Source organism: Planococcus notacanthi, assembly GCF_030407825.1.
Taxonomy (GTDB): domain Bacteria; phylum Bacillota; class Bacilli; order Bacillales_A; family Planococcaceae; genus Planococcus; species Planococcus notacanthi.
The window spans coordinates 1-57,286 of record NZ_JASDCQ010000005.1; the positions used below are offsets into that span (position 1 = coordinate 1).

55 protein-coding genes and 10 tRNA genes (1 of these 65 cut by a window edge) are annotated in these 57,286 nt (G+C 45.5%); 43 read left to right on the forward strand and 22 right to left on the reverse strand.

Translation table 11 applies throughout. The annotated features are described in order from the left end of the window. Positions 1-15 precede the first annotated feature (15 nt). The 13 genes from QMA01_RS15375 to QMA01_RS15435 all read left to right on the forward strand — a co-directional run bounded on the left by QMA01_RS15375 (position 16) and on the right by QMA01_RS15435 (position 4,311). Positions 16-91, forward strand: a tRNA-Thr gene (locus tag QMA01_RS15375). Between the two features lie 7 nt (positions 92-98). Then, positions 99-182 (forward strand) — tRNA-Tyr (locus QMA01_RS15380). A 6-nt stretch (positions 183-188) separates the two neighbouring features. Next, a tRNA-Trp gene (locus QMA01_RS15385) sits at positions 189-262 on the forward strand. Between the two features lie 18 nt (positions 263-280). Further along, positions 281-356, forward strand: a tRNA-His gene (locus QMA01_RS15390). A gap of 42 nt (positions 357-398) precedes the next feature. Continuing rightward, a tRNA-His gene (locus QMA01_RS15395) sits at positions 399-474 on the forward strand. An 11-nt stretch (positions 475-485) separates the two neighbouring features. Further along, a tRNA-Gln gene (locus QMA01_RS15400) sits at positions 486-557 on the forward strand. A gap of 7 nt (positions 558-564) precedes the next feature. Continuing rightward, a tRNA-Gly gene (locus tag QMA01_RS15405) sits at positions 565-639 on the forward strand. 6 nt (positions 640-645) lie between these two features. Beyond that, positions 646-719: transfer RNA gene (locus tag QMA01_RS15410), tRNA-Cys, on the forward strand. Positions 720-728: 9 nt separating this feature from the next. Continuing rightward, positions 729-812, forward strand: a tRNA-Leu gene (locus QMA01_RS15415). A 225-nt stretch (positions 813-1,037) separates the two neighbouring features. Beyond that, positions 1,038-1,655, forward strand: coding sequence for a DUF47 domain-containing protein (locus QMA01_RS15420; protein WP_290215436.1), 618 nt, complete (start codon positions 1,038-1,040; stop codon positions 1,653-1,655). A 15-nt stretch (positions 1,656-1,670) separates the two neighbouring features. Further along, positions 1,671-2,669, forward strand: a complete 999-nt coding sequence (locus QMA01_RS15425) for an inorganic phosphate transporter (RefSeq protein WP_191716644.1) — start codon at positions 1,671-1,673, stop codon at positions 2,667-2,669. A 106-nt stretch (positions 2,670-2,775) separates the two neighbouring features. Continuing rightward, positions 2,776-2,859, forward strand: a tRNA-Leu gene (locus QMA01_RS15430). 399 nt (positions 2,860-3,258) lie between these two features. Beyond that, a complete protein-coding gene (locus QMA01_RS15435) occupies positions 3,259-4,311 on the forward strand; it encodes a C45 family autoproteolytic acyltransferase/hydrolase (RefSeq protein ID WP_290215437.1) in 1,053 nt (350 codons plus the stop codon). A 48-nt stretch (positions 4,312-4,359) separates the two neighbouring features. On the opposite strand, the gene QMA01_RS15440 is transcribed toward QMA01_RS15435, so the two are convergent. Together QMA01_RS15440 and QMA01_RS15445 are read right to left on the reverse strand one after the other, a co-directional pair. Next, positions 4,360-5,406, reverse strand: a complete 1,047-nt coding sequence (locus QMA01_RS15440; protein WP_290215438.1) for a C45 family autoproteolytic acyltransferase/hydrolase — start codon at positions 5,404-5,406, stop codon at positions 4,360-4,362. 169 nt (positions 5,407-5,575) lie between these two features. After that, positions 5,576-6,238 (reverse strand): B3/B4 domain-containing protein, encoded by a 663-nt coding sequence (locus QMA01_RS15445; protein ID WP_290215439.1) that lies wholly within the window; start codon positions 6,236-6,238, stop codon positions 5,576-5,578. A gap of 66 nt (positions 6,239-6,304) precedes the next feature. Here QMA01_RS15445 and queG point away from each other — a divergent pair, with 66 nt between their 5' ends. From queG to QMA01_RS15460, 3 genes are all read left to right on the forward strand, one after another. Then, entirely contained in the window at positions 6,305-7,450 is a 1,146-nt protein-coding gene (queG, locus tag QMA01_RS15450; RefSeq protein ID WP_203340936.1) for a tRNA epoxyqueuosine(34) reductase QueG, read from the forward strand. 9 nt (positions 7,451-7,459) lie between these two features. Then, positions 7,460-7,933, forward strand: coding sequence for a tRNA (uridine(34)/cytosine(34)/5-carboxymethylaminomethyluridine(34)-2'-O)-methyltransferase TrmL (gene trmL / locus QMA01_RS15455; protein ID WP_290215440.1), 474 nt, complete (start codon positions 7,460-7,462; stop codon positions 7,931-7,933). A 335-nt stretch (positions 7,934-8,268) separates the two neighbouring features. Further along, positions 8,269-8,577, forward strand: a complete 309-nt coding sequence (locus tag QMA01_RS15460; protein WP_301611040.1) for a hypothetical protein — start codon at positions 8,269-8,271, stop codon at positions 8,575-8,577. A 36-nt stretch (positions 8,578-8,613) separates the two neighbouring features. Here QMA01_RS15460 and QMA01_RS15465 read toward each other — a convergent pair whose 3' ends face one another. Further along, entirely contained in the window at positions 8,614-9,915 is a 1,302-nt protein-coding gene (locus QMA01_RS15465; RefSeq protein WP_290215441.1) for an NCS2 family permease, read from the reverse strand. Between the two features lie 151 nt (positions 9,916-10,066). On the opposite strand from QMA01_RS15465, the gene QMA01_RS15470 reads away from it, so the two are divergent. Further along, a complete protein-coding gene (locus QMA01_RS15470; protein WP_191716636.1) occupies positions 10,067-10,897 on the forward strand; it encodes an aldo/keto reductase in 831 nt (276 codons plus the stop codon). A 38-nt stretch (positions 10,898-10,935) separates the two neighbouring features. Here the strand turns inward: QMA01_RS15470 and QMA01_RS15475 are convergent, their stop codons facing one another. The 3 genes from QMA01_RS15475 to QMA01_RS15485 are packed head-to-tail and all read right to left on the reverse strand — an operon-like array spanning position 10,936 to position 12,734. Beyond that, positions 10,936-11,781 (reverse strand): RluA family pseudouridine synthase, encoded by an 846-nt coding sequence (locus QMA01_RS15475; protein ID WP_290186513.1) that lies wholly within the window; start codon positions 11,779-11,781, stop codon positions 10,936-10,938. Positions 11,782-11,835: 54 nt separating this feature from the next. Next, positions 11,836-12,306, reverse strand: coding sequence for a thioredoxin family protein (locus QMA01_RS15480; protein ID WP_191716634.1), 471 nt, complete (start codon positions 12,304-12,306; stop codon positions 11,836-11,838). Then, complete coding sequence (locus QMA01_RS15485) at positions 12,303-12,734, reverse strand: disulfide oxidoreductase (RefSeq protein ID WP_191716633.1); 432 nt, start codon at positions 12,732-12,734, stop codon at positions 12,303-12,305. The genes QMA01_RS15480 and QMA01_RS15485 overlap by 4 nt, the downstream gene beginning before the upstream one ends. A gap of 132 nt (positions 12,735-12,866) precedes the next feature. Between QMA01_RS15485 and QMA01_RS15490 the strand changes: the two genes are divergently transcribed. The 4 genes from QMA01_RS15490 (at position 12,867) to QMA01_RS15505 (ending at position 18,348) form a co-directional block, all read left to right on the forward strand. Then, entirely contained in the window at positions 12,867-14,411 is a 1,545-nt protein-coding gene (locus tag QMA01_RS15490) for a carbon-nitrogen hydrolase family protein (RefSeq protein ID WP_191716632.1), read from the forward strand. Positions 14,412-14,602: 191 nt separating this feature from the next. Then, positions 14,603-16,303: a phospho-sugar mutase gene (locus QMA01_RS15495; protein WP_191716631.1), complete on the forward strand. Its 1,701-nt coding sequence runs from the start codon at positions 14,603-14,605 to the stop codon at positions 16,301-16,303. A 271-nt stretch (positions 16,304-16,574) separates the two neighbouring features. After that, positions 16,575-17,690, forward strand: coding sequence for a GAF domain-containing sensor histidine kinase (locus QMA01_RS15500; RefSeq protein ID WP_191716651.1), 1,116 nt, complete (start codon positions 16,575-16,577; stop codon positions 17,688-17,690). 16 nt (positions 17,691-17,706) lie between these two features. Beyond that, on the forward strand, positions 17,707-18,348 hold the full coding sequence (locus QMA01_RS15505) for a response regulator (protein ID WP_191716630.1): 642 nt from the start codon (positions 17,707-17,709) through the stop codon (positions 18,346-18,348). A 35-nt stretch (positions 18,349-18,383) separates the two neighbouring features. Here the strand turns inward: QMA01_RS15505 and rsgA are convergent, their stop codons facing one another. Further along, positions 18,384-19,439: a ribosome small subunit-dependent GTPase A gene (gene rsgA / locus QMA01_RS15510; protein ID WP_290215442.1), complete on the reverse strand. Its 1,056-nt coding sequence runs from the start codon at positions 19,437-19,439 to the stop codon at positions 18,384-18,386. Between the two features lie 368 nt (positions 19,440-19,807). Between rsgA and QMA01_RS15515 the strand changes: the two genes are divergently transcribed. The 7 genes from QMA01_RS15515 to QMA01_RS15545 all read left to right on the forward strand — a co-directional run bounded on the left by QMA01_RS15515 (position 19,808) and on the right by QMA01_RS15545 (position 27,784). After that, the gene (locus QMA01_RS15515; RefSeq protein WP_290215443.1) at positions 19,808-21,415 is read left to right on the forward strand and encodes a long-chain-fatty-acid--CoA ligase; all 1,608 of its coding nucleotides are present in this window, start codon (positions 19,808-19,810) and stop codon (positions 21,413-21,415) included. A gap of 77 nt (positions 21,416-21,492) precedes the next feature. Further along, entirely contained in the window at positions 21,493-22,560 is a 1,068-nt protein-coding gene (locus tag QMA01_RS15520; protein ID WP_290215444.1) for a phosphotransferase family protein, read from the forward strand. 4 nt (positions 22,561-22,564) lie between these two features. Continuing rightward, positions 22,565-23,290 carry a 2-phosphosulfolactate phosphatase gene (locus QMA01_RS15525; protein ID WP_191716626.1) on the forward strand — a complete coding sequence of 242 codons (726 nt, stop codon included), beginning with the start codon at positions 22,565-22,567 and terminating at the stop codon, positions 23,288-23,290. A gap of 18 nt (positions 23,291-23,308) precedes the next feature. Further along, on the forward strand, positions 23,309-24,100 hold the full coding sequence (locus QMA01_RS15530; RefSeq protein WP_191716625.1) for an enoyl-CoA hydratase/isomerase family protein: 792 nt from the start codon (positions 23,309-23,311) through the stop codon (positions 24,098-24,100). 93 nt (positions 24,101-24,193) lie between these two features. Continuing rightward, positions 24,194-25,387 (forward strand): cytochrome P450 family protein, encoded by a 1,194-nt coding sequence (locus tag QMA01_RS15535; protein WP_290215445.1) that lies wholly within the window; start codon positions 24,194-24,196, stop codon positions 25,385-25,387. An 18-nt stretch (positions 25,388-25,405) separates the two neighbouring features. Then, positions 25,406-26,716, forward strand: coding sequence for a DUF2254 domain-containing protein (locus tag QMA01_RS15540; protein ID WP_290215446.1), 1,311 nt, complete (start codon positions 25,406-25,408; stop codon positions 26,714-26,716). A 9-nt stretch (positions 26,717-26,725) separates the two neighbouring features. Further along, positions 26,726-27,784, forward strand: a complete 1,059-nt coding sequence (locus QMA01_RS15545) for a mechanosensitive ion channel family protein (RefSeq protein ID WP_290215447.1) — start codon at positions 26,726-26,728, stop codon at positions 27,782-27,784. A gap of 58 nt (positions 27,785-27,842) precedes the next feature. Here the strand turns inward: QMA01_RS15545 and QMA01_RS15550 are convergent, their stop codons facing one another. After that, positions 27,843-28,745 carry a cation diffusion facilitator family transporter gene (locus tag QMA01_RS15550; RefSeq protein WP_290215448.1) on the reverse strand — a complete coding sequence of 301 codons (903 nt, stop codon included), beginning with the start codon at positions 28,743-28,745 and terminating at the stop codon, positions 27,843-27,845. Positions 28,746-29,068: 323 nt separating this feature from the next. Here QMA01_RS15550 and chrA point away from each other — a divergent pair, with 323 nt between their 5' ends. The 3 genes from chrA to QMA01_RS15565 are packed head-to-tail and all read left to right on the forward strand — an operon-like array spanning position 29,069 to position 32,138. After that, positions 29,069-30,241, forward strand: a complete 1,173-nt coding sequence (gene chrA, locus QMA01_RS15555; protein ID WP_191716621.1) for a chromate efflux transporter — start codon at positions 29,069-29,071, stop codon at positions 30,239-30,241. 19 nt (positions 30,242-30,260) lie between these two features. Continuing rightward, positions 30,261-31,514 carry a kynureninase gene (gene kynU / locus QMA01_RS15560; RefSeq protein ID WP_290215449.1) on the forward strand — a complete coding sequence of 418 codons (1,254 nt, stop codon included), beginning with the start codon at positions 30,261-30,263 and terminating at the stop codon, positions 31,512-31,514. Continuing rightward, positions 31,515-32,138, forward strand: a complete 624-nt coding sequence (locus QMA01_RS15565; protein ID WP_191716619.1) for a cyclase family protein — start codon at positions 31,515-31,517, stop codon at positions 32,136-32,138. It abuts the gene before it with no gap. Positions 32,139-32,294: 156 nt separating this feature from the next. On the opposite strand, the gene QMA01_RS15570 is transcribed toward QMA01_RS15565, so the two are convergent. Both QMA01_RS15570 and QMA01_RS15575 read right to left on the reverse strand, forming a co-directional pair. Continuing rightward, positions 32,295-32,738: an arsenate reductase/protein-tyrosine-phosphatase family protein gene (locus QMA01_RS15570; RefSeq protein ID WP_290215450.1), complete on the reverse strand. Its 444-nt coding sequence runs from the start codon at positions 32,736-32,738 to the stop codon at positions 32,295-32,297. Positions 32,739-32,910: 172 nt separating this feature from the next. Continuing rightward, complete coding sequence (locus tag QMA01_RS15575) at positions 32,911-33,429, reverse strand: universal stress protein (protein WP_290215451.1); 519 nt, start codon at positions 33,427-33,429, stop codon at positions 32,911-32,913. A 669-nt stretch (positions 33,430-34,098) separates the two neighbouring features. Here QMA01_RS15575 and QMA01_RS15580 point away from each other — a divergent pair. After that, positions 34,099-35,835 carry an ABC transporter ATP-binding protein gene (locus QMA01_RS15580; RefSeq protein ID WP_290215452.1) on the forward strand — a complete coding sequence of 579 codons (1,737 nt, stop codon included), beginning with the start codon at positions 34,099-34,101 and terminating at the stop codon, positions 35,833-35,835. A 2-nt stretch (positions 35,836-35,837) separates the two neighbouring features. Next, a complete protein-coding gene (locus QMA01_RS15585) occupies positions 35,838-37,592 on the forward strand; it encodes an ABC transporter ATP-binding protein (protein ID WP_191716615.1) in 1,755 nt (584 codons plus the stop codon). Positions 37,593-37,701: 109 nt separating this feature from the next. Here the strand turns inward: QMA01_RS15585 and QMA01_RS15590 are convergent, their stop codons facing one another. Next, positions 37,702-37,905, reverse strand: coding sequence for a YheE family protein (locus QMA01_RS15590; RefSeq protein ID WP_146559143.1), 204 nt, complete (start codon positions 37,903-37,905; stop codon positions 37,702-37,704). Between the two features lie 109 nt (positions 37,906-38,014). On the opposite strand from QMA01_RS15590, the gene QMA01_RS15595 reads away from it, so the two are divergent. The 3 genes from QMA01_RS15595 (at position 38,015) to QMA01_RS15605 (ending at position 40,367) form a co-directional block, all read left to right on the forward strand. Next, positions 38,015-39,130 (forward strand): DUF445 domain-containing protein, encoded by a 1,116-nt coding sequence (locus tag QMA01_RS15595; protein ID WP_290215453.1) that lies wholly within the window; start codon positions 38,015-38,017, stop codon positions 39,128-39,130. Positions 39,131-39,151: 21 nt separating this feature from the next. Then, positions 39,152-39,499, forward strand: coding sequence for a YlbF family regulator (locus QMA01_RS15600; RefSeq protein ID WP_191716613.1), 348 nt, complete (start codon positions 39,152-39,154; stop codon positions 39,497-39,499). An 88-nt stretch (positions 39,500-39,587) separates the two neighbouring features. Beyond that, positions 39,588-40,367 (forward strand): enoyl-CoA hydratase, encoded by a 780-nt coding sequence (locus tag QMA01_RS15605; protein WP_191716612.1) that lies wholly within the window; start codon positions 39,588-39,590, stop codon positions 40,365-40,367. A 97-nt stretch (positions 40,368-40,464) separates the two neighbouring features. Here the strand turns inward: QMA01_RS15605 and QMA01_RS15610 are convergent, their stop codons facing one another. Next, positions 40,465-40,650: a YhzD family protein gene (locus tag QMA01_RS15610; protein WP_191716611.1), complete on the reverse strand. Its 186-nt coding sequence runs from the start codon at positions 40,648-40,650 to the stop codon at positions 40,465-40,467. Between the two features lie 127 nt (positions 40,651-40,777). On the opposite strand from QMA01_RS15610, the gene QMA01_RS15615 reads away from it, so the two are divergent. From QMA01_RS15615 to yhaM, 5 genes are all read left to right on the forward strand, one after another. Further along, a complete protein-coding gene (locus QMA01_RS15615) occupies positions 40,778-41,677 on the forward strand; it encodes an ABC transporter ATP-binding protein (protein ID WP_290215454.1) in 900 nt (299 codons plus the stop codon). Next, positions 41,670-42,920, forward strand: coding sequence for an ABC transporter permease (locus QMA01_RS15620; RefSeq protein ID WP_290215455.1), 1,251 nt, complete (start codon positions 41,670-41,672; stop codon positions 42,918-42,920). Before QMA01_RS15615 ends, QMA01_RS15620 begins: the two co-directional genes overlap by 8 nt. Positions 42,921-43,075: 155 nt before the next feature. Then, a complete protein-coding gene (locus QMA01_RS15625) occupies positions 43,076-44,293 on the forward strand; it encodes a metallophosphoesterase family protein (protein WP_290215456.1) in 1,218 nt (405 codons plus the stop codon). 4 nt (positions 44,294-44,297) lie between these two features. Further along, complete coding sequence (locus QMA01_RS15630) at positions 44,298-47,138, forward strand: ATP-binding protein (protein WP_290215457.1); 2,841 nt, start codon at positions 44,298-44,300, stop codon at positions 47,136-47,138. Then, on the forward strand, positions 47,135-48,073 hold the full coding sequence (gene yhaM / locus QMA01_RS15635; RefSeq protein ID WP_191716606.1) for a 3'-5' exoribonuclease YhaM: 939 nt from the start codon (positions 47,135-47,137) through the stop codon (positions 48,071-48,073). The genes QMA01_RS15630 and yhaM overlap by 4 nt, the downstream gene beginning before the upstream one ends. 114 nt (positions 48,074-48,187) lie before the next feature. On the opposite strand, the gene QMA01_RS15640 is transcribed toward yhaM, so the two are convergent. From QMA01_RS15640 to QMA01_RS15670, 7 genes are all read right to left on the reverse strand, one after another. Further along, entirely contained in the window at positions 48,188-49,084 is an 897-nt protein-coding gene (locus QMA01_RS15640) for a peptidylprolyl isomerase (protein WP_290215458.1), read from the reverse strand. Positions 49,085-49,192: 108 nt separating this feature from the next. Continuing rightward, positions 49,193-49,378 (reverse strand): hypothetical protein, encoded by a 186-nt coding sequence (locus tag QMA01_RS15645; RefSeq protein WP_006828367.1) that lies wholly within the window; start codon positions 49,376-49,378, stop codon positions 49,193-49,195. 61 nt (positions 49,379-49,439) lie between these two features. After that, the gene (locus tag QMA01_RS15650; RefSeq protein WP_203340961.1) at positions 49,440-49,985 is read right to left on the reverse strand and encodes a DUF3267 domain-containing protein; all 546 of its coding nucleotides are present in this window, start codon (positions 49,983-49,985) and stop codon (positions 49,440-49,442) included. Positions 49,986-50,085: 100 nt separating this feature from the next. Continuing rightward, positions 50,086-50,649: an HTH-type transcriptional regulator Hpr gene (locus tag QMA01_RS15655; RefSeq protein WP_191716603.1), complete on the reverse strand. Its 564-nt coding sequence runs from the start codon at positions 50,647-50,649 to the stop codon at positions 50,086-50,088. 223 nt (positions 50,650-50,872) lie between these two features. Further along, entirely contained in the window at positions 50,873-51,295 is a 423-nt protein-coding gene (locus QMA01_RS15660; protein ID WP_191716602.1) for a YtxH domain-containing protein, read from the reverse strand. Between the two features lie 125 nt (positions 51,296-51,420). Next, positions 51,421-51,951, reverse strand: a complete 531-nt coding sequence (locus tag QMA01_RS15665) for a tryptophan transporter (RefSeq protein WP_191716601.1) — start codon at positions 51,949-51,951, stop codon at positions 51,421-51,423. A gap of 104 nt (positions 51,952-52,055) precedes the next feature. Next, the gene (locus tag QMA01_RS15670; protein ID WP_191716600.1) at positions 52,056-52,487 is read right to left on the reverse strand and encodes an HIT family protein; all 432 of its coding nucleotides are present in this window, start codon (positions 52,485-52,487) and stop codon (positions 52,056-52,058) included. Positions 52,488-52,596: 109 nt separating this feature from the next. On the opposite strand from QMA01_RS15670, the gene QMA01_RS15675 reads away from it, so the two are divergent. Both QMA01_RS15675 and QMA01_RS15680 read left to right on the forward strand, forming a co-directional pair. Further along, on the forward strand, positions 52,597-53,346 hold the full coding sequence (locus tag QMA01_RS15675; RefSeq protein WP_191716599.1) for an ABC transporter ATP-binding protein: 750 nt from the start codon (positions 52,597-52,599) through the stop codon (positions 53,344-53,346). After that, complete coding sequence (locus QMA01_RS15680) at positions 53,330-54,529, forward strand: ABC transporter permease (protein WP_290215459.1); 1,200 nt, start codon at positions 53,330-53,332, stop codon at positions 54,527-54,529. The genes QMA01_RS15675 and QMA01_RS15680 overlap by 17 nt, the downstream gene beginning before the upstream one ends. A gap of 42 nt (positions 54,530-54,571) precedes the next feature. Here the strand turns inward: QMA01_RS15680 and QMA01_RS15685 are convergent, their stop codons facing one another. From QMA01_RS15685 to QMA01_RS15695, 3 genes are all read right to left on the reverse strand, one after another. After that, on the reverse strand, positions 54,572-55,741 hold the full coding sequence (locus tag QMA01_RS15685; protein WP_290215460.1) for an amidohydrolase: 1,170 nt from the start codon (positions 55,739-55,741) through the stop codon (positions 54,572-54,574). Positions 55,742-55,908: 167 nt separating this feature from the next. Next, on the reverse strand, positions 55,909-56,904 hold the full coding sequence (locus tag QMA01_RS15690) for a sodium:calcium antiporter (RefSeq protein WP_203340965.1): 996 nt from the start codon (positions 56,902-56,904) through the stop codon (positions 55,909-55,911). 52 nt (positions 56,905-56,956) lie between these two features. Next, a protein-coding gene (locus tag QMA01_RS15695; protein WP_191716595.1) for an antibiotic biosynthesis monooxygenase family protein crosses the window boundary here: on the reverse strand, positions 56,957-57,286 show its 3' portion. Its footprint extends 183 nt past the window's final position; 330 of the gene's 513 nt are visible here — the last part of the coding sequence; its start codon lies beyond the right edge, outside the window; it ends in the stop codon at positions 56,957-56,959.

Consider the following 57,286-nt stretch of genomic DNA (forward strand, 5'->3'; position numbering starts at 1 on the left):
ATGAAATAACTCCGTGCCGGAGTAGCTCAACTGGTAGAGCAACTGACTTGTAATCAGTAGGTTGAGGGTTCAAGTCCTTTCTCCGGCACCATTTTTAAGGTGGGGTAGCGAAGTGGCTAAACGCGGCGGACTGTAAATCCGCTCCTTCGGGTTCGGCAGTTCGAATCTGCCCCCCACCACCAGTTTTTAGGGGCATAGTTTAACGGTAGAACAGAGGTCTCCAAAACCTCCGATGTGGGTTCGATTCCTACTGCCCCTGCCAATTTTAAATTATATGATGGCGGTCGTGGCGAAGTGGTTAACGCACCGGATTGTGATTCCGGCACTCGGGGGTTCAATTCCCCTCGTCCGCCCCATGTTTTCATTTTCATTCAATGTACTTATAAAATAGTAAAGTGGCGGTCGTGGCGAAGTGGTTAACGCACCGGATTGTGATTCCGGCACTCGGGGGTTCAATTCCCCTCGTCCGCCCCATCTTTTATTAATGGGGTATAGCCAAGCGGTAAGGCAACGGGTTTTGATCCCGTCATGCCCTGGTTCGAATCCAGGTACCCCAGCTTTATTGCGGAAGTAGTTCAGTGGTAGAACGCCACCTTGCCAAGGTGGAGGTCGCGAGTTCGAACCTCGTCTTCCGCTCCAATAATTGGCGGCATAGCCAAGTGGTAAGGCATGGGTCTGCAACACCCTTATCACCGGTTCGAGTCCGGTTGCCGCCTCCATAATGATTTGCCGGCGTGGCGGAATTGGCAGACGCGCGGGACTCAAAATCCCGTTCCTTCACGGGAGTGTCGGTTCGACCCCGACCGCCGGTATCATGAAAGGGCCTGCCTGCCCTTTCCAGAAATCCTCCAACTATGAGTAATCATAGCTGGAGGGTTTTTTTGTTATGCCAGCGATTATTCAGCCGCTTTTAAATTGAGAATTCTGTTTTATTACGGTTTTGTAAATTCTAATAAAGCCAGTATTATTTTTTCGTGAAATAAGCTATTATAATTTAGCTAAGAAGTTATTTTAGAAAAATAGTGGGGGCAAAGAAAATGGCGTTCAAAAAGAAAGATAAGTTTGCATTACAGTTGAGTGATATTGCGTTGAATTTAAAAGAAAGTGCTGCTTATTTTGCAGATTATAAGCTGGAGAAAATCAGTGACGTAGTCATTTTTGCAAACACGATGAAAGATTATGAAACAAAAGGTGATTCTTTTGTTCACACTGTCATACATGATCTTAACAATGCTTTCATCACACCAATTGAACGCGAAGATATTTTAGCGCTGGCAATGAGCATGGACGATGTTTTGGACGGCTTGGAACATACAGCGGCCTTGTTTGAAATGTATTCAATCGTAAAGGCAGATGAGTACATGCTCGAATTCGTAGAAGCAATCCGATTGAGCACAATTGAAATTGAAATAGCTGTTGAGCTGATGGTTTCTAAAAAGCTTCCTCAAATGAGAGAACATGCAATAAAAATCAAAGATTACGAGTCACAATGCGACGCTGTTTTGCGCCGTTCGATTAAGAACCTTTTCCAAACTGAAAAAGATCCAATCCGGATTATTCAATACAAAGACATTTACGAAGAACTGGAAGAAATTGCTGACCATTGCCAGCAAGTCGCCAATACATTCGAATCAATTATAATGAAAAACGCTTAAGGAGCAAAATGGCTGATGGATATGATATTGCTGTTAACGGTTTTAATTGTCATTTTTGCTGTCGTATTTGATTTTATCAATGGTTTTCATGATACGGCGAACTCGATAGCTACGGCAGTCTCCACAAAGGCATTAACGCCAAGGCGTGCCATTTTGCTGGCTGCTGTAATGAACTTTGTGGGTGCAATGGCTTTTACAGGAGTTGCTAAAACAATCACAAAAGACATTGTCGATCCATTTGCGCTGGATAATGGCTCTGTCGTTATATTGGCAGCGTTACTGGCTGCCATCACATGGAATCTATTAACTTGGTATTACGGCATTCCAAGCAGCTCCTCGCACGCTTTAATCGGTTCGATTGCTGGAGCAGCTATTGCGGGTGCTGGATTTGCCGCTTTGAATTACAGTGGGTTTCTGGCTATCCTGCAGGCTTTGATTTTTTCTCCAATTCTTGCGTTGGTTGTAGGTTATCTAATGTACAGCATCTTTAAAGTAGTTTTCAAAAATCATAACTTAACGAAAACCAATCGGAATTTCAGGTTGATCCAAATTGCTACTGCCGCTTTGCAGTCGTTTTCTCACGGGACGAACGATGCCCAAAAAGCGATGGGGATCATTACGATGGCCTTGATCGTTAATAACTACCAAACTTCGGATGACGTTCAGCTATGGGTTCAGGCAACTTGTGCGCTGGCGATGGCATTGGGAACTTCCATCGGTGGCTGGAGAATCATTAAAACTGTGGGTGGAAAAATCATGAAAATCCGTCCTGTCAATGGAGTTGCAGCAGATCTGACGGGGGCAGCAGTGATTTTCGGCGCTACCTTGATCCATTTGCCGGTCAGCACGACTCATGTTATTTCATCTTCAATTATGGGGGTAGGCGCAGCGCATCGCGTCAAAGGCGTTCAGTGGGGAACAGCTAAAACCATGCTGATCACCTGGCTGATCACGATGCCGATTTCAGCATTATTGGCTGCTATGTTCTATTTGCTGCTCAATCTTGTAATGTAGAAAAAACTTTAAAAGTTTTTTAAGAAATTTATCTATTATATTAATAAAGTATTGGCGAGCGAAAAAAGATGTGCTATAATAAATCTTGTCCGCTAAAGCAATACTTGCCGGCGTGGCGGAATTGGCAGACGCGCGGGACTCAAAATCCCGTTCCTTCACCGGAGTGTCGGTTCGACCCCGACCGCCGGTATACCGCTAGCCCAAAAGACCCTGACTTCACTGTCAGGGTCTTTTTCTTTTGCCCAATCTAAGCGCGGATTTATCTAACTGGCAAGTAGTTCTGTAGAATTGAATCCATTTGCTGGGCTTAACATTTCAGATGATCTTACAAACAGAGTTCATGGAAGAGATACACTCGAAAGTCAAGAATAGGGCATATTCGTCAATAAAAATGAAGAAATTGGATCTTGCTGAGTTGAGGTGTGCATATCGAAGGTGGAAAATAAAGGGGGTGGCTGTACCTGTCTTATCATTCTATAAGACAGCTCTTTTGTAGCCTAAATTTCTTCAGCGCGGAGTTTTTGAGTTTCATTCTGGAAATGTGTATGCTGAAACATAACGAGTGATTCTGCAAATAAAGGAGAATTTGATGAGAGATATACATAGTGATATTTTGGAATTCAGAGGAAGCCATTATGATTTTGGAGTCAGGCAAGGTGAGCTTTTAAAAGACAGTATTATATTGGATAACCGGAGAAAGCAGTGGAAAGCGAAAAGGCCGAGGTTTGAAATAGATGTAGAGGACACAAAGGCGGCCTATCACAGATTCGCCCCCGGAATCTGGGACGAATTGACGGGACTGCAGGAAAGCCTCAAATTGCCGATGGAAGATGTACTGCGTGATTTCGGGGGATACCGGATCGATGCGATGCCGTCTGGCTGTTCAATTGTCACGGGAAGGGATTTTATGGTCCGCAATTACGACTTCCACCCGCAGACTTATGAAGGACGTTTCAGCCTGTTTCAGCCGAATGATCAGGGGTATGCGATCATTGGCCCCACTTCACGAATTACGGGCCGCATGGACGGCATGAATGAAAAAGGATTGGCCATGGGCTATAACTTTACCCACCGGAAAAAGCCGGGTGATGGATTTGTCTGCTACTTGATCGGCCGCATTATCCTGGAAACTTGCGCAACGATTGAAGAGGCGGTGGAGCTGCTGAAAGAGATTCCGCACCGCGGTTCATTTAGTTATATCGTGACCGATCCAAGCGGAGAAACACGGATTATCGAAGCGAGTCCGCGTGCAGTTGATGTGCGTGTCAGCAATGTCTGCACCAATCATTTTGAAATCCAACAACATGAAAACCGCAATTACTTGAAGGATTCGTTCGACCGCCTGGAAGTGATTCAAAATCAGGAGAGCCAGACAGAAGATGCGCTGCAGGCATTCCGTCTGTTCAACGACACCGACAAAGGGGTTTTCTCGAAGTTGTATAAAAGCTGGGCAGGGACTATTCATACCTCTCTTTATTTGCCGAAGGAAAAGAGTGTCTGGTTTGCGCTTGGCGGAAATCAGCAACCGACAGTTTTCGATTTTGGGAGCTGGCTGCAGGGAGATGGTCTGAATGTCCAAAAAATTCATGGAGCAGTGGATACGGATATCGGTTTTGCACACGTGGATAAACAATTTGTATAGAAAAATAGAAAAAGGCGCCAGCATCTATCATGCTGGCGCCTTTGGTTTTTAAAGTTCGACCATATGGGCAAAAGGCAGGTGCGTATCGATTTTTCCGTTGATGCGTTTGGCGTATAACCGTTCGCCTTGCAGCCACTTGTCGAAATCGAGCATGAGCGGCAAACGGTCCGGGCCAATGGCGAATCCCACTTCCAGACTGCGTTGGAAATAAGAGGCGGTATGCAATGTGCCGGAAGCTGTGCTGTATTTTTTAGAGAAGACGCCTTTATCCGAATCATTCAAGAGCCGGAACGCACTGTAGGCATCGATTTGGTTTTCTTGCTGGGTGAGCATCATTTGTTCTCTTCTGCGGGAATCGTCTGTCTGGTAGCGGTTTTCCTCCACCAGCAATTCGAAATGATTCGTGGAAACCGCGGACTCGCGAACCACGACAGAACGCGGAGAAGCTTCAACAACCACAGATTTCCCGGTGCGGTCCAACAGGACGTAGCTAAAGGAACGACGATGCGGAAGTTCTTCCAGCAATGCGATGGCGTCGTCGATGGTCGCACAGTTTTCTAAAATCAAACGGCCGATCATATTGCAGATGAAACCGTCCTCTGAATTTCGGCGGTTGATGAAATTATAGCCCATCACCAAACCTTTTTCGTTCATGCCATCTGTGCGGCCAGTAATCTGCATGGTCGGTCCGATGGTTGCAAATCCGCCGTCAGTCGGCTGATACAGAGCAAAGCGCCCTTCGTAGCCTTCTGGTGAACTGTCGTAATTGCGGACCATGAAATCAGATTCAGTATAGATGGAGCAGCCGCTCCGCGTGTATTCCAAGTAATAGCCGCCGAATTCCCGAATGGCCTCATCCATGGGCCATTCCAGTGCATCGGCTAGGCCGGTAATTTCTTCCCATACTCTAGGGGCTAAAGTGAGCAATATATTTTTTGCGCGTTGTTCGTCTATAATCAAATGGCGGCTGGAAGCCTGCCGTTGTTTTTTGCGGTTGGAAAGAATCAACGATTCCTTCAGCAGTTCTCCCTGCATCCGGCCGAAATCGTAATGGCTTCCTCGAAACTGGACAATGTCGCTGTGCACTCGTTTCACGTGTGGATCCCTCTTTTTTTCATTAATGTAAGAAGAGTTTACTGCATCCGCCAGTGAATGGAAAAGAATATGCCTATGTGATGGAATTGAACGAAAGTGGTTGTCAAAAAGTAAAATGAATTTTAAAAGGCCGGCGCTCTCACTCAGAGCGTCGGCCTTTTGTTTTCAGTCACAGTACATAAAACTCGGCTTCTCCTCCGTTGATGCCGGTGAACATATTTGATGCGGCAGTCAACAGCTGAAGAGCGGTATCTCTTTCCATAGAAGGGCGGAGATAGAAGATATGTAATGCATTTTTTGTCTGTTCGGTAACAGCGGTCCGTTTAGAATCGACGTAGGGGCTGCCAAAAGCGCCTGCGGCATCTTTGGATACCAGAATCCCAGTCAAGGTGTTGACGCGGTTATTCAGGCCTTCATAGCGGTCAGCGGAGGTCCCTACAGCAATTTGAATATCACCTTCAATTTTATCGGCATCATAAAGGCCCAGAGGGATTTCGTATTGCAGCGACAGGAAGCTGTTCATATCGATGGCAGAGTTGACGGTCGCTAAGTAATTCTGCTTTTTGATGCGGCGGTAAAGCGCTTCTGCAGCTGGGCGGTAGCGGCTGGGATCTGCCCCCAATGCTTTCCATATCAATTGCCATTCCAGCAGGCCGGGGAATTCAGTGATGTCCTTATCCTCCAAATCAAAGTACAGCTGCTCCTGAAAAAGCTGGAGGCGGCCTTTTAACATTTGAGGTGACTCGGAAACGGTGATATTGTTATAATGAATGATACCAATTTTAAATTCGCTTAGAATTTCTTTTATTTGAGGATCGATTGTCAGTTTCATTGCAATCTTCCTTTCACGTATGTGGTTTTCATTATCGTATCATAGAATTGAGTGAGGGGTTACGACATGAATCTTGATCAGTTTCAAAAAGAGCTTGTTGCGTATGCCTCGGAGATCGGAATTGACAAAATCGGTTTTGCTTCAGCCGAACCTTTTTATAGCTTAAAGCATCAATTGATTCGCCAGCAGCAATTGAATTACCAGTCCGGATTTGAAGAATCGGATGTGGAAAAGCGCACGAGGCCTGAACTATTGCTGAATGAAGCTGTCAGCATCATCGCCATCGCCATCGCTTATCCATCACGGATGTCGGATGCACCGCAAGGAGTGAAAGGCGCACGGCGGGGAATTTTCTCCCGATCGTCCTGGGGCAAGGATTACCATGCGGCGCTCAGGGAGCGTCTGACGCTGTTGGAGGCGTTTATTGCCACTCGTTATCCGGAAGCACGGATGCGGTCGATGGTTGACACCGGAGAGCTGTCTGATCGGGCAGTGGCGGAACGCGCCGGCATCGGCTGGAGTGCCAAGAACACCAATATCATCACGCCGGAATTCGGGTCGTATGTGTATCTTGGTGAAATGATCACCAACATACCATTCCGTTTCGATGAGCCGATGGAAGATCAATGCGGCGATTGCCGTTTGTGCATCGACACTTGCCCGACAGGAGCCATCGTTGAAGGCGGCCAATTGAACGCCCAGCGCTGCATTTCTTTTTTGACGCAGACGAAAGGATTTCTGCCGGATGAATTCCGAGGCAAAATCGGCAACCGGCTTTATGGCTGCGACACGTGCCAGACGGTCTGTCCGAAAAATAAAGGCAAAGCCAATCGGATCCATGCGGAATTCGAGCCGGATCCGGAAATCGCCAAGCCTTTGCTTGAGCCTTTATTGGCTATTTCCAATCGGGAGTTCAAGGATAAGTTCGGCTATGTATCCGGTTCGTGGCGGGGCAAAAAACCGATTCAACGAAACGCTATTTTGGCGCTGGCTCATTTCAAGGAAACGTCTGCAGTGCCGGCATTGATTAAGTTATTGGAAAGCGACGAGCGGCCGGTGATCAGAGGAACTGCGGCATGGGCACTCGGCAAGATAGGGACGGAAGAAGGGCTTCAAGCCTTAAAGAGAGCAGAAGTGGTAGAGAACGACGTAGAAGTTCAAGAAGAAATTCAAAAAGGATTGGCATTTTTTGCTGAAGGATTGAAAGGATAAGTGACAGATTTGGCTATTCATATTGTGTTGTACCAACCGCTGATTCCAGCGAATACCGGAAATATCGCGCGTTCATGCGCAGGGACGGGAGTCAAGCTGCACTTAATACGCCCACTCGGTTTCTCGACAGATGACAAGATGTTGAAGCGTGCGGGACTGGATTATTGGGAGCATGTCGATATTCATTATTACGACGGCTTGCAGGAGCTGTTTGACCGCTATCAGGACGGGGAGTTCTACTATATTACGAAGTTTGGGGCACAGCCGCACACGTCATTCGACTTCTCAGACAGAGGCAAAGACCATTTCTTCGTTTTCGGACAGGAAACAAAAGGCTTGCCGAAGGAATTGATCGAGCAGAACCCGGATCATTGCCTGCGCATCCCGATGAACGACAACATCCGCTCGCTTAATTTATCGAATACGGCAGCGATACTGATGTATGAAGCATTGCGCCAACAGGATTACCCTGGATTGGAATAAAGGCATAGAAAAAAGGACAGCGGATTCCGCTGTCCTTTTGTACTATTCTCTTTCGTTTGTTCCAGGCTTGTCATCGTATCCAGCAGTGAAAATAGCTACTAGGAACGAAACACAAATACCCAAAATAAGGATTAAGTTCATAAATAATGACCTCCTTGAAATGTGCATCTTTGTTTAGTATAGCTTACAATCGGGAAAAATGAAATATCCACATCAAGTGAAATGTGGATAATTTCTGACGGTCTGAAAAGGATGGGGACATTCAGAGAAATGAAACCTTGGCTCTGTTCATCCGTATAGTATAGATAAGAAAGGCAAAGAAGGGATGATAACGAATGAAAATGAAAATTTCTGTCGCTTTGCTTTGGATTACAGGTTTGGCTGAAGCGTTTCTGGCGATTCCATTAATCGGTGGCGGTTTCGTCATCAGTACAGGCTACTCAGCGTTAGGCGTCATGTTCGTGCTTCACGCCATTACCTTGTTCTTTTGTTTCCGTGAATATTCACCGAAAACCGGATCGATACTTGGGGTCATCACCAGCCTGATTGCCTGGATTCCAGGAATCGGCTGGGTATTCCATTTGATTACTGCAGCAGTATTGCTTATTACTGCAGCGATGTCAGGAAGCAGAGCACGCATCTAATAAAAAAACCGCCAATTGGCGGTTTTTTTATTTTGGTCAATGGGGTGCAATCAGCAATTGAATGACAAACAGGACCGCAAAAATATACAGAATCGGATGAACCGATTTGCCTTTGCCTACAAATACTTTCATCAACGGGTAGGTGATGAATCCGAAAGCGATCCCGGTTGCGATGCTGGAAGTCAGCGGCATGGCTAGGACAATCAGAAATGCAGGAAACGCTTCATCGAATTCTTCCCAGTCGATCTGTTTTACGGCACCGATCATCAGGCTTCCGACAATGATCAATGCAGGGGCTGTGATGGCTGCGACATTCGATAAGGCGCCGACTAATGGGCCGAAAAATGCAGCGATGATGAACAGGATGGCGACGGTCAAACTGGTCAAGCCGGTACGCCCACCCGCTGCAACACCTGCAGATGATTCCACATAAGCGGAAGTCGGGCTTGTCCCGACCATGGCACCTGCAGTCGCGGCAAGGGAGTCTGCCAGCAATGCCTGCCGCATTCTCGGCATTTTATTGTTTTTCATCAAGCCAGCTTGTTTGGCTACACCGATCATGGTGCCGGTGGTATCAAATAAAGTGACCAGAAGGAAAGAAAAGACAACGCCATAAAGTCCATATTGAATGACTAATTGGAATGCTTCAATCGGATTCCAAACCAGGATGCCTTCAGGCAATGAGGGAAGCTGCATCATACCGCCGTCGAATTTTAGTTGCCCGGTGAAAAACGCGACAATTCCTGTAACGATCATTCCGTAGAAAATGCCGCCATGAATTTTCAGTGACATGAAAATGACTGTAACCAGCAATCCGAGAAGAGTCAATGCTACTGGCGGTGAAGTCAAATTACCTAAGCCGACAAGATTGGCTTCATTTGCAACAATCAGGCCGCTCAGTCTCATGCCGATAAAGGCGATAAAAAGTCCGATGCCGGCAGTGATGGCATGTTTCAAGTTTTCAGGAATGGCTTCAATCAAGACTTTGCGCATGGAAGTCAAAGACAAAGCAACGAAAATAAGTCCGGCGACGAACACGGCTGCAAATGCGGTGACGTAATCAATGGCGCCGTTCGACCCGAGTACCATGGAAGTGAAATAAGCGTTCAAGCCCATCCCCGGTGCGATGGCAATCGGATAATTGGCGGCTAACGCCATCCATAGTGTACCGATGGCGGCAGCGATGATGGTTGCCAGAAATACCTGATCAAACGGCACGCCGGCAGCACCCAATATGACAGGGTTGACGATGACGATATAAGCCATAGTCAGGAACGTCGTCATGCCGGCGGTGATTTCAGTTTTTATAGTAGTGTTATTTTCTTTTAAATGAAACATCAAAAAGCTCCTTCCAAAACACGAACGATTTTCAACGACAACATATATATTATTCGCTTTATTGAAAGAGTGCAAGGGTCTTTTGGGAAATCTTTAAAGTCGAATTTATCAAATATTATTTGTACAATAAAAGAAAGAAAGGATGATGAAAATGGATTTAACGATCAATTCAACAAAAACCTTACATAATGGAGTGGAAATGCCGCGTTTTGGTTTAGGGGTATATAAAATGACGGATAAAGAAGCAGCAACAAAAGCTATGACCACAGCGATTGAAGCAGGCTATAAAGCAATCGATACGGCAACCATTTACGACAACGAAGTGGAGGTAGGGGAAGCGGTACGGAATTCCATCGTGAAGCGGGAAGACCTGTTCATCACGTCGAAAGTCTGGAATACAGATCAGGGCTATGATGAAACGCTGCGCGCTTTCGAAGCTTCTTTAAAGCGTCTTGGCTTTGACTATCTGGACCTGTATTTGACGCATTGGGCGATCGAAGGGAAATACATCGATACGTACCGCGCCATCCAGCGCCTTTATGATGAAAAACTGGTCCGTTCAATTGGCGTCTCGAACCACCAGCAGCACCATCTGGAGAAAATACTGGCTACTGCCAATACCAAACCGATGGTCAATCAAATCGAATTGCATCCGCAACTGACGCAGGAACCGCTACGGGAATATTGTGCTGCCAACGACATTGCGATCACTTCCTGGTCGCCGCTGGCACGTGGGCGGTTGCTGGAAGATCAGGTCCTCGCTAAAATTGCAGCCACTCATGGAAAAACGATTGCGCAAATCGTCATCCGCTGGCATCTGCAAAGCGATTTGATTGTCATCCCGAAATCAGTGACTCCATCACGCATCAAAGAAAACGCGCAGGTTTTCGACTTCTCTTTAACACAAGAAGAGATGAAAATGATTGATGGACTGAACCAGGATTGGCGCTCCGGCACGCATCCCGATAAAATCAAGGTATAAAAAAAGCAAGTTCCCCGAAAAGGAACTTGCTTTTTTCGTTATCTGGCCGAGTCTTCAACAACCACTTTTTCATTGGTGAACGGGTGGATGAACGACATGCGGAAAGCATGCAGATGGTAAGCGCCGTCTTGTGTCGGCGGCCCTTCGTAAAGTGTATCTCCCATAATCGGATGGCCAATATGTGAAAGGTGTGTACGGATTTGGTGCGTGCGTCCGGTTTCAAGCGTCAGGTGAAGCAAAGATTTGCCTTCCATTTGCTTGAGGACGCGGTAATGGGTCACAGCACTTTGTCCTGTTTGGGAAACCATGCGGCGCGTCGGGTGGTGGCGGTCGCGGCCAATCGGGAAGTCGATGGTGCCGGATTTATTATGGACCTTGCCTTTGACGACAGCTTCATAATCACGGACCAGCTGCTTTTGCTCCAGCATGCGGTCCAGCACGTTTTTGGCAACAGGATGCTTGGCGACCATCAACAGGCCGGAAGTTCCTTGGTCCAAGCGGTGGACATGCTCGCCGTACGATCCGCCGTTGCGGATGATATGGCCGAGAATGGCATTGATAAATGTGTCGGTTTGTCCGACCTCATTGGGATGTGTAGCCATGCCTTTCGGTTTGCGGGCAACGATAAAGTGGTCATCTTCGAATAAAACCGGAAGCTCTACATCGTGTTTCGGCTCATAAGGTGAGTCGGCAGGGGGCAAATCGAATTGCAGGATGGTACCCGCCGGCAATGGCTCTTTCCAGATCACTTCCTGGAATTTTTCGTTTTTGACGCTTTTGGCCATACGCATTTGATGGACCACTTTCTTGCCGAGGCCCCATTCGGTTCTCAATAATTCTTCGACAGTCATGCCGTCGTCTTTGATTTCATAACTCCAAGTCATCTGGTTTCCTCCATAAAAAAGGATCATGCGCAAGGCACATGATCCTTTTGTCAGTTATTTTTTAACTACATCGGTGAAGAATTGTTCAATATTCTCTTTCGGCTGTGCGCCGACCCAACGTGAAACTTCTTCTCCATTGTCATAATGGATCAATGTTGGTGTTGCTTCGATCATGTATTGCTGCCAGCCCTGTTCATACTCTAACAGATTATACTGCAAAACGTCTACATCCATGTCTTCAGCAACGGGCATCAAGACCGGTGTGGTCTGTTGGCAATATTGGCAAGTCGGGCTGAAAAAATAAACCGTGGTTGGTTCGCCGCTGGCAATTTTCTCTTCCAACTCAGCCGGTACGACAATGTTCTGGTAGTTTTCATCGTCTAATTGATCAATTGTTGCTTGTTCCAAATCTTCTGTATCGTACGGATTGTCCGCCAATTTTTTATTGTTTGCCTGGTTGGTCAAGAAAATGATGCCGGCAAACACGACAACGACAATACCTGCGATGATCAGTAACTTCTTCATTGTGCTTTTTCCTCCTTAAGGGACTTCACTAAATAAATGCTCATTCCAGCGATCAGGATGAATGCAGTCAACGCCAAAAACGGAATGGTGATAAATCCGAGCAAGTTGATGTATTCTCCGGTACACGGCACCTGACCGCAGGATGGGGCGGAATCTGCCAGAAAATCGAGCTTCTGGAGTCCGTAATGGTAAAGGGAAATCCCTCCGCCTACGATGGAGAAAATCAACGTGGTGGCAGCAATTCGGACATTTTTCTGTACATAGGCCACGCCGATGACGATAACCAGCGGATACATGAAAATGCGTTGGATCCAGCAAAGCTCACACGGGGCATATCCGCGGATTTCAGAAAAATAAAGAGAACCCGCTGTGGCGATAAGTGCCACAACCCACATGGAAAGCAAAACATTTTCCTGGCGTTTCGTCATTTGATGTTCCCTCTTTTCAATAAATACTTCCATAGAATTATAAATGTTATCGTGATACAAGTAAAATAATATCAACCTGAGCGACATTCCTATATAATAAAGTTTGAAACTTTTGTGAAGGAGAGCTGTATTGTGGCAGAACAATTCGATTTATCCCATTTTGAAAAAAGCATGATCATTCGCGAAATGAATTATGCAGATATAGATGCCATCCTGGAAATGCAGCGTTTATGCTTTCCTGGAATGGATCCGTGGAAAGAAGAGCAACTGAGAAGCCATTTGGGGGTCTTCCCTCAAGGCCAGATGGTCGCTGAATTGGACGGCACAGTGATTGGCTCATGTTCGAGTTTGTTGATTAACTTTGATGAATACGATGATCGCCATACTTGGGACGATGTAACGGACGCTGGTTATATCACCAACCACAATCCCGACGGTTACAATATGTACGGCATTGAAGTCATGGTGCATCCGGAATACCGCCGAATGAAAGTCGGACAACGTTTATATGAAGCCCGCAAGGAATTGGCGCGCGAATTGAACTTGAAGTCGATCATCATCGGAGGGCGCATCCCGAATTACCATAAACATGCAGATGAAATGTCGCCGCGTGAATACGTCGATTCAGTATCGCGCCATAAAATCTATGATCCGGTTTTGACTTTCCAGTTGATGAACGGCTTCCAATTGATGCGCATCAACCCGAATTACCTGCAGGATGATTTGGCTTCAGGCAAATACGCGACATTGATGGAATGGAACAATGTTGATTACAAGCCGATTTCCAAACGCCATTTCAAAACCAGCTTGCCGGTCCGGATCTGTGTCGTGCAGTATTTGATGCGCGCCATTAAATCATTCGATGACTTGGCCAGCCAGGTTGAATACTTTGTGGACGTGGCTTCAGATGCCCATTCGGATTTCGTCGTATTCCCTGAAATCTTCACGACGCAGCTGATGTCATTCCTGAACGAGCCATCGCCAAGCCAGGCCGTACGCAAGTTGACGGAGTACACGCCTCAGTATATTGAATTGTTTACAGATCTTGCTGTCCGCTACAACGTCAACATCATCGGAGGTTCGCATTTCGTTAAAGAAGAAGATGACGAAATCTACAACATTGCGTACTTGTTCCGCCGTGACGGTTCAATCGACAAACAGTATAAGATCCACATCACACCAAATGAACGCAAATGGTGGGGAATTTCTGCCGGGGATTCTGTCCGCGTCTTCGATACAGATTGCGGAAAAATCGCCATCCAGATCTGTTACGATATTGAATTCCCTGAACTTGCCCGCATTGCGACAGATATGGGAGCGAACATCATCTTCACTCCATTCTGTACGGAAGACCGCCAAGGATACTTGCGCGTCCGTTATTGTGCACAGGCACGTGCTGTGGAAAACCAAATTTACACAGTCATTTCCGGAACTGTCGGCAACTTGCCGCAAACCGAAAATATGGACATCCAATATGCCCAATCAGGTATTTTCGCTCCATCCGATTTCGAATTTGCGCGTGATGGAATTGTCGGAGAAACCAATGCCAACCTGGAAATGGTGCTCATTGGAGATGTCGATTTGGAAATTCTGCGCCGCCAACGCCAGAACGGGACAGTCAAGCAACTGAAAGACCGTCGCCATGATGTCTACCGTGTCGAATACAAAAAAGACTGATCACAGCCGCTTCCAAAAATGGGAGCGGCTTTTCTTTGGAATATTTGCTAAACTGAAGAGTAAACAAAAGAATATTCTTTTTATAGAAGGCTTCAGGCAGAGCTGCTGCAGGAATGCGCAGTTGTTTTGTAGAATATCAACAGATGAGGATGAGTAATTCAAGCTAGATCATTATGGATGGAGGAATGGATATGTCATGGAAAGAACGCATTAAACGGTGGTTGGAGCATGATGCACTTGATGAAGAAACACGTCAGTCATTGACTGTGCTGATGGAAGACGAAAAATCCGCGGAAGATGCTTTTTATCAGGATTTGGTTTTCGGTACTGGAGGCATGCGCGGGGAAATTGGACCGGGCACAAACCGGATGAACGTCTATACCGTCCGAAAAGCGTCACAGGGAATTGCCGATTACATAAAAGAAAATGGCGAATTGGCGATGTCACGTGGAATGGTCATTGCTTATGACAGCCGCCGCATGTCCCCGGAATTTGCGGAAGAAGCAGCGCGTACATTTGCCGCGAACGGAATTCATACGTATTTATACAGCGGTCCACGGACGACACCGCAATTATCATTCAGTGTCCGTTATTTGAATGCTTTCATGGGCATCGTCATTACGGCAAGCCACAATCCGCCGGAATACAACGGCTATAAAGTATATGCAGAAGACGGTGCCCAATTGAATCTGGAAGATGCAGACCGTGTCATCGACTACGTCAGCCGTGTGGAAGATGAACTGTCCATCGTCAATGAAGGCTATGAAGAATCGCTGCTCGTGCGCATTGATGAGAAATTGGATGAAGCTTATTTATCCAATGCACTGACGGTCCAAGAACACTCAGCCAGCCCGATCGAAGCAGTTTTCACACCGCTTCATGGCGCTTCGGGTGCCACAGTCAAAAACCTGCTCGATCGAGCGGGTTATGATCAAATCACCTATGTTGCTGAACAGATGGAACCTAATGGTGAATTTCCGACAGTCGCATCACCGAACCCCGAAGAAGGTTCTGCCTTCGAACTGGCGAAAGAATACGGCAAAAAATCAGGAGCTGATCTGCTGATTGCTGTGGATCCGGATGGAGACCGTGTCGGGATTGCAGTCTGGAGCGGCAGCCAATACGAATTATTGAGCGGCAACCAGACCGGTGCTATTTTGATCGAGTATCTGCTTAGCCAGAAACAGGCAAAAGGCACTTTGCCGACAAACGGGCGCATCTTCAAGACCATCGTTACATCGGAATTCGGCCGAGTGGTTGCTGATTCTTATGGAGTCGGCTGTGAAGATGTCCTGACTGGCTTTAAATTCATCGGCGAAAAATTAAAGCATAATGATGCCAATCCGCAATTTGAGTTTTTATTCGGCTACGAAGAAAGTTACGGCTATTTGATCCGTGATTTTGCACGGGACAAAGATGCTGTGCAGTCGGTCTTATTGCTTGTCGAAGCGGCAGCATTCTATAAGAAACAAGGAAAAAACCTTCACGATGTTCTGGTTGAACTTTATAACCGCTTTGGCTGGTACCGGGAATCGCTGGTATCGGTCACCAAAAAAGGCATTGATGGCGCGCGCGAAATCAAAGCCTTGTTGGAAAACTTGCGTACGGAACCGGTTAAGGCTTTGGCAGGGATTCCAGTCGTGTCGATTGAGGACTATGAAACACAGAACCGAGTTTTCGTCGACTTGGGCACAGATGAAAAAATCGAGTTGCCACAGTCGAATGTCATCAAGTACTTCCTGGAGGATGGTTCCTGGGTATGTGTACGCCCAAGCGGCACGGAACCGAAAGTAAAGTATTATTTCGGAATCACCGCCAAAACCCAGCAGGAAAGCGACGAAAAGCTGGAACTGCTGAAGGAATCGTTTTTGGAAGAAGTCAATAGCCGTTGAGGATGGGCTCCCTGAAAAGGGGGCTTTTCCTTTCTGTCTTATGCCCGCAGAGCTACACGGGCGCTTCCACTTTTCTCGGTGTTTAGACTCCAGCGCCCAGCTCTTTGGGTCATAAGCCAGCCCAACTGCGTGGCAAAGAACGCCACACTGCCGGTCTGTCTTATGCCCGGCAGAGCTACACGGGCGCTTTCGCTTTTCTCGTACAAAAGTACGAGGGAGGATTAGTGTGGAAAAGTGTATGGTTAAATCAGCATGAATGAGGTGGATGATGATGGTTATGAGTGAACCCTCCAATATCACGTTATTGAAAGAAATAGCCGAATTGCTCAATGAAGAAACGGACATGGCGCGTATGTTGGATGGTGCGATCCGGAAATTATTGAGTGCTTCGACTTTTGAGACAGCGTGGATATTCTTTATCAATGAAAAAGGAAAGCATCAACTGGTGGCGCAGGCAAATCTGCCGGCACCATTGGAAGACAATAATTGCCGCCATCTTCAAAAAGGAGGATGCTGGTGCGTCAAACGTTACCATGATGGCGATCTGGATAAAGCGTCGAATATCATCGCCTGCCAACGTATTGAAAATGCCATGCCAGCCAAAGCACGAAAGCAAGGCAGCATCACGCATCATGCGACAGTGCCTCTGCAATCGGGAAAAGAAAAGTTTGGACTGCTGAATATTGCGGCACCGGACACTGTCGGTTTTTCAAAAGATGAATTGGCGTTGTTGGAATCGGTGGCTTTTCAGATCGGATCGGCCATCAAGCGGATCGGACTGACCAAACAGGAACAGGAATTGGCACTCGTGAAAGAGCGCAACCGGTTAGCGCGTGATTTGCATGATTCGGTCAACCAATTGCTGTTTTCGGTGACATTGACTGCCCGTGGAGGCGTCGAAATGTCGGAAGATCTGTCCGTTCAGGAGACATTCCGGGATATCCAACACCTGACGCAGGAAGCGTTGAATGAAATGAGGGCGTTGATTTGGCAACTGCGGCCGAAAGGGCTGGAAAGTGGGCTGTTGGAGGCCATCAAAGGCTATGGCGAAATGCTTGGGTTGACCGTTGAAACAAAAATGACGGGCGTCATCCAATTGCCTTCACGGATTGAAGAGACCTTATTCCGAATTGCCCAGGAATCATTGAATAATGTGCGAAAACACGCCGGCGTCAATAAAGTGGAATTGTATTTATCGGTCACTGCAACCGATGTGTTATTGGTTTTAAGGGATGAAGGACGGGGATTCGCCTTCGATCACGAGGTGCATCTGCCATCTATCGGCATCCAAAGTATACGGGACCGCGCCAAAGCAGAAGGTGGAACAGCCGATTGGTCCAGTGAAATTGGCAAGGGGACGGAAATCCTGGTCCGGATTCCGTATTAATGAAGGAGTGAAGAACATGGTGAAAGTATTGATAGCCGATGACCATCATGTGGTGCGGCGAGGCTTATTGTTCTTTTTGAAAACACAAAAGGACATCGAAGTGGTAGGGGAAGCAGTAAACGGTCAAGAAGCAGTAGAAATGGCTGCTGTCCTTCAGCCGGATATCGTCCTGATGGATTTAGTGATGCCGGTCATGGATGGCATCCAGGCTACCCGGAAAATTAAAGAACAGTATCCTGAGATCATCGTCCTGATGCTGACCAGTTTTTCAGATCAGGATCATGTAGTGCCGGCGATTGAAGCAGGAGCGGCAGGGTATCAGTTAAAAGACATTGAACCCGACGAACTGGTGGCTTCATTGCGCAGTTTGATGCGCGGTGAAAATACCCTTCATCCGAAAGCGTCTTCCGAGCTGATGAAAGCTCCAACGGAACCGGCGCCGCATACCGTCAACCAGTTGACGCCGAGAGAACAAGAAGTATTGGCCGAATTGACAAAAGGCAAAAGCAACCGGGAAATTGCGTCGGCATTGTTCGTTACAGAAAAGACGGTAAAGACCCATATTTCCAATATTTTCATCAAACTGGCTGTCCAAGACCGGACGCAGGCGGCGCTATATGCCGTCAAGCATGGGCTGACAGAACCGGGAAGAAATTAAAAAGAGTGCGACGGAAAATTCCGTCGCACTCTTTTTTAACGTTTTTTAACGGGCCGTTTCCGGCTGTCTTTGGTGACTTGTTTCCATTTGCTGCGCTCGGCTTTTTGGGCAGCGGCATCGCTTTTTCGTTCCATATGGGCAAGCTCACGCTTTAGCTTCAAGTAGCTCCGGTACCGTGCGGCATCCAATTCGCCGTTTTGAAGGGCTTCCTGGACAAGGCATCCCGGTTCATCGTTATGGGCACAGTCACGGAAACGGCAAGCAAGCGCCAATTCTTCGACATCGTTGAAACCTGCTTCCACGCCTTCTGAATAATCACCGAGCTGGAATTCACGCATACCGGGAGTGTCGATCATCAGTCCGCCTCCAGGCAGCAGGATCATTTCCCGGTGTGTTGTCGTATGGCGGCCTTTGCTGTCATCTTCACGGATGTCCTGCACCGTCATCATCTCGCTGCCAGACAGGGCATTGATCAAAGACGATTTTCCGACACCAGAAGAACCCAGCAGGGCGCCCGTTTTGGAACCGGCCAACTGCTTCTGCAATTCCTCGATTCCATCTCCTGTATGGGCGGATACTGCGTAGACCGGAACACCAAATGCTACGTTCTCCACTTGGCGCAGGTAAGGTTCGATATCCGGACATTGGTCTTTCTTGGTCAAGACAATAATGGGATTAGAACCTGAATCCCAAGCTGCCAGCAAATAACGTTCCAATCGGCGAACGTTAAAATCATGGTTCAGTGACATCGTCAGAAATACGGTATCGACGTTGACGGCGATCAATTGGATATCGGATGTTTCTCCTGCCGTTTTTCTGGAAAATTGTGAAGTGCGGGGAAGCACCTGGTGGATGATGCCTTTTTCTTCGCCCGGCATCTGCTCAACGACAACCCAATCCCCGACGCATGGGAACTCGGTGCGGCTATGCTGGTGCCGGTATTTCCCGGATAACGAACAAAGCCATTCTCCGTTGTCTGTTGCTACGCGGTATAAGTTTTTATGTTCTAAAGTTACGCGGCCGGGAATTCCCGGTACGGATATTTTTTCTTTCCAGCTGGAGTTCCAGCCGTACTGGTTAATGTTCGTCAATGATAATTCCTCCTAATTTATGCAAAATAAAAAACCATGGATGCGCGCAATTCGCAGTCCATGGTCTCCGGGCATAATGGAAGAAGCGTATCGTCAGCGATACACAGAAGGAGACACTATAGACTGGAATTGTGTATTCAAAAATAAAATCGCCATAATGCCTCACCTCTTTCTTCAAGTTAAATCTACAATACCGTAAGCCTATTTGAACGTCAAGTTATTTTTCTGAAGATTCTATTGAATAATAAATGAAGACTTGCATTTTTAAATTGGAAACGCTAACATAATGGTAATATTCTGAACATACCAACTGGTTAGTATTTAATGGTATGTCCCACACGTCTTTTTAACTACTAAGGAGGATGAAAATGAAGACAGAACAGACTTGGAAGAGCCATTACCCAAAAGGAATTTCTGCAGAAATGAAGTTTTCGGAGAAGACAATGCCGCAATTGCTTACGGAAACAGCAGAAAAAATTCCGGATCATATTGCAATTAAATTCTATCAAAAAGAAATCTCCTACAAAGAATTGGATCTTTTCTCGACGCTCTTTGCTTCGTCTCTTCAGCAAACTGGAATTCATAAGAATGACCGCGTCGCCATTATGCTGCCAAATTGCCCGCAATACATCATTTCGTATTATGGGATTTTAAAAGCAGGGGCCATTGTCACGCAAATAAACCCGATGCTCCTGGAAAAAGAGTTGAGCTATTTATTGAACGATTCAGGAGCGGAAACCATCATCGTATACGAACCTCTATATCCGCGTATTCAGGAGATTGCAAAAGATACTGCTTTAAAAAATATCATTGTCGTCAGTTTTGAAACGAAAAACCAGGAACTGGACCAAGCCAGCTATTTTGAATCGTTTATCGGAAAAGGGGATGGCAAAGTCGATTCAGTCGCCATTAATCCAGCGGAAGACATAGCTGTCTTGCAGTATACAGGCGGAACGACCGGGCTATCCAAAGGCGCTATGCTGACTCACCAGAATATTGCAGTCAACGCTCTGCAGGCACAGGAGTTTTTCAAAGATGAAGTGACATTCGGTGAAGAAAGCTGCCTGACGGTCATTCCATTATTCCATGTATTTGCTATGACATCTGCGATGAATCTATCGATTTTAAACGGTTCCAAAAATATTTTGTTGCCACGCTTCGACCTTGAAGAAGTACTTGAAACGATCAAGCGGGAGCAACCGACGACATTTCCAGGTGTGCCGACGATGTATATTGCCATTGCCAACCACCCGAAAGCGAAAGAGTACGGAATAGATAGCATCAATGTATGCAATAGCGGCAGTGCGCCGATGCCTCTGGAAACCATGAAGGAATTTGAAAACAAAACAGGAGCCAAAATTTTAGAGGGCTATGGGTTGTCTGAAGCGTCACCGGTTACGCATTGCAATCCTCCTTTTGCCGAGAGAAAGCCAGGGAGCATCGGAATCGGTTTTCCTTCTACGGAGTACAAAATCGTCGATTTGGCTACGGGAGAGGAAGATATGCCGACCGGAGAGATAGGGGAATTGATCATTCGCGGACCGCAAGTGATGAAAGGCTATTGGAACATGCCGGAAGAGACAGCACATACTTTGAAAAACGGCTGGCTTTTCACAGGTGACATCGCCAAGATGGACGAAAGCGGCTATGTCTATATCGTCGACCGCAAAAAAGACCTGATTATTTCAAGCGGCTATAATGTCTATCCGCGGGATATCGAGGAAGTTCTTTATGAACATCCGGCTGTCCAGGAAGCGGTGGCCATTGGAATTGCTGATCCGTACCGTGGGGAAAGCGTCAAAGCGATTGTTGTGAAAAGACAAGGAGCTGACATCACTGAAGAACAGTTGATAGTTTGGGCAAAAGACAAGATGGCTGCCTATAAAGTACCGCGCATTATTGAATTCCGCGATGAATTGCCGAAAACCAATGTTGGGAAAATTTTGAGGCGAGCACTTCGGGAAGAACAGAACTGAATGGGGTAGGCGAAAAATACACAAGATTCCGGGTTATTTCTGAATGCAGGAAAATTTAGTTGAAGAGGTGAAGGAGCATGTCGGTACAGGAAAACATGACGATTCCGGTAAGAGCTGGAGAAGAATTGGATTATGCAGAGCTTGAACGTTTTCTGCGCAATCATATCGATGAGCTGCCGACAGGGGAATTGAAGGTCCGGCAATTCGGTACCGGGCATTCGAACTTAACTTATGCACTGCAAATCGGCGGCTGGGAAGCTGTACTCAGAAGACCGCCTTTAGGGCCGGTCGCTCCGAAAGCGCATGACATGGAGCGTGAATATAAAATTTTGTCCGCTCTGCATCCGGTTTTTAAAACAGCACCAAAACCTTTTGTATTTTCAGCTGATGAATCCATTATTGGCAGTCCTTTTTTTGTGATGGAAAGGCGGCATGGCATTGTATTGGATACCGAATTTCCAGAAGGGATTGAACCGACGAAAGAACTGGGCCGAAAAATTTCGGAGAAAATGGTCGATCTGCTTGTTGAACTTCATGCGTTGGATTATACAAAAACACCGCTTGCTGACATCGCCAAGCCTGAAGGTTTCATGCAACGGCAAGTGGAAGGCTGGATTGGGCGTTATGATCGCGCCCGGACCGACGACATTGAAGGCGTAAAGCAGTTGAAGGAGTGGATGCTGAAAAACATTCCAGTTTCAAGGGAACCCGCCATCATCCATTACGATTTCAAACTGAACAACGCTTTGTTTTCGGAAGACTTTTCCGATATGACAGGACTGTTTGATTGGGAAATGACGACAGTTGGCGACCCGCTGGCTGATGTAGGTGTAGCGATGAGTTACTGGATTCAGGCAGATGATCCTGAATTGCTGAAAAATGGGCTTGGCAAACCGCCGGTAACGGTATTGGATGGGTTTTATAGCCGCAATGAATTTATTGCCCGCTACGGTGAAAAAAGTGGGCGGGATGTTTCAAATATGCATTTTTATTTAACTTTTGCGTATTTTAAATTGGCTGTGATCATTCAGCAAATCTACTATCGTTATAAAAAAGGACAAACGCAGGATTCGCGTTTTTCTCATTTTAATCAATTTGTTAAAAGTTTGATGCAGCATGCGTTGGCGACAGCGCAGAGGGAGTGAATCGGTGCCGAAACTTCATGTATTATTGAAAAAAGAAGAAATTGATGATGCCAAAATGCAAGAAGATAAAACCGCAGTGATATTCGATGTGCTGCTGGCGACCTCGACCATCACAGCCTGTTTTTGGCACGGGGCAAACGAAGTCGTGCCGGTGTTGAATGGCGAAGAAGCGCTCCGTGAAGCGAAAGGAAGAGAGGCCGACAGTTTTTGTTTGGTCGGGGAATACAATGGCAAGACCATCGAAGGTTTTTTAGATCCGAATCCGTTGCAGTTGAAGGAGCAAATCAAAGGGAAAACCGTACTGCTGTCGACCACAAATGGAACCGTAGCCATACGGAAATCTGCTGCTGCAAAGAAAGTGTACACCGCTAGTTTGTTGAATGGGGAGGCAGTAGCAAAGAAGATAGTTGCAGTCCATCGTGGAGAAACGATTGTCGCCGTCTGTTCAGGATCAGGCGGAGAATTTTGCATGGAGGATTTATATGGCGCGGGGTATTTTGTGGATTGTCTGATGAACCACACAAACCATTGGGAGTTGACGGATTCGGCAAAAGCAGCGCGTCTTTTTTACCGTTCGAATGCTCACCAGGCAGAAAAAATTTTGAAGGATTCACGGGTAGGAGAAATGCTGATGCGCAGTGGATTTGAAGAAGAAATTGATTTTATTGCTAATTGCGGATTGATCGACCTTGTGCCTTGGCTAGAAGATGGAAAATTGGTTATCAAATAAGATTGAGGGGGAAGCAAAATGGAAAATAAACACTTAAACGTTAAATTGCAAGGGGCTGTACTGTCGCTGCAACTGAATCGGCCTGACAGTTTGAATGCATTCAGCCCTGAAATGATTGAAGGGTTACATCGTGAAATACTGGGCGCTGCCAGCAATCCGGACATCCGGGTAATTATCCTGTCAGGAGCAGGCAGATCATTTTCTGCAGGTGGAGATGTGAAGACGATGGGCCAAGCGGGATCTCAAGAAACATATGACCATATCGGAAAATTGAACAAAGTGGTATTGGCGATGCGTTCACTGGAAAAGCCGATCATCGCAGCGGTCCATGGCTTTGCAGCAGGAGCTGCTTTTAACATCGCTTTGGCGAGCGACATCATCTTAGCGGCTGAAGACAGCAAATTCGTTATGAGCTTTTCTCAAGTGGGGCTGATTTCAGATGGGGGCGGTTTGTATTTCCTGCCACGCCTAATCGGCCCTTACCGCGCCAAGGAATTATTTTTTAACGCACAGCCGATTACTGCTGAAACTGCTCATCAATGGGGCATCGTCAATCATATGCATCCACTGGAAAAATTGGAGCAAGAGGCCTTCCGCTTTGCTGAAAAATTGGCGAACGGCCCAGCTAAAGCCTTCGGGCTGATGAAGAAAATTGCAGATCAATCGGCGACGATGGGATTGGCGGAAATCTTGGAACAGGAACGCATCACGCAAGCAATGATGATTACGACAGAAGATCATTTGGAAGGCGTCTCTGCTTTTAAGGAAAAACGCAAACCCGTGTTTAATGGAGTGCAAAGTGTGCTATGAATTGAAGGAATAACATATAGGAGAATTTGGTAAATTTGAACGAGATGATTCCAGTGGAGGAGGGGTATAGAAAAGGAAAAAGGAGGAGTGGCAATGACTTCAGACCGTACCGGTAATTACGGCTTGTTTTCGGAACAATTTACACAAAATCCCTATCCGGTCTACAGCAAATTACGGGAAGAGGACCCTGTGCACGCGGTTCGTTTTCCCGATGGCCAGAGCGGCTGGATGGTGACGCGATATGCAGACGCAGAAGAAGTCTTGAAAGACCCCCGTTTTATTAAGGATATGTCGAAAATCTATGGGGGCAGTATGGACATGTTGAGTGTCTTTACACAAAACATGCTATTTGCTGACCCACCGGATCACAAACGGCTGCGCGGACTTGCCCAGAAAGCTTTTACGCCTAAAATGATTTCGGGTATGCGGGGCAGGATCCAGGAAATAACGGATGAACTATTAGCGGATATGGAAGGAAAAAATCAAATCGATTTGATTGATGAATTTGCTTTTCCGCTGCCGATTATTGTCATTTGTGAAATTTTAGGTGTTCCTTCGGCTGACCGTAATAAATTCAGGCTTTGGTCCAATTCACTGATTGAAGGGACCAGTGGAGAACTGGGAGCTACTGTCTATCAGCACATGAATGAATTTGTCCAATACCTGGGACAGTGGTTTGCGAAAGTCCGGGAGCAACCGGGAGATGATCTGATCAGCAGCCTCATTCAAGCGGAGGAAGAAGGTGACCGGTTAAGCGAACGTGAGCTGTATGGTGTAGTGACGTTATTGATCATCGCCGGACATGAAACCACGGTGAATTTGATCGGCAATACAGTGTTGTCCCTGATGGAACATCCGGAGCAGCGACAACTGTTGGAACAGCAGCCTGAGCTGATTACTCAAGCCATCGAAGAATCTTTGCGCTTTAATGGACCCGTGGAATTCAGCACGTCGCGATGGGCGGGCGAAGATTTCGAGTTTCAAGGAAAACAACTGAAAAAAGGCGATTTGGTGGTAGTGTCGTTGAATTCTGCAAATCATGACGAAGCGCAATTCGAACATCCTGAGCTATTCAATATCGAGCGTGAAAAAAGTCCGCACTTGGCATTTGGTAAAGGAATTCATATGTGTCTTGGAGCACCTCTAGCGCGCTTGGAAGGGGAAATTGCCATCGCCAGTCTGTTGAAACGGTTTCCGCAAATGAAGCTGAAACAAAGGCTGGAAGCTATCCAGCCTTTTTTGTTTGTCCAAAAGCCATCAAGGGAAAGGGGATTAGAAAGGGCGTGACAAGAGAGGGGAGGAAATATGAAGTCGCTATCATTTTGGATGAAGGAAAAACTGTGGCTTACTCCAGCTTTGTATATCTTGATGGCAGTTCTCCTGTCGATTACGTTTTTCTACATTGACCTTTTATACATTGAAAGACTCAAGCCTTATATCCCTTCAATTTTATTGACGAATGTTGATCTGGCTAAGACTATTATGGGGAGTCTATCAGGTGCACTTTTGACCATGACCACCTTTACTTTTTCAACAATACTGGTTGTTCTGACTATGTATTCTTCACAATTTTCACCACGAACATTAAAAAATTTCATTCACGATAAAATTACCTGGCGAGTTTTGGGGATTTTTCTCAGTGGCTTCATTTACAATACATTATCATTGCTGTTTATGAGAGATGATTTATATAGTACTGACGTAATTTCCACGTTTGTTGGAATTGTTATCGCCTTTTTCTGTCTCTCCACTTTTGCTTACTTTATTCATTACATTGCTACCCATGTGCAGGTTGGTCAATTAGTCAATGAGTTGATTGGAGATACAGAACGAGCTATTTCCAAAATCAGAGAATTGCAAGAAAGCGAAAACGGAGAAGCAATAGAATGGAATCCGATTGGCATCAAAGAAATCCATCAGGCAGAAAAAGAAGGCTATATTCACTATCTTTCTTTTGGCAAGCTGGTGGATTACGCAGAAAAACATGACTTGAAAGTAGAGATTCTTGTCAAAACTGGAGATTATGTATACGAAGGCAAGCCGATTTTTCATATTTACAAAGTAAAGGAGTTGGAGCTTCCTGTTGCAAGATTTTATTCGCTCGGGACTTCCAGGACTTCTGAACAGGATTTCGATTTTGCGATTCAAAAACTAGTCGAAGTTGCCTTGCGTGCTATTTCTCCTGGGATTAACGATCCCAACACTGCCAATGAAATCATCATCCGGCTAGGTCGCCTGTTAGGGCAATTAGGCTGTTTGAAAACTGGTCCATTCCTTTTGGGGGGCGGCAAGAAAAGTGAGCGGGTGCTGTACCGTTTTCCATCTTATAAAAATATCTTGTACAATACTTTTTACCAGTTATCCCATTATGGAAAAGAAGATATCTCGGTTTTGACCTCCATGATGGAATCATTGAAAGTGGCAGCTGAACTTGCACCCTGCCAGCATCACCAAGAACTATGGGAAGTTCACGGCTATATTCTGGAAAACATCGATCAAAATCAGTTGAAATCATACGATCATATTGCGCTTCAACGAAAGGTCGACCAACTTGCTGAAGCCACTGGCCGGCATTCTTATAATATCTTATTAGAATCGCCCGTCATCAGCCGGTAAAGGAGGGAAATGATGCAAAGCAGCCAGTTGTTTAAAGGAATTGATATCTTACGGAATTTGTCTATCGGGGAATTTTTCATGTTCTTCGTTTATCTTGCTTTGATACTCATAGCAAAATCTCTGGTTTTATTCCTCTTTAGGAAGCTGAGCCCTTCCAAAGATTTCAAAGAGCGTATTTACCCAGTGATTGAAGATGTCTTAAATTGGCTTGTGCTCTACGGAGGCATCCTTTTCTTCCTCTTCTATTTTTCCAGAGAACAATGGTTAACGCTGCCTTTTTACGAAACAGAAGGAGTGGAGATATCCATTCTGCTCATAATAGTGGCTATAATGATTGTGACATTTGCCAGCCGCCTCATAAAAGCATTTAACCATTACGTCATGCCGTTTGTTTATGAACAATTCAATATTGACATTGGCATGGGCTATACTATTAATCGGCTTCTGTATTACGTGGTGATGTTCCTGGCATTGGCCATCAGTTTCACGACAGTTGGCTTAGATTTAACAGCTCTCGGTTTCGTGTTCAGTGTTCTAGGAATCGGCATCGGCTTCGGTGTGCGCAATATAGCTGCCAACTTTGTATCAGGCATTATTATTCTGTTTGAAAGGCCGATGGAAGTCGGTGAAATGGTGGAAATCGATAAAAAGATTGGACGTATTACAAAAATTAAACTCAGATCAACTGTTATCGAGACATTGAAAGAAGGTACATTGGTAGTTCCCAATCAGTATTTTATCGAACAAATCGTTAAAAATCGTTCCAGTGCACAATTATATGCTCGGGTTGTCGTAAGTGTCGAATACGGCAGCGATACAGAACGAATTGAAAGGATTCTCAAAGATGCCGCAATAAAGGCGGCGGAATTGATGAAAGGGATACCTGAAAAAAAAGCCGATGTTCGGTTTATTGATTTCCGGAATTCGGCATTGGATTTCCAAGTGGAAGTACAAGTGGCTGATGTTGAAATGAAAGAAAGGCTTGAAAGCAATATTCGCCATGCCATTGCGGAAGATTTTATTAACCATGATGTGAAATTGGCTAAAACGGTATATGAAACACAATAAAAGTCCATGGCTTCCGAAAAGCCATGGACTTTTATTGTGTTTGAGCATCTTACTTCATTTATTCGTCAAAGTCATCTTCCTGAGCGGCCGTAAAAGAATAATCCGGTTCAATATGGACGAGAATGACGCAATGCGGTTTCACCTTTTGGATTTTGCGTTCGATTTCTTCAGTAATCCAATGGCTTTCCACTACATTCAAGTTAGGAGCGACACTGACCGTCAAATCGATGAACATGACATTGCCGTGGTTGCGTCCTTTAAAGTCACGCAGTGTAATGACACCGGGGACTCTTCTTACCAGCACAGACAAGGTCTCCACTTCATCTTCGTCAAAGCCATCCGTCAAGGTAATGACAGACTCTTTGAAGATATCCAGTGCGGTCTTGATGATGATCAACCCGACGATGAAAGCTGTAATGATATCAAGGATCGGTGCTCCGAAAATTGCACCGATGATTCCGATTCCGGCACCGATACTGACCAGTGCATCTGAACGGTTGTCATAGGCTGCGGCACGGACCGCCGAGCTCTTGATTTCCCTGCTGAGTTTTAAATTATAGCGATAGACGCCATACATGACGATAGCGGAGAAAAAAGCGATCCAGGCGGTGAATAAAGAAGGAACTTCAGCAACCGGCTCGAAAATCGAACGGACCGCATTCATCAGAACTTGCAGCCCGATAACCGCCATGATGAACGAAGCCAACAAGGAGGCAATGGTTTCGGCGCGCAAATGTCCATAGTGATGGTTTTCGTCCGGCGGCTTCTGGGAAATCCTCAGACCAACGAGGACCGCGATTGAAGCGATAATATCCGTCAAGTTGTTTAAACCATCAGCTTTAAGGGCTTCAGAAGAACCCAAAAAACCGAAAGTTAGTTTAATGGCACTGAGGAAGACGTATGCACCGATACTGATCCAGGCACCTTTTTCCCCTTTGCGCAAATTTGTATACAGGTCCATAAAGTTTCCCGCCTCCAAGTCTCTGAAACAAAGTGAAACGACCCTCAAAGGAGGGCCGCTTCATGATCTTTATCTATCATATAAGTTGTGGACTGTATTTTGGTAATGTTGAATTGGGCCCGAATATAAGCCCGATTCGACAGGCATACAGAAATAGAGATTAGCAAAGCGTCTTTAAATAGTATCAATGTCTTTTTCAGCAATGTCAATAGTAAATGACTTTATGACAGGTCGGTTCATAATCTTTACATAAATTTAATATTCTCTTATATAAGCAAACGGTTATACTTGAAGTGAGAATAATTTTTTTAAAGGAGAGGGCTATGGCTAAGAAAAAAAACAACTATGCAGAAATTTTAAAGGCATCTACGAAATTGGGGCTGACGTCCTTTGGAGGACCGGCAGCGCATATTGGTTATTTCAGAGATGAGTATGTCACGAAAAGAAAGTGGTTGGATGACAAGGCCTACGCAGACTTAGTGGCTCTTTGCCAATTCCTTCCGGGACCGGCAAGTTCTCAGGTGGGTATTTCCATCGGAATGCTGCGAGGCGGAATGTTCGGTGGGTTTTTATCGTGGTTCGGATTTACAATGCCTTCGGTCATTTTATTGGTATTGTTTGCACTGCTTGTCACCAATGGTTCATTCGACAGCGGATGGATACAGGGGTTAAAAATTGTAGCGGTGGCTGTAGTGGCGCACGCTCTCTTAGGTATGGGCAAAAATCTGGCACCTGATAGGCAACGGATTGCAATCGCCGTAGGAGCAGCTATTGTGATTTTATTAATACCGACCACTTGGGCTCAAATTGGAGTGATTGTTCTAGCAGGCGTCCTGGGATATGCCATTTACCGTAAGGAAGATGCACCGGAACCTGTGAAGCTGGCATTAAGTTTCGGCAAAAAAACCGGCATTGCGGCTTGGTCGATTTTTGCGGCTTTGTTGATCGGATTGCCGCTGATCCGCCCGTTTATCGAGTCTGCTTCCTTTGCAATTTTTGATATCTTCTATCGTGTCGGTTCGATTGTTTTCGGCGGCGGACATGTTGTACTGCCGATGCTGGAGCGTGAAGTAGTGTCGGATTGGATGACACCGGATTCGTTTATTGCCGGTTATGGTGCGGCACAGGCTGTTCCAGGACCACTCTTTACCCTGGCTGGTTACTTGGGGCAATTGATGAATGGGGGATGGGGAGTGGTCATTGCTGTAATTGCCATGTTTTTGCCATCATTCTTGCTGATCGTGGGAACTTTGCCGTTTTGGAGTATTATCCGGACAAAATCCGGTGTGCAAGCTGCATTGAAAGGGGTTAATGCAAGTGTGGTCGGAATTTTGCTGGCTGCTTTGTACGATCCTGTCTTCACATCAGGAATCCGTGGCCCTGTCGACTTTGCAATTGCGATAACCGCCTTTACAATGTTAGTCTATTTTAAACTGGCTCCTTGGATTGTCGTACTGGTGACGGCAGTTCTAGGCGCAGTCGCTTATGCGATTTAATGGCTAGAGGGGGATGGAAATGAATTCAGGCAAAAGATTGGATCAACAGGATCCGTTGGCGAATTTTAAACAGGAGTTTTTTGTGGAGAAAGAAATGGTGTACATGGACGGCAATTCCCTTGGATTGATGTCTAAGCGAGCAGAAACAGCATTGCAGAACTTGATGGAAAGCTGGAAGACATTCGGTATCGATGGATGGACCGAAGGGGAGCATCCGTGGTTTACGTTAGCGGAATCGTTGAGTGCGCGTGTTGCGCCTTTAGTAGGTGCACAGCCGCATGAAGTGATGGTGACGGGATCGATCACCTCAAATATCCATCAAATGCTGTCGACAGTGTTCCAGCCGACGCTTGAACGGTATGCAATCGTCGTGGACGATTTGAATTTTCCGTCGGATATTTACGCGGTGGAAAGCCATCTCCGTTTGCGGGGGGTGGATCCGGTTAGAGCAATGCGCAAAGTGGGAAGCAGGGACGGGTACACGCTGGAGCTGGCTGATATTATCGAACAGCTGACAGACGACGTGGCTGTATTGCTGTTGCCGTCTGTGTTGTACCGAAGTGGCCAGTTGTTGCCGATACGGGAAATTGCAGAAGCTGCCCATCAAAAAGGCATTCTTGTCGGCTTTGATTTAGCGCACTCAATTGGCGCTATGCCACACGAACTTCATGACGCTGGTGTGGATTTTGCTGTTTGGTGCCATTATAAATACATGAACTCCGGACCGGGTGGAACTGGCGGCCTTTATTTGCATGAACGGCATCATCACCTATTGCCAGGAAATGCTGGCTGGTTCGGTTCTGATAAGACGCGCCAGTTCGATATGGATCATGAATTTTCCAAAGCTGAAGGAGCAGGTGCCTATCAGATCGGGACACCGCATATTTTCAGCATGGCTCCTCTTCTGGGCAGCCTGGAACTGTTCGAAGAAGCAGGCATTGAAGCAATCCGCCAAAAATCGCTGCAGCTGACAACACTTCTAAGACAGCTTATTGGCCAACAGGTTCCTGAACTGGTCGATGTGACACCGATAGAGGACGATGCCAGAGGCGGGCATATCGCTTTTGCCCATCCGGAAGCGGCAAGAATCTGCAAAGCTTTGAAAGAAGCAAAAATCATTCCGGATTTCCGCGCACCGAACATTATCCGGTTGGCGCCAATCTCTTTCTATACATCGTTCAGCGATGTCGAACAAGTGGCAGAAAAGCTGAAGAACATTATGGAAAATGAAACTTACAAAAATTTCAGCAACGAACGAAATGTGGTGGCTTGAATGAAACCTGAAAAAATTATTGATATTTCGATGGAATTGAGTGGCACAACGCCGGAATGGCCGGGAGATGTGCCGTTTAGCTATGAACTTTCTGTAACTAAACAGGAAAGCGGATCAGTCAATGTCGGGAAACTGCAGAGCAGTACCCATATCGGCACTCATATCGATGCACCTTTTCATTACGATGACCAAGGGCTGCAAACGCATGAGCTGCCATTGGACATCTATTTATGCAAAGCGCAGGTCATGGACGTCAGTGGACTTAACAAAATCAATTTATCTGATTTGAAACCACTTGAAGAAGGCGTTACAGCTGTCTTGTTGAAAACGGCTTCCTGGAAAAACAGAACTGCATTTCCGGAAACCTGGCCAGTGTTCGATGTATCGATTGCCCAATGGCTGACAGACAATGGAGTCAATCTTTTAGGAGTCGATGTGCCATCGGTCGATCCCGAAACCAGCAAGGAATTGCCGATGCATCAGGCAATGAACCGTCATCAGCGTTTTATCTTGGAAGGAATCGTACTCGATGATGTAGCAGAAGGGATATTCCGATTAGCGGCATTGCCCCTGAAGATTAAAGGCGGGGACGGGAGTCCGGTCCGAGCGGTTTTGTATAGTTAGAAAAGCACAAGCGCCCGTTTAGTGGACCATGAACTAAAAGTGAGATTTCCTGTTGCAACGTTCAGCTGATCCGGCGCCTTCGGAACTCTGGAATAACATTTAGCGAAAAATATCTATAAGACGCACAAAACCTTCACCAATATACCGGTGAAGGTTTTATACGTAATCTGCACGGAAATAAGGTTCCATGTTTTTTATATTCACAGCGATTTCGTCGCAAATTTCCTGATAAAGTGCCCATTGTTCAATGCTGTCGCTACTGCGCAGCTCGGGGTTGCGAATGTCCCATCGCAGTAATTTTTGGCTCGGTAGATCCGTTGGGATATCTCCATGCTCCAGCTCTCCATCATGTAAAGCGATGATCAGATCGGCTTCACTCACTTCTTCAGAATTATATTTGCGTGGTTCAACTGGCGGCAAATCCAATATCACTTCTTTCATTACTTCTAGAGGAATTTCATTGAAAGAAGATTGAGTGCTTTGCGTCCATGCAGCGCTGCGAATTTCCCAGTCAGGAAGCATTAATCGATTAGCCCAGATTTCAGCCATCAATCCACGGTCCTGGTGAGAAGATAGAAAATAAACAGTATGTCTTGGCATGGGTGATCCCTTCTTCCTATTGGTCGAACTGAATTTTGCTACTAGTAATCTTTACCCATCTATCGTAAAGTTAAACTGCTCAATTTGTGATGAAAATGTGATCGTTTTTCACTTTTATGCTAAAAAGACCCGGTACTGCTGATGGTTATATAAGTCCAGCAGACCGGGTTTCTTATTTGACGACTAAAATGGAGCTGGCTGAATCTTTGATCAGCTTTTTGCTGACTGAACCCACAAAGAATTTCTGCAATCCCGATTTTCCGCTGTTGCCGATGACCAGTAAGTCAATCTTCTGCTCTTCGATAAAAGCGGCAATCGTTTTAGCTGCATTTCCTTCCAGAGCCAGTACGGAAGCTTTAATTTGGTGTATATCCAATTGCTGCTGGATAGAGTTATGCATGTGCTTTGAATATTCCACTGTTGAGTTATCGTAGTCGTTTGGTGGCCGGTAACCTTCATCGCCAATTTCAGGTGGCATGAACTGAGCATAATTACTGTCGACATTTGCTGAGATTACGGGAGCTGAAGCAGTGCCTGTACTCATGTAACCGACACTCTCACGATAATCTTCATTGACATAAATCACTGAAAGTTTGGTATTGGGCAACGCTTTAACAAATTCAACAGCTTTATCGAATGCAATCCGGCTTCCGTCAGATCCATCATAAGCCACTGCAATGTTTTTATACATTTCCTTTCACCTCGCCTTATTCTCTTAGTTCTAAATTACCCTCAGACCTCAAAATGAAACATCCGCTATTTTTTGGAAAATTTATTTTCGAAAAATGTTGACAATTCAAAAAAGACTTTGGTACTCTTGATTTAACAAATAAAGTGAAACTTCAGTCAGTGTCGAATTTTTGCTGAGTGTTAGTTGATCAAATCGGACTGACCGTTAACGCGGGATAAGAGAAAAGGAGGTAATGACGATGGAAAAGTTTAAAAATACAACTTCAATCAATTTAATAGCATCGTCAGACCCTTCTGTTATTATTCTTTGAATTTATTTCGGAACTAGAAGTAAACAGGACGGGTCTGCTACCTTGTCTTGTTTATATGAGCGTGCGCCCATAAACCAGGCGTGCGCTTTTTTGTGTTTTATTCAGTTTTTTAACTGTTTAAATAAAGAGAAACTTCACTCAGTGGAAGTTTTTCCCCACTGAGTGTTAGTTGATCCAATCGGACTTTTACGGACAGTAGACTCCCACTCGGAGAAGAAGGAGTCGTACTGAACGTTAAAGCGGGATAAAAAAATACGAGGAGATGTTGGAGATGAAACAACTTCAAAAAGGAAAAATCATGATCAAGGAATCGTTAGAAGGCGATTAGCCAACGGGAAAAAAGAAAGAAGGCGTAAGTGATGTTTGATGTGTTATGGAAATTAAGATGGTTTTTTAAAGAAAATTGGATGCGGTACACCACTGCTATTGTCCTGCTGTTCATTGCGAATATTATAGAGATTATTCCGCCCTGGCTGATTGGGGTTGCCATCGATTCGATCGCACAGGAACAACTGACGGCGGAATTGAAGTGGCAGTATATTGCTGTTCTCGCCGTGGCGATGGTGTTGGCTTACTTCATCAATTTTGTCTGGCAATATCAATTGTTTGGCGGAGCTTATGTCATTGAACGCCAACTGCGTTCAAGTTTAATGGGGCATTTCCTGAAGATGACACCGACTTTTTACGAGAAAAATCGGACAGGGGATCTGATGGCCCGTTCTACAAATGACTTGAAGGCGATTTCCGAAACAGCCGGATTTGGTATTTTGACGTTGGTGGACTCGACTTTATACATGGCGACCATCATTGTGGCTATGGGGATGCTGGTGTCTTGGGAATTGACGTTCCTGGCGATGATTCCTTTGCCGATACTGGCAATTATCGTTCAGATGCTGGGCAAAAAGATCCACGTGCGCTATATGGAAGCACAGGAAGCGTTTGGAGATATGAATGACAGTGTTTTGGAATCAGTCGGAGGCGTTCGGGTGATTCGGGCATATGTCCAAGAACGTGCGTCAGAGCAGCAATTTGCTGAGATGACCGATGATGTCTATGAGAAAAACATGGCTGTTGAGCGGATCGATGCGCTGTTTGCTCCAGTGACCAAGGTGCTGACTGCTATCAGTTATATGATCGGGCTCGGTTATGGAGCGTTTCTGGTGGCGGAAGGAACCATGTCGCTTGGAGATCTGGTCGCTTTCAATGTCTATTTGGGCATGATTGTCTGGCCGATGTTTGCAATCGGCGAACTGATCAATATTCTTCAGCGGGGCAATGCTTCCCTTGACCGTGTCAATGAGACATTGGATTATCCGGAAGACGTAACGGATCCAAAAGAACCCGCAATAACAGGGCTGCCGGAACGAATCGGCTTCAAGGACTTCAGTTTCACTTATCCACAGTCTAATGCCATCAATCTACAAGGCATCAATTTGTCCATGAACAGTGGCCAAACACTCGGCATTGTCGGCAAGACGGGCAGCGGAAAAACGACTTTCGTCAAACAATTGATGAGAGAGTATCCGACGGGACAAGGATCTATTTTGATGAATGGCATTGAATTAAAGAAATTGACGAAAGACCAATTGCGCAGTTGGATTGGTTATGTGCCTCAAGACCATGTCTTGTTTTCACGGACAATCCGGGAAAATATCCTGTTCGGAAAATCGGATGCCAGTGAAGAAGAATTGATTGAAGCGCTGCGCTTGTCCTATTTCGAAAAAGATTTGGCCTTGTTGCCGAATGGACTGGATACGCTGGTCGGTGAAAAAGGCGTAGCTTTATCCGGAGGACAGAAACAACGGATTTCTATTGCGCGTGCTTTGATCAAGAATCCGGAAATCCTGATTCTTGATGATTCGCTGTCAGCCGTCGATGCGAAAACGGAAGCACGCATCATTGAAAATATCCAGACAGAACGTTCCGGTAAAACTACGATCATCACTACGCACAGGCTGTCTGCAGTACAGCACGCCGATTGGATTGTGGTGCTGGAAGATGGCAAGATACTTGAAGAAGGAACTCATGGTGATTTGCTGGAAACGAATGGCTGGTATAACGAACAATACCTCCGACAGCAAATCGAGGAGGTGTAGTCATGGGAACAGGAAGACGTTTAGTACAATATGCTTTAAATTTTAAATCTGTGCTGATTTTGGGATTGGTGATGCTGGCGATTGCAGTAGCTGCCGATTTGGCAGCGCCGCTGATTGCCAAGGAAATTATCGATAACCACATAGCCGTTTCAGGAGATGCGTTGGACTTTGAACCGATTGCTTATCTGCTGGCTTTGTTTTTCGCATTGGCGATTGTTACGGCGATTTTCCGGTATTGGCAATCCATTCTTTTGCAGAAGGGAGCTAACCGGATTATTCGCAAGATGCGCAATGATGTCTACGAGCATACACAAACCTTGCCGATCCGCTATTTTGATAATTTGCCGGCGGGTAAGGTGGTATCGCGCATCACCAATGACACAGAAGCCATCCGTGACTTGTTTGTGACTGTCTTGTCTGAATTTGCCACCAGTTTCATGTATATGGGCGGTATTTACATCGCCTTGTTTTACCTTGACTGGAAAATGGCTGCGATGACCCTGGTTTTGATTCCGCTGCTTTATGTCTGGATGTTGGTCTACCGAAAATATGCGGCCCGCTACAATCATGTGGTACGGGAAAAAGTCAGTGAAATGAATGCCATGATCAATGAATCGATTCAAGGCATGACGATTATTCAGGCGTTCCGCCGTGAGCGCCAGATGAAGGATGAGTTTGCTGAACTGAACGATGAACATTATAAATACCAGAAGAAATTATTGGTGCTTGAAGGAGCGGCTTCCTATAACTTAGTGGGCGTGCTCCGCTCCATGACGTTCATTTTGTTTGTCTGGTATTTCGGGGGAGCGTCCATGTCCGGCAGCACAGTTGTGACGGTCGGTGTCCTGTATGCGTTTATCGATTACATTATCCGTCTCTTCAATCCAATCAACGGCATCGTCAATCAGTTCGGCCGCTTAGAGCAGGCTTTGGTGGCGGCTGAACGGGTATTCCGTCTGCTGGATCAAAAAGGGGAGCCTGTAGTGGACAAAAAGGTAGCTCGCTATCAAGGCAATGTCCGTTTTGAAAATGTTTGGTTTGCTTATAAGGAGCAGGAATATGTTCTGAAAGATATTTCATTTGAAGCGAAGCAAGGAGAAACAGTGGCTTTAGTTGGCCATACCGGTTCCGGAAAAAGTTCGATTATGAACCTGCTGTTCCGTTTCTATGATGTATCGGATGGTGCCATCACGATTGACGGCACCAATGTCAACGATATGCCGAGACAAGCAGTCAGGGAGCATATGGGGATTGTGCTGCAGGATCCGTACCTGTTCAGTGGAACAATCGAATCGAATGTCACGCTGGGTGATGAACGGATTACCAGGGAAATGGTGGTCGATGCGCTGGCGGCAGTCGGAGGCGATCGAGTATTGAATCATTTGCCGAAAGGCATCGATGAGCCGGTAGTGGAAAAAGGCAGTACCCTTTCTTCCGGTCAACGGCAATTGGTCTCTTTTGCCAGAGCTTTGGCATTTGATCCCGCGATTTTAATCCTGGATGAAGCAACTTCCAATATCGATACAGAAACGGAAGAAATCATCCAGCATGCCATGGATGTCCTTAAAAAAGGGAGAACGACATTCATCATTGCGCATCGCTTGTCGACGATTAAAAATGCTGACCGTATATTGGTCCTGGAAAAAGGAGAAATTGCCGAAGCGGGTTCTCATGAAGAATTGATGAAGCTTGGCGGCACCTATTTCCAAATGTACAAAATCCAATCAGGAATGTCCCAAACCCAATCAGTTGGGTAAAGGGGCATTCCCTTTTTTATTTGTCGAGAAGCTCTCGCTGTTCAATTCTTCCGGTGTTCCCTATAATTGAAAGAGCGGACGAAAAAAAGCGCTGGAACTTTCCAGCGCTTTAATCGTATACATGATAGAGCATCAGCTCGTGAATCATTGTTTTGATGGTTTCTTCGTCTTGAGGCGGTTTAGAGCGCCAAACGATGCTGCCATCCGGATGGTATTCTCCAGTGATCCGTTCGTTTTTATAGAAAAAGGAAATGTCCCACCCCGGCAGTTGACGATTTTCGAACATCGGCTTAAATTTAAAATGTTGAAGCATGCAGATCCCCCTTTGCTATACTCTTTCTATTATAGGGGATTCCAGGAAATACACAAAGCAGAAAAAGAAATGAGTGACAAAAGTGAATATTATAGGGACTTTAGTTTTTATGGCAATTGTAGGCGCGCTGATCGGTGGCCTGACAAATCACTTGGCGATCAAGATGCTATTCTGGCCTTACGAAGCAAAATACATTGGAAAATGGCGCATGCCCTTTACGCCTGGGTTGATTCCGAAACGAAGAGATGAATTATCCCGTCAATTGGGCCGTACCGTCGTTGAGCATCTGTTGACTCCAGAAACTTTCAAAAAACGTTTTTTCAATGATGAAATGCGTGTGAAAGTAGAAAACTGGATCAATCGGCAGCTGAATAAACACGTATTCGATTCTCCGAAATCATTTAACGATTGGCTGTTGGCAGCGGGACAAACCGGTGTGGATGTTAAAATTGAAGGCAAGTTGGATGAGTTGGTTGAGCTTCAGAAAAATTCGCTGCAAGCGTATATTGAAGGGAAAACCATTCGTGAACTGATGCCGGACAATTGGAAAGCGGAAGCGGAAACAAAGTTGTTTGAAGGAGTACAGTACGCGATCGATCAAGGAACGGTTTATTTTGAATCGCCGCATGGCAGACAGACCATTAAGTCGTTGCTGGATGAATTCCTGGAGTCGCGTGGGCGTTTCGGCCATATGCTGCATTCGCTTCTTGGCGAGTCAAGGCCATTAGTCGATCGCATCCAACCGGAAATCATCAAATTCCTTAACTCGCCGCGCACGTTTGAATTGGTGGGAACCTTGGCATTCAGCGAATGGGAAAAAGTGCAGGACCGGCGAGTCGACGAACTATTGAAGGAATTTGACTTTGATACGGCATTGGCAGCAGTCAAACAATATGTCCGTGAAAAAGCGGCGGTATCCCGCCGTTTAAACGCAACACTTGCAGAGACTTGGCCAGGAGGGTTAGAATGGACAAGTGTCAATATTACTCCACTTGTGACAGACTTTGTCTTCGAGCAAGCAGAGCATAAATTGGAAGAAACCATATTGAAGATTGATATGGAAGGTATGGTGAAAGAGCAAGTCGATTCTCTGCCGCTCAGCCGCCTGGAAGAATTGGTGCTTGGGATATCACGGAGAGAATTTAAGATGATTACCGTATTGGGCGCATTTCTGGGAGGATTCATCGGAATCTTCCAAGGGATTTTCGTCATGGTACTAAACTAATTACAGAGGAGATTGATGAAAATGGCAGTAAACATTTACGACGACATCAACAAATTGGAAAGCACGTTCCGTTCTACAGATGAGTTCAAAAAATTAGAAGAAGCCGTAGCACAAGTGACTTCAGACAACGAAGCGAACGAATTGTTCAAAAGCTTCCGTGATTTGCAGATTTCTCTTCAGCAAAAACAGACTCAAGGCGAAGAAATCACAGAAGAAGAAATGATGGACGCGCAGAGCACTGCACAAGCTGCTCAGCAAAACGAAAAAATCCTGGCTATGCTTGAAGCGGAAATGGGATTGAGCCAAATGATCGAAGAAGTGAATCGTGTCTTGATCAAACCGGTACAGGCGTTATACGAAAGCATGTAATTTTAAATAAATAGAGGATTTTTTAAGGGAGACACCGAATACGTAAACGTGAATGACAATTCATTTTTACGAAGGGGTGTCTTTTTTTATGTATGAAACGATTGAATTGACAAAGCAGGGACGGATTGGCCATTTGGTTTTGAATCGTCCCAAATCCATGAACGCAATGAACGGAACCATGATGAAAGAGCTGGCTGATTGCTTTGAATCGCTGCTGCAGGACAGCACACTGCAAGTGCTGATCATCCGGGGCGAAGGCAGAGCGTTTTCAGCGGGTGGAGACATCAAAGAAATGATGGATCCGGAAAATCCGATGGATATCGAATTGGTCATGAAAGATGTCAGCCGATTGGCGAAAGCACTTTATACGCTTCCGCAAATTACAATTGCGGCAATTCACGGAGCCTCAGCAGGACTCGGTTTCAGCATGTCCTTGGCATGCGACCATGTCATCGCGGAAGAAAACAGCAAATTGGCGATGAACTTTATCGGCATTGGACTGGTGCCGGATGGCGGCGGCCATTTCTTTATGAAAGAACGTGTCGGCGTACCGAAAGCCAAGCAGATTATATGGGCAGGACAAACTTTAAAAGCGCATGATGCATTGGCAAAAGGGTTGATTGAGGAAGTGACAGCTGAAGGACGCGGGCTTGAACAAGCTGAAAGCTACGCAGCTGAAGCGATTGCGTCGCCGCTAAGCGCCAAATTGGCGTCCAAGCATATCCTGCATCAATTGAAAGTCAAAGAATTGGAACAGGTACTGGAGATGGAGGCAAAAGCCCAGTCAGCTATGCGGAAATCAGCCGATCATCTAGAAGGCATCCAGGCGTTCGTGGAAAAGCGCAAACCCGAATTTAAAGGTGTATAAAATATAGAAAAACCCACAGATCTTTTTGTTGTCTGTTGGAGTTGAAGTGAAATATAAAAGCATGGCGGAAATGTTCTCCGCCATGCTTTTTAGGTTCCTATGAATGGAAAAGAAGAAGTTTTCCGGCAGGTGATGCCAAACGATGCGTTTGCTTGGTCAATCCCTTTTCTTCCAAAATGGCTTTTCCTTTATCGCGTGCTTCTTCATCAGTTTCAGCAGTGAAGGTTTCGTCCATTATCTGCTTGCCTGTTTGTTCGAATGCAGTCAATTTGTAGGTCCTCAAGAAGAATCAATCCTTTCTGAATGGATATTCATTTTAAGTATATAGGGTTTCTGTGAAAATGTCCTGCAATTTTTGAAACATTTCGTCATATGCTTCGTAGTATGTATAAAGGAAGGGGCGAACGGAAATGGCTTTATATGTAGAACAAGTAACAAAGAAGTTCGGTGATTTCACCGCAGTGGACAATCTTTCGCTGTCCATTGAAGAAGGAGGCATGCACGGATTCCTCGGTGCCAACGGAGCCGGCAAGACGACGACGTTCCGGATGATTCTAGGTTTATTGGACCCCACGCAAGGGACAGTCCGTTGGAAAGGCAAACCCATTACATATGCCAGCAGTCCAGACATCGGCTATTTGCCGGAAGAACGTGGTTTGTATCCAAAGATGAAAGTGGAAGATCAATTGGTGTATCTGGCGCAGCTTCGCAAGATGTCCAAAGCAGATGCCAAGCGCGAGACAGCTGCCTGGCTGGAGCGCTTTGAAGTGCCTCATTATGGCCAGAAAAAGGTGGAGGAATTATCAAAAGGCAATCAGCAAAAAATCCAGCTGATTGCATCGCTTTTGCACAAACCCTCGCTGTTGATATTGGATGAACCGTTTTCAGGGCTCGATCCGGTCAATGTGGAAATGCTAAAAAAAGCCATTTTAGACTTTCAGAAACAAGGAGCAACGATTGTCTTTTCCAGCCACAGAATGGATCATGTCGAAGAATTATGTGACGACATGAGTATTTTGGATCGCGGAAAAGTGGTGGTTGGCGGTTCGATCAGGGAAGTGAAACGATCTTTCGGCAAACAGAAAGTCCGGTTGAATGTGGATGCCGACCTCAGCCACTTGAGTGCTCTTCCGGGTGTCGATAATTTCACCAAAACAAAAGAGGGCGCATTGTTTCAAGTAACGGATGAAGACGTGGCACAGGTCTTGTTGGCCAAAGCGATGGAGTTGGGAACACTCCGTCATTTTGCGTTGGAAGAACCTTCTTTGGAAGAAATTTTCATTGCAAAGGTGGGGAAACACCATGCATAGCTTCTGGATTATCTTCAAGCAGGCATTCATGACCAAAGCCAGAACCAAATCGTTTATCATTACAACACTGGTTGTAGTTGCTGCTTTTTTTCTCTTAGCGAATATATCGAATATTATCGCAGTCTTTGATGGTGATGAAACAGAGGAAAACGTTCTGCATGTTTTGGAAGAGGCTCCGGGCCTTGTGCCGGACCTGCAGGCTCAGCTGGAAGCACTGGACAGTGGCATCCAAGTTGTTCCGACTTATTTGACTGAAGAAGAATTGCAGGAAAGCATTGCAGAAGGCACGATTGATGATTATTTGGTCTTAACGCAAAATGGGCAATTGAGTGCCCGCTATGTATCCGAGTCCGCCAATGAAATGGGCAGCGGCAGTGAAATTGAAATTGCGGTTCAAGCCATACATACAGCATTGACGGCAGAATCACTCGGATTGGATGACAATCAGGTAGGCCAATTGTTCATGCCTGTTGATTTTGAACGGCAGGCCATTTCGGAATCATCCAAATCACAGGAAGAATTGAGCCAGGCAAGAGGGCTGGTTTATGTATTGATCATGTTAATTTATGTGGCAGTTATTTATTATCCGAATATGATTGCCATGGAAGTGGCGACAGAAAAATCGTCCCGCGTTATGGAAATCCTCATTTCCAGTGTGTCGCCGGTTAAGCATATGTTTGCGAAAATTGCAGGTATCGGCAGCTTGGGTATTCTGCAAATGATGATTTTCGGACTTGCTGGCTATTTTGCCATAAAAACGGCCGGTACGGACCTGACAGAAGGTTTCTTCAGCGTCATGGGCTTTTCGGAAGTGAAGATCAGCACATTTCTGTTTGCCGTCCTGTTTTTCCTGCTGGGCTATTTCCTTTATGCAGTGTTGGCTGCCTTGCTGGGTTCGTTGGTCAGCCGGACAGAAGATGTGCAGCAATTGATGTTGCCGATGATGGTTTTGATCATTATCGCATCGCTCATTGCATTTTCAGGAATTTCCATTCCGGAAGCCAGTTACGTGACCATTTCTTCTTTTATCCCGTTCTTTGCGCCGTTGGTGATGTTCCTGCGTGTCGGCATGTTGGATCTGCCGCTATGGGAGCCGCTGTTGTCGATTGCAATCATGCTGGTGACCATCGGAATTCTGGGTTGGTTCGGAGCCCGTGTTTACCGAGGAGGAGTGCTGATGTACGGTTCGTCGCAATCGCTGAAGGACATCCGCAAAGCGATCCGTTTGGGCAATAGCAAGTAAGGATATGCCTTCAACGCAGCTGAAGAATCACGAGACGTTACTTTAAATTCGAACCAAATGGGCTGTTTGCAGGAAACTTTCTGCAAACAGTTTTTTTTATGGAAATTCCATGGTAAAATAGGAACAAATATTCGGTCTTTTAAAAGGGGTTAATTATGGAATCCATTCGATTTATCCACACGGCAGATTTACACTTGGGAAGCCCGTTTGTCGGCATGAAAGGTTTACAGAAAGAACAGTGGAACAAGCTGAAAGACAGCACGATGGATGCTTTCGATCGGCTGATTCAGTATGCCCTTGAACAGCAGCCGGATTTTGTGCTGATTGTCGGAGACATTTACGACGGTGAAGACCGCAGCCTCCGTGCACAAGCCCGCTTTCAGCAGGGGATGAAAAGGCTGGAGGAACAGCGGATTCCAGTGATTATCAGCTACGGCAACCACGATCACTTGAGCGGCAATTGGACACGTTTTGAACTCCCGGAGAATGTCCATGCTTTCGATGATGCAGTCTCCCAATATACTTTGGAAACTGCAGGAGGGCAGGTGGTGTTTACCGGTTTCAGTTACGGCAAACGGCATATCAGTGAAGCAATGATTGAGCAGTACCCGGAAGCGCGAGGGACAGCCGGTTTTCATATCGGTATGCTGCATGGCAGCCTTGACGGCGATGCGTCACATGCCGTGTATGCGCCATTCAGGAAAGAGCAGTTGCTCAGCAGGCATTATGATTATTGGGCACTTGGCCATATCCATAAACGCCAGGAGCTTCATCAGGATCCGTCAATCATTTATCCCGGAAACATTCAAGGGCGCCATCTCAAGGAGTCCGGACCAAAAGGCTTTTATGATGTTACCTTGACTAAAACGGACACCTCTTTGGATTTCATCCCGACATCCGTCGTCCAATTCGATCGGTTGGCCATTTCAGCAAAAGGGCTTCTTCATATGAATGAATTGATTGATGTCTGCCATAAAGAGCTCAGCGCTTATGGGGCAACCATTGGGACAGGAATTGTGGAAGTGATGTTTACTGAACTGGATACCGAGAGTTTTGGACTGATTGCAGAGATTCCGGAAAATGAATTACTTGAAATGCTCCGTGAATCGATGGAGACACTCGATCACTTTGTCTGGATTCAAGGGATTGGGTTTGAGCAGATAGAAAATAACGGCGAACTTTCACCGCTTGGAGCCCTCCTTATCCAGACAATGGAAGAATGGGATATCGAAGAATGGAAGACGGTACTGAAGGATTTATACAGGCATCCGAAAAGCAGCCGCTTTTTGGAACCGCTGGCAAATGAAGCCGTCGCAGATCTTCAGCTGGCAGCCGAACAAAAAATCCGGCGCAGCATGCAGGCAGGAGAGTGATGTCATGAAAATCGAAAAAATGATTATTTATGGTTTTGGCAAGCATGAAAACCGCACCATCGATCTGCAGGATCAAATGGCCTTGTTTTATGGCCCCAATGAAGCCGGAAAAACCACAATGCAGCAATTCATTGTACAGATTCTTTTTGGATTCCCTTCACGCAAAGGTGCACAATTGCGCTATGAACCGAAAAATGGCGGAAAATACGGCGGCCAGCTCCATGTAACAGACCCGCAGTATGGGGAAGTGGTGATTGAACGGATCAAAGGCAAATCAGCGGGGGATGTTACGGTTTGGTTTGCGGATGGCCGGCGGGGAGCAGAAGCCGAGTTGAAGCAGCTGTTGCGCAATTACGACCGCTCCTCCTTTGAGGCGATTTTTTCATTTTCCATCCATGAATTGCAAGGGCTTGATGCACTCAGTGAAACGGAACTGAGCCGCACGCTGCTGGCTTCTGGAACCACAGGCATCGATGCAGTGACACGTCTGGAAAGCCAACTTGAAAAGGAAATGTCCCTGCTGTTCAAAAAAGGTGGGCGTAATCCCGAAATGAATATGCGGGCTGAAGAGCTTCGGGACATTGAAGGACAGCTGAAGGAATACAAACAGCGCACAGAATTATACAGCCCCTATCTGGAGCGGCTGCAGGAAATTCATGTACGCTTGACTTCCATTGAAGCAGAAGAAACGGAAGCGGAACAGGAATTGAAAAAAATCAGTAAATGGCAGCAGGCTGCTCCTTTGATTGCTGACCAACATGCGTTGACAGAACAACTCAACAAATTGGGGCAGGTGCAATTTCCTTTGGATGGCAAAAGGCAGATGGATCGGCTGATCGACAAACTCTCAGAGGCAAAAGCAGCAGTAGACCACTTAACGCAGCAACTAAACAGCTTGCCGCCCATTGAAAGAGCTGATCCGGCCGTGGAATTGGAAAATCTGTTGAACCGGGAATCGGATTGGCATCACTTGTCCCGTCAACTAAACGATAAGCGTGAAGAGCGGTTAAAGCTGTCGGAAAGTCGCGAGGAGACATTGGCTTTGCTCGGACTTTCAGAGCAGCAGGCAATGGCCATTGATGTGTCGTTAAGCAATGAAGAACAATTGCTTAAGCGCCTGCAAGAGCTGGACGTCGAAGAAGAAGACGAACGTTTCCGGCTGCGCAATCGGCAGGATGCAAAAGACCGGTTGTCTCAAACGGAAAAAGAACTGACCGCTTTCCTGGCAGGAGAACCCACTGGAAAAGACCGGTTGGCTGCTGAAGAATGGCCAGCCATTTCAGCTGAATTGGCAGAAGCTAAGGCTGCTGAAAAATTCCAGACGAATAATGGCGGAAATAACCGGATGGTCAATTACGCCCTGATTGTATTGGGACTCATTATCGCAGGTTACGGAATGTCGCAATCCATGGTTTTGCTGATTGTTGCAGGCTTAGCGGCTATTGGAGCTGCGGCATGGCTCTTCTTCAATACAGCAAAACCTGGCGAGTTGTCGGGCCGATACCAGACAGTCTTGAAGAATTATGCGGGAAAAGAAAGTGAATACCAGACAATCACGAAAAAAGTGGCGGAGTTTGATCATCAGCTTGACGGATTGATGGCAAAGCGGGATGCCATTAAAAACGAAATTGCAACTTATTCAATAGGGGATTTTCAGCGTCCGGCCAAAGCCGCTTATCAGAAAATGCTGCAGAATATCGGTTTACAGCCTGATACCAGCCGGACAATGGTGCTGGAGCTATTCGAAAAACTCCGTAACGTGCATGCCGGCCATGCGCGTTTGCAGCGGCTAAAACATGAAATCGGTTTATTGGAGGACCAGCAACAGGGATGGCTCAAGAAAGCGGAAGTTGCATGCGGCAAAGAATTAGCAATCAGTGAATTGATGCCCTCACTGCGCTCCGAACTGTCATTGAGAAGACAGCAGCAGGAGAAATACGCTAAAATAAAAGAACAACAATCCACATTGCAGCAGGAGAGCAGTCGTTTGGCTGCTTTTCAGCAACAACTTGAAAACGAGCAGCAGGTATTGCTGGATTATGCCCAAGCAAAAGATGCATTTGATTTTTACGGGGCAGCGGATGCCTGGGAGCGCAAACAACAGCTGGAAAAAGAAATGAATCTCGTTTCAGGGCAATTAAAAACAATGGATGAAATTGACTTGCCAAAAGAATGGCAACCGGATGATGCACCGCTTGCTGTTAGCCGGCTTGAAGAACACCTGGCAGCGCTGAAGACAGAGCGCAACGGGTTGTTGGCTGAACAGGCCGATAAACAGCAAGTGACCCGTAATCTTTTGTCTGATAGCTCCTATGAAGAAAAGCTTCAGCTTTTTGAAGAGAAAAAAGCGGAATTCGCTGATTTAGCCAAACAGTGGTCCATCAATAAAGCGATTATAGAAGCAGTTAACCGAACGATGAATGAGTTGAAAGAAAAGAAGCTGCCTGCAGTACTGACCCAGGCCCAACATTACTTCAACAAATTGACTGCTGGCGCTTATCACGGATTAACCATGAACATGGATGGGTACTTTGAGGCGGAACGAAAAGACGGCATTTATTTTCAGATTGCTGAACTCAGCCAGGCAACTAAAGAACAGGCTTATCTGGCCTTGAGGCTGTCTTTGGCCGTATCAATGAAGGAAAGCCATCCGTTTCCTCTCATAATGGATGATGCTTTTGTCCATTTTGATCGCAGTCGGCTGCAGCAAATGATAAACTTAGTGACAGAGCTGCAAAAGGATCACCAGTTCATTTATTTTACTTGCCACGAGGGTATGCAGGAGGCTTGGCCTAATGCGCAGATCATCAAGGTGGCCAACACCGAAAGGAGCGTTCATTCATGACTAAAGGAATTACACAGCGTGCAGTTGGAGAAACGGTTGATGAATTCCTGCTGATTAAGCAATCAGTCAAAGGAGTCACTACTACTGGCAATCCATTTATTTCATTGGTTTTGCAGGATAAGAGCGGAGATATCGAAGCAAAGTTATGGGATACGAAAGATGAACAGGAAAAAATCTTTGCAGCGGAAACCATTGTCCGTGTCGGAGGGGAAATCCATAACTACCGAGGGAAAAACCAATTGCGGATCAAAAGCATCCGACCGGCAAAGCCCGAGGAAAACCAGTCGATTTCAGATCTGATGCCGTCTTCGGAAAAATCGACGGATGAATTACTGGAAGAAGTGATGAAATATCTGTTTGAAATGGAGAACCCGCAGATTCAACGCATTACCCGTTTTATGCTGAAAAAATACCAGCAGCAATTTTTGACATATCCTGCGGCGACGCGCAATCATCATGATTACGTATCCGGTTTAGCAGATCATGTAGTGTCGATGCTGAAATTAGGAAAAGCCTTGATTGAAATTTATCCGGGGTTGAACAAAGATTTACTGTATGCGGGAATCATTCTTCATGACATCGGCAAAGTCATCGAACTTTCCGGACCGATTGCAACGACGTATACCGTTGAAGGCAATTTAATCGGCCATATTTCCATCATGGTGACGGAAGTGGCAAAAGCGGCTGAAGAGCTGGAAATAGAAGGCGAAGAAGTGATGCTGCTGCAACACATCATCCTTTCCCACCACGGCAAAGAAGAGTGGGGCAGCCCGAAAAAACCGATGATCAAAGAAGCGGAAATTCTGCATTATATCGATAATATTGATGCCAAGATGATGATGCTCGATCGCGTTCTTGGAAAAACCAAGGAAGGCGAGTTTTCTGAACGCGTCTTCGCTTTGGACAACCGTTCCTTCTACAAACCAAAAATTTAGTCAGAAGAAATGCTGCCCGAGTTTGAACCTGAATGAAAAGTTAAAATAGCATGGTTTCTTAAGACTGAAAACCCCCGCTTCCAAAATGGAAGCGGGGGTTTTTGCATTCATGTATTATTCTGCTGGTGCAGCTTCTGGAGCGGGTTGTGGATTCAGGATGTCGTCCAAAGCACCTTCCAGGTCTTGGTCTTTGATTTCAACGTTTGCTTCTTTCATCAAGTCAGCGACTTTTGGAAGCAATGTGGTTTGATCCGCTTTTGAGATTGCAAGTTCAGAACGGATATCTTCTTTTTGGTCTTCAAAAGCAGGCTGGTCTTCAACCTTGCGCTTATCAAGAACCTGGATGATATGGAATCCGAATTCAGATGCCACAGGCTCGCTGATTTCGTCAACTTCCAACCCGTATGCAACTTCCTCGAATTCAGGAACCATTGCGCCAGGGCCGAACCAGTCAAGGTTTCCGCCGTTTGCGGCAGATCCTGTATCAGTTGAGTTTTTCTCAGCTAATGCGGCAAAATCGCCGCCTTCATCCAATTCCTTTTTGAGTGAGTTGGCAGTTTCTTCATCAGCCACTAAAATGTGGCGGGCGTTCAACTCTGTACCTTGGCGGTCATATTGTGCTTGGATTTCTTCGTCCGTTACTTCAACGTCTTCAGTCAACGCTTTTTCCTGCAATAAATTCAAGCGGATGACTTTCTTGTAGCTTTCTTCCGTTTGGTTATTTTGTGCCAGGAATTGATCGAAGCTTTCGCCTAATTCTTCTTTATTGCTGTTGTATTCTGCGTCTACTTCTTTGTCGGTCACTTCGTAGTTTTCGGCAAGTACTTTTTCAATCATCAGAATCTGTACAGCCTGTTCACCGATTGACGTTTTCATTTCTTGGTAAAGCTCATCTTTTGTTACATCACCAGCATCAGAAGATACGATGACTTCTCCATCTCCGCTATCACTGCATGCGGCCAAGGCTAATACGGATGCTGCCAGGGTAACTGTTAAAAAGGACTTTTTCATTGAATTTCGCTCCCAACTTTCTATCTAGATGCATTATTTATTCTACTATAAATATTCAAAGAAATGTAAATTTCCTAAAAAAAGACACTTGCCAGGAGGCAAGTGGATTTAAGGGGTAAATTCTACGCCTACATACAACGATACCAATAGTATTGTAATCAATATATTAATGGTACGGAATATTTTCTGGTGATTTTCTTCCGGAATTTCCCGTGAAGTGACAAGTGCTAATGTCATCCGATTTATCTGGAAAAGGTAAAATACGGAGAACATAACGATGAATGCGATAATCATGGATTTCCTCCCCTCTGACTTTACAACCTAGTATAACAAATCCGAGAAGAAAAAACAGGAATCAACTAACCACCGGCGGCACAAGAATTTCAAAGCCGGTGTCTGTTTCCTCGATTAATGCATACTTCGGAGAACGTGCCAAATTCCGCAGATAGATGATATCGGTTAAACATAGCCCGCTATGATAGGCCAATAGCATAGCAAAATAATGGCCATAGGCTGGCATCAACGTACTCATCGTCACAATGGCTGTGTTCATGATAAGGAAAGGCGCAGCCAATGAGAGAAGAAAGCGGGTTTTCGGAACAGGTTCATTTATATGAAGCAATATAGCCGGACAGATTTTCATCTGCTTACGAATAATAAGTTTCAATGACTTATAACAGCCGATCAGCGGCAGAAAATGCAGAATCTTATGAAGCGGATAAATAGCAAGCAAGGCTAAGATGAATAATAGGAAATACTGATCGGATAGAGGTGTAGCGTATACGATTGCCAGTCCGATATAGGAGGCCATGAAAACAGCGATTCCAAAAAGAGCTGAAATCATGAAAAGCCGGTCAAATCCATATTGTTTTTTTACATTGATCGTTTTCCAGCAGTGCATATGTGCATCTCCTATTACTAAAATCATTTTTGAGTCGATACATACAATACAATGATTTTTTAGGAAATGCAACCATAAATTAATTTTGGAAATTCACTGATTATTGCTGGCTTTCCTGGTGCACAATTACATGGTTTTCTTCACTAAACCGGTTCTCGATATTTTTAAAGGAAGCTTCAAAAATCTCCATGAAATCATCGCCGTAAATGTTGCGGATTACTGCCATAATATCCATAAACTCAGGGAATTTTCCATACAGTTCGCGCAGTTGAAGAGAACCGTCTATTACAGAATGGGGGGTTTCGTGATAATTTTCAATCATTTCCTGCATGAGCTTTTCGCCTTTCTCAGTCAGTTGGACGTATGTATTGCGTTTGTCCGTATCCCGTTTTGAAAAAGACAGCAATTCACGTTCTTCCAGTTTTTTTGAAAAGTTAAAAGCAGTCGAAACATGCATGACGCCAAACTTTGCGACATCAGAAATGGAAGCTCCTTTTAAATGGTAGGAGATCCAAAGGATGTGGTGCTCATTAATATTCAGGTCATAAGGTTTTATCCATAACTGCCAGTCTTTTTCTACAGCTTTCCAAAGAGCTTTTGACAATTGTCCGATGCGCTGGCTAAACAGCATAGCCTCTTTCATGGTATATTCCTTCTCGTTCATGTAGGCACCAACTTTCCTCCGAAATATTTTCTTTATTATAGCAGTAAAGCAAACGTAATTAAAGTAAGAATAGTAAAATAATTTACATTTGAAAAATCCCTTTAATCTATTGCTTTTTTCTACGTATGAAACGCAAAAAAAAACAGCCGCCCGAAGGCAGCTGCTCTAGTCCGTTCTTCTGTAAAGAAGGGATAAAGAACTTCACTGAGCGTAAAATCCAGCTTTACGCAGTTTGTGTATCGTCATCGACTTTTTCTTTTTTCGGTTTATCATCGTCGTCTTTGTCTTTTTTATCTTTGCTGAGTGTATTCTGCAATTCTTCAATAGCATTCTGGATTGCCATGATCTCCAATTGAAGATGCTCTTTAGCTGGTGCAGTGCTTTCTGTCCAATTTTCCAAAGAAGACTTTAATCCTTCAACTGTTTCAGGCAGTTGGGATTTTGCTTCTTCTGTTAAATGGTTAATCGACTCTTTTAAGCCATTCACTTTTACCTTCAGTTCGTTTAAGTACTCTTTCCATTCAGATGATGTCGACTTTACCGATGTACGCAAATCCTGCCCTGATTGCGGTGCAGAAAATAAGGCCGTTGCAGCTCCTGCTGCCAAACCTGTAGCGAGTCCTAAGAAAAACCTTGATGCTCTCATGTATGAAACGCCCCTTTCTTCCTATAAGCTTCTTTTCCTTTATTTTAACTAATTAAAACATAAAATTGAATGACTATTCAATAAAAAAAGCTTTTCGCCAAAAATAATGACGAAAAGCTTTAGGTTTAAGCTGCTTGCGAAACAGCCGTTTCAAATTTTGAACGCTTGACCAATGTAATGACAATCGGGTAAATCAAAGCGAAAGCGACTCCGTTCATCACTACTGCAGGCAATACCACTGTCACAACCAACAGGCTGAATGGGATATTGGCGCCAATTACAAAAATGGCAGCAGACAGGAAAATCGTTCCAGACAATAAAGTTCCGACTGAACAAAGGGCAATGGTTACTGGCAATTTGGAAACGAATTTCTTCAGGATCATCACCAAAGCAAGGAAAACAAATGCCGTGATGAATTTATCGATGATATTCGGGAAAAATCCTCCTGGGAATGTAGAAAACAGTCCGGATAGAACACCCGTCGTTACCGCCAATAAAAACACATTTTTTACATTCGGGAATAATAGGATGCCGACAAACATCATGGTCAACATGAAATCGGGCTTCATCCCGCCGTTAATGCCTGGAATCACCACATAAAGAGTGGCTCCGACGCTGACCAGCAACGCCATTAAAACTAAATTCTTCGTATTCATTTCTCATCTCTCCTCAGCTCTGTGCTAGTTTCTTTTTCCCGGACGTGTCCTCATGACCGCCGGCGAAAAACTTATACTGATTCTATCCTGTTCACCCTAGAAAATCAAGCATCAGCGGCTAATTTTTCTTTGACGCTTTCCGCAAGTTCCTGGATGCGTTCAGATGTGAATTCCTTTTCTTTAGTCATCCATTTTGCACCGAACCCATCACTTTCACCATAGCGGGGGATAAAATGCAGATGGAAATGGAACACGCTTTGGCCCGCTTTGGCACCGTTGTTGTTCAATAGATTCATGCCTTCAGGCTCAAACGTTTCTTTGATGGCTTTGGCAATTCTAGGCGCTACGGAAAATAGATTGGCTGCTTCTTCAGGTGCCAAGTCATAGACAAATTCGCGATGTGTTTTGGGAATAAGCAAAGTATGGCCTTTTGACAAGGGCATGATATCCATAAAAGCAAAAACATGTTCGTCTTCGTAAATTTTCACGCTTGGGATTTCACCTGCAATGATTTTGCAGAAAATACAATTTGTCATTGGTATCATCCTTTCCATTTTTCCCATTTTACCACAATTGCCATATCAGAAAAGAATTCGACAGCTGGATTTGGTACAATAGTTTAATAGAAAGAAAGAGGTGTTGTATATGGCAATATTGGAAGTTGACGCGTTGACAGGCGGGTATACACGCAAACCTGTTCTGCAGGAAGTGACGTTTTCAATAAAAAAAGGAGAACTTGTTGGGCTCATCGGATTGAACGGTGCCGGAAAGAGTACAACGATTAAACATATCATCGGATTGATGCAACCGAAATCGGGGCAAATCCGCTTGAACGGCAAAACTTTTGAAGAAGACATGGACGCTTATCGTTCTTCTTTTTCATACATACCGGAAACTCCGGTATTGTATGAGGAACTGACGCTTCGAGAACACTTGGAACTGACAGCGATGGCTTATAATATGGATCCAAAATTGTTTGAAAAGCGTTCTGCTGAGCTGTTGAAGGAGTTTCGGATGGAAAAGCGCCTGAGATGGTTTCCGTCACATTTCTCGAAAGGGATGCGCCAGAAAGTGATGATCATGAGTGCCTTTCTCGTAAATCCAGCGCTCTATATCATTGATGAGCCGTTTGTCGGGCTGGATCCACTCGGCATTAAATCCTTATTGGACCAGATGGAGAAACAAAAGAAAAAAGGGGCATCGGTGCTGATGTCGACCCACATTTTGTCTACGGCAGAACGCTATTGCGACCGGATCATCCTGCTTCATAATGGACGGGTTCGCGCCAGTGGCACAATGGATGACTTGCGGAAAGCCTTCAATATGCCGGAAGCATCATTGGATGATTTGTACATTGCGATGACCGAGGATGAGCTAAATGAAGAGTTTGCATGATGTTTGGTCACGGAGACTTCAGAAATACACATTGGAAGTCCAAAACTATTTAAAATATATTTTCACTGGCCATATTGCTGTAGTTTTGCTGTTTGCTTTAGGCGCTGCTGGATTTGCCTATAGTGAATGGATTCAAAACATCCCGCCGGAATTTCCTGGAGCTTTGGTGTTGGCCATTATCTTTGGTTTATTGCTGGCTTTCAGTCCGCCCTCAACTTTGTTGAAGGAAGCAGACTCGGTGTATTTTCTGCCTTTGGAAAGCAAACTGGATGAATTTCTGAAGCCGGCTTTAAAATGGTCGTTCTTTTCCCAATTGTATTTGCCGGTCATTGTCTTTGTCGTTTCATTGCCGATGGTCAACGCACTATATGGCTTGCCTTCGTCCTATTTGATCGGCTTCCCGATTTTGCTGTTGCTGATCAAATGGTGGAGTGTCCAAACGGAATTTGCTTTCCGTCGTCAAGGGGCAGGGGACAACGTCTGGCTGGACCGGATGTTGCGGCTCTTGCTGGTTGGGCTGTTTGTTTACTTCTATATAGAAGAGCAATTGATAATCGCGGTCGTTGTCCTGTTCGCCATTATATTGTATGGAAAATGGGTGGCAGGAAAAGCAGCCGGGAAACCTTTTGTCTATGAACATTTTATCGGATTGGAAGAAAATCGCATGCTGCGTTTTTACCAATTTGCCAATTACTTTACCGATGTTCCTCATCTAAAAGGAAAAATAAAACCGAGAACATGGCTGAATGGGCTTTATCGCCTCATCAAGCCAGGCCCCAAAAATGCGCATCTTTACTTGGTTTGGAGAACTTTTGTCCGATCCGATGAATTATTTTACTTATGGATTCGTTTGACTGCCATCATTATGGTGGCAGCATGGTTTATTCCATTCCAAATTGGTGTGGCATTGTTTGCCGGAGCACTGGCATTCGCAACGGTGATTCAGATATGGCAAGGCTTGACCCATACACAGCATTTCCGGATGGACAATCTGTTTCCGCTGACCCGTTTCAGCAGGCAACAGGCTGTCTGGAAACTCATCATGGCGGTACAGGTTCTGCAAAGTGCAGCAGCTGTGACGCTCCTATTGCTGGGAGAGCCGCTTACCGCTTTATTGACATTCGCTGTCATTCTGCTGGTTTCCATCATTACGGCAACTGTATTGAAACAGAAAAATAAATAAACCAAGCCCGTCAGCTGACTAGAGCCGACGGGCTTGGTTTTTTCATTTGTGAAAATTTAGAGCCGCTGCGCCAAGCGTTTTAGCTGCCAGCAGCATGGCTTCTTCTTTGAAATCGAATTTCGGGTGATGGTGGGGATACACATCGCCATCCGGCATGGCGCCGGTAAAGAAGAACGTCCCAGGAATCTCCTCCAGGTAATAAGCGAAATCTTCTCCGCCCATTTGAGGTGGACAATTATAGACTTCTGCAACTCCAGGCACAGTTTGGGCGATGCCTTTTACATAATGCGTCTCTTTTTCGTGATTGACGACTGGCGGATAGCCACGTTTGAAATTAAATTCGTAGCGGCTGTTATTGGCCATGCTGGTGCCTTCGATGACGCGCTCCATTTCAGTTTCCATCAGGCTTCGGACATCTTCTTTGAAGGAGCGGACAGTGCCGGACAAGACCGCTTGGTCCGCGATGATATTGAAAGGGTTCTGTGCGACGAACGAACCGACGGAAAGCACAGCCGATTCCAATGGATCCACTCGTCTGGACACCAATGGCTGCAGGTTAGAGACGATTTGTGAACCGATGACGACTGCGTCGATTGTTTCGTGGGGGCTGGCGCCATGGCCACCGCGTCCTTGAACTTTCAGCTCGAAGCTGTCTGCAGCGGCCATAATCGGCCCGACCCGCAAATCGATTCTGCCATATGGCGTCGTAGACCAAAGGTGAGTCCCGAAAATCACATCGACTCCTTCTAAAACACCTGCTTCAATCATCGATTTAGCTCCACCGGGAACCAGCTCTTCGGCATGCTGGTGAATCAATACATAGGTACCTTCCAATTCATTGCGCATATTGTGCAATATTTTTCCAAGCACCAGCAGAGTTGCTGTGTGGCCGTCATGTCCACAGGCGTGCATGACGCCGTCGACGGTTGATTTATAAGGTACATTTTCTTTTTGGTCCTGAATAGGCAGAGCGTCAAAATCAGCACGCAAGGCGACGGTTTTTCCGGGCTTTGCACCTTGTATTCTGGCGACTACCCCGTTTCCGCCAACTCCGTGCTCCACAGCTGCGCCCAATTGTTCGTAGTACTGGCGGATATAACGGGCTGTTTTGGTTTCCTGAAAAGAAGGTTCAGGGTTCATATGCAAATGACGGCGAATTTCCACCATCTCTGGATAAGCGGCGTCTAAATCCCTGTATAATTGTTCAATCATTGTCAAAACTCCTTTCTTTCTAAAAGCATATCATAAAAATCTGTCAATTATGAAAAAGGAGTTCGAAAGAACTGTGAAAATGGACAGGCCGAAGATACAGATACATGGAAACCAAAAAGCGCAGCCACCTCCCGCTTGGAAGATGGCTGCGCTTTGGGGCGATTTGATTAATAAGTAAAGTTTAAATAGGATGCTGCAAAGTATATAACGATGATAATTGCCGATGGAAGTGCATAAGATAGTGTAGAAGCACTTTTCTTCCGGTAAAGTGAAAATAGCGCTAAAACAGACATGATCAGAACACCGACCGCGATGATCATGTTCGCACCGGAAACATCCAACATGATGGGGCCCGCCGTGTAAACAGGGTCAGACAAAGCCAAAATGATCATGTTGAAGATGTTGCTTCCAAGAATTGCTCCAACAGCCATATTGACATTACTCAAGCGCAAGGCAACAAAAACGGAGATGGCTTCAGGCAATGAAGTAGCTGCTGCAATCAGGAAACTTCCGATAAAGCTGGAGCCGATTCCCGTAATGATTGCAATCTGATCGCCGGTTATAGATAAGGCGGTACCAGCAGCAAGAATGACCAGAGCGGCAACGATAAAGCGGGCAATTGCCGCTTTTGATGAAAGCGAAGCACTTGGATTTTCAGGCTCTTCTTCCGATTCAACAATTGCTTCGGCTTCAGGATCCAAAGAAGGCAATTTGTTGATGGCCACCATCCCGGCAATATACGTAATAGCGATAATTAAAGCATCCAAGCCAACGCCTAAAATTTGTATATCCAGACGCAGCCAAAGTGAAAGAATGACCATAATCGTCAACAGAATCCCAAGAAGGGCCGTGTAGATGTTATCACGCGAGGCGCGGTGTAAGATCTGGCGTCTTCTCAAAAGAAAGTCGAATCCGGCAAGGATGAACAAATTAAAAAGGTTTGAACCGATCATGTTGCCGACTGCAATATCCGCATTCCCGATTGCTGCTGCTGAGAAACTGGTTGATACTTCCGGCAGGGAAGTAGCCCCCGCCAATAATAAGGTACCGACCATCATACCGCCCATCGCCGTTTTAGAACTGATGACATCGGCGTATTGGGACAGCTTGATGGATGCGAACACGGTAAGTGCCGCTGCTAAAATAAAGATAACAAAAACCAATTAATTTCCTCCTTTTCAGGTATGTTTCCATTCAGATTAATGAAGGCTGTATTTATTCTTCTTCAGGTTTTGCTTTGTACGTACTGATGTATGATACACCTGAAAAAATATTGGGGCGTTGAGTTCCAGCCTTGTTTTCGGGTTGTCCTGAATGAGCTTGTGCAAATGCTTGAGATTCTTTCCATTTTTCATAAAAAGCAGGTGACTCCCATTCAGTCAGAACGATGTACGTATCTGAATCAAGCGGTCTCAACACGCGGAAGGCAATGTATCCAGGCTCATTTTCGATGGCGCCTGCACGATTTTTAAACCGGTGCTCAAAAACCGGGCGGCCTTCATCGGATACCGGCACATTATTGAAGACGAAAAATCCTTTTTCTTT

Excerpts from the sequence above, each read along its gene's own strand:
- QMA01_RS15420 (WP_290215436.1), top strand. The coding sequence starts at position 1,038 with ATGGCGTTCAAAAAGAAAGATAAGTTTGCATTACAGTTGAGTGATATT.
- QMA01_RS15425 (WP_191716644.1), top strand. The coding sequence starts at position 1,671 with ATGGATATGATATTGCTGTTAACGGTTTTAATTGTCATTTTTGCTGTC.
- QMA01_RS15435 (WP_290215437.1), top strand. The coding sequence starts at position 3,259 with ATGAGAGATATACATAGTGATATTTTGGAATTCAGAGGAAGCCATTAT.
- QMA01_RS15445 (WP_290215439.1), bottom strand. The coding sequence starts at position 6,238 with ATGAAACTGACAATCGATCCTCAAATAAAAGAAATTCTAAGCGAATTT.
- queG (WP_203340936.1), top strand. The coding sequence starts at position 6,305 with ATGAATCTTGATCAGTTTCAAAAAGAGCTTGTTGCGTATGCCTCGGAG.
- QMA01_RS15460 (WP_301611040.1), top strand. The coding sequence starts at position 8,269 with ATGAAAATGAAAATTTCTGTCGCTTTGCTTTGGATTACAGGTTTGGCT.
- QMA01_RS15465 (WP_290215441.1), bottom strand. The coding sequence starts at position 9,915 with ATGTTTCATTTAAAAGAAAATAACACTACTATAAAAACTGAAATCACC.
- QMA01_RS15470 (WP_191716636.1), top strand. The coding sequence starts at position 10,067 with ATGGATTTAACGATCAATTCAACAAAAACCTTACATAATGGAGTGGAA.
- QMA01_RS15475 (WP_290186513.1), bottom strand. The coding sequence starts at position 11,781 with ATGACTTGGAGTTATGAAATCAAAGACGACGGCATGACTGTCGAAGAA.
- QMA01_RS15480 (WP_191716634.1), bottom strand. The coding sequence starts at position 12,306 with ATGAAGAAGTTACTGATCATCGCAGGTATTGTCGTTGTCGTGTTTGCC.
- QMA01_RS15485 (WP_191716633.1), bottom strand. The coding sequence starts at position 12,734 with ATGACGAAACGCCAGGAAAATGTTTTGCTTTCCATGTGGGTTGTGGCA.
- QMA01_RS15495 (WP_191716631.1), top strand. The coding sequence starts at position 14,603 with ATGTCATGGAAAGAACGCATTAAACGGTGGTTGGAGCATGATGCACTT.
- QMA01_RS15500 (WP_191716651.1), top strand. The coding sequence starts at position 16,575 with ATGGTTATGAGTGAACCCTCCAATATCACGTTATTGAAAGAAATAGCC.
- QMA01_RS15505 (WP_191716630.1), top strand. The coding sequence starts at position 17,707 with ATGGTGAAAGTATTGATAGCCGATGACCATCATGTGGTGCGGCGAGGC.
- QMA01_RS15515 (WP_290215443.1), top strand. The coding sequence starts at position 19,808 with ATGAAGACAGAACAGACTTGGAAGAGCCATTACCCAAAAGGAATTTCT.
- QMA01_RS15520 (WP_290215444.1), top strand. The coding sequence starts at position 21,493 with ATGTCGGTACAGGAAAACATGACGATTCCGGTAAGAGCTGGAGAAGAA.
- QMA01_RS15530 (WP_191716625.1), top strand. The coding sequence starts at position 23,309 with ATGGAAAATAAACACTTAAACGTTAAATTGCAAGGGGCTGTACTGTCG.
- QMA01_RS15535 (WP_290215445.1), top strand. The coding sequence starts at position 24,194 with ATGACTTCAGACCGTACCGGTAATTACGGCTTGTTTTCGGAACAATTT.
- QMA01_RS15540 (WP_290215446.1), top strand. The coding sequence starts at position 25,406 with ATGAAGTCGCTATCATTTTGGATGAAGGAAAAACTGTGGCTTACTCCA.
- QMA01_RS15545 (WP_290215447.1), top strand. The coding sequence starts at position 26,726 with ATGATGCAAAGCAGCCAGTTGTTTAAAGGAATTGATATCTTACGGAAT.
- QMA01_RS15550 (WP_290215448.1), bottom strand. The coding sequence starts at position 28,745 with ATGGACCTGTATACAAATTTGCGCAAAGGGGAAAAAGGTGCCTGGATC.
- chrA (WP_191716621.1), top strand. The coding sequence starts at position 29,069 with ATGGCTAAGAAAAAAAACAACTATGCAGAAATTTTAAAGGCATCTACG.
- kynU (WP_290215449.1), top strand. The coding sequence starts at position 30,261 with ATGAATTCAGGCAAAAGATTGGATCAACAGGATCCGTTGGCGAATTTT.
- QMA01_RS15565 (WP_191716619.1), top strand. The coding sequence starts at position 31,515 with ATGAAACCTGAAAAAATTATTGATATTTCGATGGAATTGAGTGGCACA.
- QMA01_RS15570 (WP_290215450.1), bottom strand. The coding sequence starts at position 32,738 with ATGCCAAGACATACTGTTTATTTTCTATCTTCTCACCAGGACCGTGGA.
- QMA01_RS15575 (WP_290215451.1), bottom strand. The coding sequence starts at position 33,429 with ATGTATAAAAACATTGCAGTGGCTTATGATGGATCTGACGGAAGCCGG.
- QMA01_RS15580 (WP_290215452.1), top strand. The coding sequence starts at position 34,099 with ATGTTTGATGTGTTATGGAAATTAAGATGGTTTTTTAAAGAAAATTGG.
- QMA01_RS15585 (WP_191716615.1), top strand. The coding sequence starts at position 35,838 with ATGGGAACAGGAAGACGTTTAGTACAATATGCTTTAAATTTTAAATCT.
- QMA01_RS15590 (WP_146559143.1), bottom strand. The coding sequence starts at position 37,905 with ATGCTTCAACATTTTAAATTTAAGCCGATGTTCGAAAATCGTCAACTG.
- QMA01_RS15595 (WP_290215453.1), top strand. The coding sequence starts at position 38,015 with ATGGCAATTGTAGGCGCGCTGATCGGTGGCCTGACAAATCACTTGGCG.
- QMA01_RS15600 (WP_191716613.1), top strand. The coding sequence starts at position 39,152 with ATGGCAGTAAACATTTACGACGACATCAACAAATTGGAAAGCACGTTC.
- QMA01_RS15605 (WP_191716612.1), top strand. The coding sequence starts at position 39,588 with ATGTATGAAACGATTGAATTGACAAAGCAGGGACGGATTGGCCATTTG.
- QMA01_RS15615 (WP_290215454.1), top strand. The coding sequence starts at position 40,778 with ATGGCTTTATATGTAGAACAAGTAACAAAGAAGTTCGGTGATTTCACC.
- QMA01_RS15620 (WP_290215455.1), top strand. The coding sequence starts at position 41,670 with ATGCATAGCTTCTGGATTATCTTCAAGCAGGCATTCATGACCAAAGCC.
- QMA01_RS15625 (WP_290215456.1), top strand. The coding sequence starts at position 43,076 with ATGGAATCCATTCGATTTATCCACACGGCAGATTTACACTTGGGAAGC.
- QMA01_RS15630 (WP_290215457.1), top strand. The coding sequence starts at position 44,298 with ATGAAAATCGAAAAAATGATTATTTATGGTTTTGGCAAGCATGAAAAC.
- yhaM (WP_191716606.1), top strand. The coding sequence starts at position 47,135 with ATGACTAAAGGAATTACACAGCGTGCAGTTGGAGAAACGGTTGATGAA.
- QMA01_RS15640 (WP_290215458.1), bottom strand. The coding sequence starts at position 49,084 with ATGAAAAAGTCCTTTTTAACAGTTACCCTGGCAGCATCCGTATTAGCC.
- QMA01_RS15645 (WP_006828367.1), bottom strand. The coding sequence starts at position 49,378 with ATGATTATCGCATTCATCGTTATGTTCTCCGTATTTTACCTTTTCCAG.
- QMA01_RS15650 (WP_203340961.1), bottom strand. The coding sequence starts at position 49,985 with ATGCACTGCTGGAAAACGATCAATGTAAAAAAACAATATGGATTTGAC.
- QMA01_RS15655 (WP_191716603.1), bottom strand. The coding sequence starts at position 50,649 with ATGAACGAGAAGGAATATACCATGAAAGAGGCTATGCTGTTTAGCCAG.
- QMA01_RS15660 (WP_191716602.1), bottom strand. The coding sequence starts at position 51,295 with ATGAGAGCATCAAGGTTTTTCTTAGGACTCGCTACAGGTTTGGCAGCA.
- QMA01_RS15665 (WP_191716601.1), bottom strand. The coding sequence starts at position 51,951 with ATGAATACGAAGAATTTAGTTTTAATGGCGTTGCTGGTCAGCGTCGGA.
- QMA01_RS15670 (WP_191716600.1), bottom strand. The coding sequence starts at position 52,487 with ATGACAAATTGTATTTTCTGCAAAATCATTGCAGGTGAAATCCCAAGC.
- QMA01_RS15675 (WP_191716599.1), top strand. The coding sequence starts at position 52,597 with ATGGCAATATTGGAAGTTGACGCGTTGACAGGCGGGTATACACGCAAA.
- QMA01_RS15680 (WP_290215459.1), top strand. The coding sequence starts at position 53,330 with ATGAAGAGTTTGCATGATGTTTGGTCACGGAGACTTCAGAAATACACA.
- QMA01_RS15685 (WP_290215460.1), bottom strand. The coding sequence starts at position 55,741 with ATGATTGAACAATTATACAGGGATTTAGACGCCGCTTATCCAGAGATG.